This is a genomic window from Psychromonas aquatilis, from assembly GCF_038155185.1.
Lineage (GTDB): Bacteria > Pseudomonadota > Gammaproteobacteria > Enterobacterales > Psychromonadaceae > Psychromonas > Psychromonas aquatilis.
This window is the reverse complement of sequence record NZ_JBAKAZ010000024.1, coordinates 1-47285: the sequence shown is the minus strand read 5'-3', so window position 1 is coordinate 47285 and position 47285 is coordinate 1. Positions and strand designations below refer to the sequence as shown.

The 47285-nt window shown below is 36.4% G+C and carries 45 protein-coding genes; 17 read left to right on the top strand and 28 right to left on the bottom strand.

All coding sequences use genetic code 11. The features are described from left to right. The first annotated feature begins 1267 nt into the window (after positions 1–1267). On the top strand, positions 1268–2545 hold the full coding sequence (locus V6256_RS08080; RefSeq protein ID WP_341597614.1) for a cation:proton antiporter: 1278 nt from the start codon (positions 1268–1270) through the stop codon (positions 2543–2545). A gap of 99 nt (positions 2546–2644) precedes the next feature. Next, complete coding sequence (locus V6256_RS08075; RefSeq protein WP_341597612.1) at positions 2645–3118, top strand: GreA/GreB family elongation factor; 474 nt, start codon at positions 2645–2647, stop codon at positions 3116–3118. A gap of 30 nt (positions 3119–3148) precedes the next feature. Here the strand turns inward: V6256_RS08075 and V6256_RS08070 are convergent, their stop codons facing one another. Then, complete coding sequence (locus V6256_RS08070; RefSeq protein WP_341597611.1) at positions 3149–3796, bottom strand: DsbA family oxidoreductase; 648 nt, start codon at positions 3794–3796, stop codon at positions 3149–3151. A 143-nt stretch (positions 3797–3939) separates the two neighbouring features. Here V6256_RS08070 and V6256_RS08065 point away from each other — a divergent pair, with 143 nt between their 5' ends. Next, a complete protein-coding gene (locus V6256_RS08065) occupies positions 3940–4530 on the top strand; it encodes a TetR/AcrR family transcriptional regulator (protein ID WP_341597609.1) in 591 nt (196 codons plus the stop codon). A gap of 359 nt (positions 4531–4889) precedes the next feature. After that, positions 4890–5936, top strand: coding sequence for a polysaccharide lyase family 7 protein (locus V6256_RS08060; protein WP_341597607.1), 1047 nt, complete (start codon positions 4890–4892; stop codon positions 5934–5936). A gap of 229 nt (positions 5937–6165) precedes the next feature. On the opposite strand, the gene V6256_RS08055 is transcribed toward V6256_RS08060, so the two are convergent. Next, positions 6166–8316, bottom strand: coding sequence for an MFS transporter (locus V6256_RS08055; protein WP_341597606.1), 2151 nt, complete (start codon positions 8314–8316; stop codon positions 6166–6168). Between the two features lie 343 nt (positions 8317–8659). On the opposite strand from V6256_RS08055, the gene V6256_RS08050 reads away from it, so the two are divergent. Then, positions 8660–9667, top strand: coding sequence for a LacI family DNA-binding transcriptional regulator (locus V6256_RS08050; RefSeq protein WP_341597605.1), 1008 nt, complete (start codon positions 8660–8662; stop codon positions 9665–9667). 66 nt (positions 9668–9733) lie between these two features. Here the strand turns inward: V6256_RS08050 and V6256_RS08045 are convergent, their stop codons facing one another. From V6256_RS08045 to ppk1, 7 genes are all read right to left on the bottom strand, one after another. Further along, positions 9734–11143, bottom strand: a complete 1410-nt coding sequence (locus V6256_RS08045; RefSeq protein WP_341597603.1) for a glycoside hydrolase family 1 protein — start codon at positions 11141–11143, stop codon at positions 9734–9736. Between the two features lie 71 nt (positions 11144–11214). Continuing rightward, positions 11215–12612, bottom strand: a complete 1398-nt coding sequence (locus V6256_RS08040) for a glycoside hydrolase family 1 protein (RefSeq protein WP_341597602.1) — start codon at positions 12610–12612, stop codon at positions 11215–11217. A gap of 84 nt (positions 12613–12696) precedes the next feature. Continuing rightward, positions 12697–13002 (bottom strand): PTS lactose/cellobiose transporter subunit IIA, encoded by a 306-nt coding sequence (locus V6256_RS08035; RefSeq protein WP_424141053.1) that lies wholly within the window; start codon positions 13000–13002, stop codon positions 12697–12699. A gap of 94 nt (positions 13003–13096) precedes the next feature. Further along, positions 13097–14389, bottom strand: a complete 1293-nt coding sequence (locus tag V6256_RS08030) for a PTS sugar transporter subunit IIC (RefSeq protein ID WP_341597601.1) — start codon at positions 14387–14389, stop codon at positions 13097–13099. A 13-nt stretch (positions 14390–14402) separates the two neighbouring features. Beyond that, on the bottom strand, positions 14403–14702 hold the full coding sequence (locus tag V6256_RS08025; RefSeq protein ID WP_341597600.1) for a PTS sugar transporter subunit IIB: 300 nt from the start codon (positions 14700–14702) through the stop codon (positions 14403–14405). Between the two features lie 426 nt (positions 14703–15128). Further along, the gene (locus V6256_RS08020; RefSeq protein WP_341597598.1) at positions 15129–16154 is read right to left on the bottom strand and encodes a Fic family protein; all 1026 of its coding nucleotides are present in this window, start codon (positions 16152–16154) and stop codon (positions 15129–15131) included. Between the two features lie 552 nt (positions 16155–16706). Next, positions 16707–18782, bottom strand: a complete 2076-nt coding sequence (ppk1, locus tag V6256_RS08015; RefSeq protein WP_341597597.1) for a polyphosphate kinase 1 — start codon at positions 18780–18782, stop codon at positions 16707–16709. 445 nt (positions 18783–19227) lie between these two features. Here ppk1 and V6256_RS08010 point away from each other — a divergent pair, with 445 nt between their 5' ends. Beyond that, positions 19228–20076 carry a YitT family protein gene (locus V6256_RS08010; protein WP_341597595.1) on the top strand — a complete coding sequence of 283 codons (849 nt, stop codon included), beginning with the start codon at positions 19228–19230 and terminating at the stop codon, positions 20074–20076. A gap of 63 nt (positions 20077–20139) precedes the next feature. On the opposite strand, the gene V6256_RS08005 is transcribed toward V6256_RS08010, so the two are convergent. Both V6256_RS08005 and V6256_RS08000 read right to left on the bottom strand, forming a co-directional pair. Further along, complete coding sequence (locus tag V6256_RS08005; RefSeq protein ID WP_341597593.1) at positions 20140–21003, bottom strand: YicC/YloC family endoribonuclease; 864 nt, start codon at positions 21001–21003, stop codon at positions 20140–20142. Between the two features lie 341 nt (positions 21004–21344). Beyond that, positions 21345–23690 carry a fatty acid cis/trans isomerase gene (locus tag V6256_RS08000; RefSeq protein ID WP_341597592.1) on the bottom strand — a complete coding sequence of 782 codons (2346 nt, stop codon included), beginning with the start codon at positions 23688–23690 and terminating at the stop codon, positions 21345–21347. Positions 23691–23824: 134 nt separating this feature from the next. Here V6256_RS08000 and V6256_RS07995 point away from each other — a divergent pair, with 134 nt between their 5' ends. From V6256_RS07995 to dapB, 3 genes are all read left to right on the top strand, one after another. After that, positions 23825–24037: a DUF1289 domain-containing protein gene (locus V6256_RS07995; RefSeq protein ID WP_341597590.1), complete on the top strand. Its 213-nt coding sequence runs from the start codon at positions 23825–23827 to the stop codon at positions 24035–24037. Positions 24038–24182: 145 nt separating this feature from the next. Next, positions 24183–24509 (top strand): DUF2956 domain-containing protein, encoded by a 327-nt coding sequence (locus V6256_RS07990; RefSeq protein ID WP_341597588.1) that lies wholly within the window; start codon positions 24183–24185, stop codon positions 24507–24509. A gap of 19 nt (positions 24510–24528) precedes the next feature. Next, positions 24529–25260 carry a 4-hydroxy-tetrahydrodipicolinate reductase gene (gene dapB, locus V6256_RS07985; RefSeq protein ID WP_341597587.1) on the top strand — a complete coding sequence of 244 codons (732 nt, stop codon included), beginning with the start codon at positions 24529–24531 and terminating at the stop codon, positions 25258–25260. Positions 25261–25311: 51 nt separating this feature from the next. Here the strand turns inward: dapB and V6256_RS07980 are convergent, their stop codons facing one another. The 9 genes from V6256_RS07980 to V6256_RS07940 form a co-directional block, all read right to left on the bottom strand. Further along, the gene (locus V6256_RS07980) at positions 25312–26421 is read right to left on the bottom strand and encodes a hypothetical protein (RefSeq protein WP_341597585.1); all 1110 of its coding nucleotides are present in this window, start codon (positions 26419–26421) and stop codon (positions 25312–25314) included. A 63-nt stretch (positions 26422–26484) separates the two neighbouring features. Continuing rightward, entirely contained in the window at positions 26485–27390 is a 906-nt protein-coding gene (locus V6256_RS07975) for a cyanophycin synthetase (protein ID WP_341597582.1), read from the bottom strand. Next, complete coding sequence (locus tag V6256_RS07970) at positions 27390–28226, bottom strand: hypothetical protein (RefSeq protein ID WP_341597580.1); 837 nt, start codon at positions 28224–28226, stop codon at positions 27390–27392. The genes V6256_RS07975 and V6256_RS07970 overlap by 1 nt, the downstream gene beginning before the upstream one ends. An 18-nt stretch (positions 28227–28244) precedes the next feature. After that, the gene (locus tag V6256_RS07965) at positions 28245–28736 is read right to left on the bottom strand and encodes a hypothetical protein (protein ID WP_341597579.1); all 492 of its coding nucleotides are present in this window, start codon (positions 28734–28736) and stop codon (positions 28245–28247) included. A gap of 2 nt (positions 28737–28738) precedes the next feature. Continuing rightward, positions 28739–29194 carry a YHS domain-containing (seleno)protein gene (locus V6256_RS07960; RefSeq protein ID WP_341597577.1) on the bottom strand — a complete coding sequence of 152 codons (456 nt, stop codon included), beginning with the start codon at positions 29192–29194 and terminating at the stop codon, positions 28739–28741. 225 nt (positions 29195–29419) lie between these two features. Further along, a complete protein-coding gene (putP, locus tag V6256_RS07955) occupies positions 29420–30913 on the bottom strand; it encodes a sodium/proline symporter PutP (RefSeq protein ID WP_341597575.1) in 1494 nt (497 codons plus the stop codon). A gap of 201 nt (positions 30914–31114) precedes the next feature. Next, complete coding sequence (locus V6256_RS07950; RefSeq protein ID WP_341597574.1) at positions 31115–32107, bottom strand: DUF2860 domain-containing protein; 993 nt, start codon at positions 32105–32107, stop codon at positions 31115–31117. A gap of 61 nt (positions 32108–32168) precedes the next feature. Continuing rightward, positions 32169–32387, bottom strand: a complete 219-nt coding sequence (locus V6256_RS07945; RefSeq protein WP_341597572.1) for a DUF3820 family protein — start codon at positions 32385–32387, stop codon at positions 32169–32171. Between the two features lie 2 nt (positions 32388–32389). Next, positions 32390–33790 (bottom strand): aminotransferase-like domain-containing protein, encoded by a 1401-nt coding sequence (locus V6256_RS07940; RefSeq protein ID WP_341597570.1) that lies wholly within the window; start codon positions 33788–33790, stop codon positions 32390–32392. Positions 33791–33910: 120 nt separating this feature from the next. On the opposite strand from V6256_RS07940, the gene V6256_RS07935 reads away from it, so the two are divergent. Both V6256_RS07935 and V6256_RS07930 read left to right on the top strand, forming a co-directional pair. Then, entirely contained in the window at positions 33911–34780 is an 870-nt protein-coding gene (locus tag V6256_RS07935; protein WP_341597569.1) for an EamA family transporter, read from the top strand. Between the two features lie 83 nt (positions 34781–34863). Beyond that, positions 34864–35523 (top strand): HAD family hydrolase, encoded by a 660-nt coding sequence (locus tag V6256_RS07930; RefSeq protein WP_341597567.1) that lies wholly within the window; start codon positions 34864–34866, stop codon positions 35521–35523. 21 nt (positions 35524–35544) lie between these two features. Here V6256_RS07930 and V6256_RS07925 read toward each other — a convergent pair whose 3' ends face one another. After that, positions 35545–36081 (bottom strand): lipocalin family protein, encoded by a 537-nt coding sequence (locus tag V6256_RS07925; RefSeq protein ID WP_341597566.1) that lies wholly within the window; start codon positions 36079–36081, stop codon positions 35545–35547. Between the two features lie 460 nt (positions 36082–36541). On the opposite strand from V6256_RS07925, the gene trhO reads away from it, so the two are divergent. From trhO to V6256_RS07905, 4 genes are all read left to right on the top strand, one after another. Then, positions 36542–37525, top strand: coding sequence for an oxygen-dependent tRNA uridine(34) hydroxylase TrhO (gene trhO / locus V6256_RS07920; protein WP_341597565.1), 984 nt, complete (start codon positions 36542–36544; stop codon positions 37523–37525). A gap of 189 nt (positions 37526–37714) precedes the next feature. Further along, positions 37715–38341, top strand: a complete 627-nt coding sequence (gmk, locus tag V6256_RS07915) for a guanylate kinase (RefSeq protein WP_341597564.1) — start codon at positions 37715–37717, stop codon at positions 38339–38341. An 87-nt stretch (positions 38342–38428) separates the two neighbouring features. Then, positions 38429–38704 (top strand): DNA-directed RNA polymerase subunit omega, encoded by a 276-nt coding sequence (rpoZ, locus tag V6256_RS07910; RefSeq protein ID WP_113819230.1) that lies wholly within the window; start codon positions 38429–38431, stop codon positions 38702–38704. 91 nt (positions 38705–38795) lie between these two features. Then, the gene (locus V6256_RS07905) at positions 38796–39773 is read left to right on the top strand and encodes a calcium/sodium antiporter (protein WP_341597562.1); all 978 of its coding nucleotides are present in this window, start codon (positions 38796–38798) and stop codon (positions 39771–39773) included. 471 nt (positions 39774–40244) lie between these two features. Here the strand turns inward: V6256_RS07905 and V6256_RS07900 are convergent, their stop codons facing one another. Together V6256_RS07900 and V6256_RS07895 are read right to left on the bottom strand one after the other, a co-directional pair. Further along, on the bottom strand, positions 40245–41027 hold the full coding sequence (locus tag V6256_RS07900; RefSeq protein WP_341597560.1) for a Rossmann-fold NAD(P)-binding domain-containing protein: 783 nt from the start codon (positions 41025–41027) through the stop codon (positions 40245–40247). Further along, positions 41027–41152, bottom strand: coding sequence for a DUF1289 domain-containing protein (locus V6256_RS07895; RefSeq protein WP_424141054.1), 126 nt, complete (start codon positions 41150–41152; stop codon positions 41027–41029). Before V6256_RS07895 ends, V6256_RS07900 begins: the two co-directional genes overlap by 1 nt. 150 nt (positions 41153–41302) lie before the next feature. Between V6256_RS07895 and V6256_RS07890 the strand changes: the two genes are divergently transcribed. Continuing rightward, positions 41303–41659, top strand: coding sequence for a glutathione S-transferase N-terminal domain-containing protein (locus tag V6256_RS07890; RefSeq protein ID WP_341597558.1), 357 nt, complete (start codon positions 41303–41305; stop codon positions 41657–41659). Positions 41660–41752: 93 nt separating this feature from the next. Here V6256_RS07890 and V6256_RS07885 read toward each other — a convergent pair whose 3' ends face one another. From V6256_RS07885 to hemC, 5 genes are all read right to left on the bottom strand, one after another. After that, positions 41753–42265 carry a phosphatase domain-containing putative toxin gene (locus V6256_RS07885; RefSeq protein WP_341597557.1) on the bottom strand — a complete coding sequence of 171 codons (513 nt, stop codon included), beginning with the start codon at positions 42263–42265 and terminating at the stop codon, positions 41753–41755. A 106-nt stretch (positions 42266–42371) separates the two neighbouring features. After that, entirely contained in the window at positions 42372–43553 is a 1182-nt protein-coding gene (locus V6256_RS07880) for a heme biosynthesis HemY N-terminal domain-containing protein (RefSeq protein ID WP_341597554.1), read from the bottom strand. A gap of 5 nt (positions 43554–43558) precedes the next feature. Next, positions 43559–44698: a uroporphyrinogen-III C-methyltransferase gene (locus V6256_RS07875; RefSeq protein WP_341597553.1), complete on the bottom strand. Its 1140-nt coding sequence runs from the start codon at positions 44696–44698 to the stop codon at positions 43559–43561. Between the two features lie 26 nt (positions 44699–44724). Continuing rightward, positions 44725–45477: a uroporphyrinogen-III synthase gene (locus tag V6256_RS07870; protein WP_341597551.1), complete on the bottom strand. Its 753-nt coding sequence runs from the start codon at positions 45475–45477 to the stop codon at positions 44725–44727. Further along, positions 45474–46400, bottom strand: coding sequence for a hydroxymethylbilane synthase (gene hemC, locus V6256_RS07865; RefSeq protein WP_341597549.1), 927 nt, complete (start codon positions 46398–46400; stop codon positions 45474–45476). The genes V6256_RS07870 and hemC overlap by 4 nt, the downstream gene beginning before the upstream one ends. 408 nt (positions 46401–46808) lie before the next feature. Here hemC and V6256_RS07860 point away from each other — a divergent pair, with 408 nt between their 5' ends. Next, positions 46809–47228 carry a helix-turn-helix domain-containing protein gene (locus tag V6256_RS07860; RefSeq protein ID WP_341597546.1) on the top strand — a complete coding sequence of 140 codons (420 nt, stop codon included), beginning with the start codon at positions 46809–46811 and terminating at the stop codon, positions 47226–47228. Positions 47229–47285 lie beyond the last annotated feature (57 nt).

Sequence of the window (47285 nt, the reverse complement as noted above, 5' to 3'; positions counted from 1 at the left end):
CATATCATCTCCTTTGAATATGAACATTAGATCACATCTTTAACGGAATTGGTATAACTATAAATAGATGGGAATGCAGAACGCTTTACAATACTTGCGCACTCTTTACAGCTAGGAAGGCTAAGTGGTTGATGACTTAGAATATTAATTTCATAATCATAACGAGGAAACTTGATTTTTTTGTCACTAGGTTCTCCGCAAAACCAGCAGGTATTACGAAAATTGAAGGGAATTTCGATAGCAGAGAAAGTGGCCATATTTATCGCTTATAAAAAGTGATAAGGATAGGCGCTACACTTTGATTAATCAATATCCAATTGTTATTAATAAATACAAAGCCGCTAAAATAGGAAAGGGCAGCCTAAGCTGCCCTAATATAGTCACACTATCAAATCCATGACAGAAGTTGCTCCATGCAAAACATCCTTTTGACCATTGCTAAACTAAGCATCCACTTCCCAAATCCATTGAGCGTCATCCTTGTTTATATCCTTATCCGATAAACATCCGGTTTATCTATCCAGCTTCCTACTGGCTTCTTCCTTGATACATCCGTATTTAATAAACATCCTGTTTATTAACAGCTCCCACTCCATGGAAGGTGTCCCTATTACTTCCTGTAATATATTCCTGATTGTCCTTAATGATAAACATCCTGTTTATCTCACTTTGATCCTTCAAAGTATCCTTTTATCATCCTGATAAGATAAATAATCCTTATTTACCTTGTAACAACTTCCTGTTGTTTTCCTTACTTTCCGTGAGATTAACTTCCTGTTAATCCTCTACGTCCTTGTTGTGGGATACATATTACGTTCAAACTCACTAATTGGATTACTCAATTAATCAATAAGCCATAGACTATCAAAATAGAAAAACAAGGATCTACTTACTTAACAATAACTTACAAAAAATAAAAAGATTAAATATATCTTAAAGTACTGATTTAAAGTAAGGATCGAGCACGCAAGCTATAGTCAATGTCTCACACACTAAACACAAGTAGATATTAAATGAGCTTAATGCAATATAAAAAGGCAAGAAAATAGACATAAAAAGTCAATGGAGAGCCTATTTTTAATCTCATTCGCTACGCTTGGTAATTGTTCAAAAGTTAATTTAACAGGAGATTAATATCGATTTAACATGCCGCTATTAATATTTGCTCATTTAGTTAGCAAAATTTTCATAAAATCATCATAAAGGCATAGTAATTGAGCTACTTTGCCTTTATATTCATGCTTTATTTTTACCATGGGTTATTATTATGTCCGTTTACTCTACTTTTTGCTTTCTCGCTGCGGCAGCAATGCTCATTACCTTCCTTAATAGTAAGTTAGGTAAATGGCAGAATACTATTGCTATAACAGCTGGCTCTTTGTTGTTATCGTTGATAATTCTAATCGCAGGTAAAAATGGTTTTACCCAATTAAGGGAAGTCGCAGTTAGTCAATTAACTGAAATAGACTTTGAACACTTCCTATTGAATGGCCTCTTAGGTTTTCTTTTATTTGCCGGGGGATTAGGCATAAAATTAGAAAGTCTTAAAGATCAAAAATGGGAAATAACAGTACTCGCTTTAGGCTCCACGCTGTTTTCAACCTTCTTTGTGGGATATGTTTTGTATTTCACTTTTCAGCTTATCGGTATTCCGCTTGATCTTGTCTACTGTTTACTGTTTGGCTCATTAATATCGCCAACGGATCCAATCGCTGTATTGGCCATTGTAAAGAAGCTAGATGCTCCAAAACGAATTTCAACACAAATTGAAGGTGAGTCATTATTCAATGATGGCTTTGGTCTTGTAATCTTTGTTACCTTATTCAACATCGCCTTCTCTGGTGAGCCTGCAACTATTACTAATGTATCATTATTATTTTTACATGAGGCAATAGGCGGTATCGTTTATGGCTTTGCATTAGGTCTTCTATTCCATTACTTAATTAGTGCAACCAACGACCATGCAATGGAACTATTATTAACCATTGGCGTGCCAACTGCAGGTTATGTATTTGGACAAATGATCGGTGTATCGGCACCTCTAGCAATGGTTGTTGCAGGTATAATGATTGGTAACTGGACAAGAAAAACTGGATTTTCAAAAGAAAGTAAAGCGCAGCTAGATCACTTTTGGGAATTAGTAGATGAATTTTTAAATGGTGTGTTATTTCTATTGATAGGTATCAGCATGCTTCAATTCAACTTCTACAAAGAAGATTGGATTATCATGTTAATCGCTATCCCATTGGTATTACTAGCACGTTACTTAAGTGTTCGATTAGCCTATGTTGGCTTTAACCGCTACCGTGTATACAACCCTTACTCTGTGCGTATTCTTACATGGGGTGGTTTACGTGGCGGCCTTGCACTAGCGATGGCAATGGCTGTTCCAGCAGGAATATGGGTACTACCGACTAAGAATATTGATGTAAGAGAAATTATGCTGGTGATGACTTACAGTGTGGTTTTATTTTCAATACTAGTACAAGGTTCTAGTATTGTCCCATTAATTAATAAAGCAAAAGAATGGCAAAATAATAGATAATAAAGTAACACTATCCAATATACTTACTGGCTTTAGCAGACAGCAAGCCAGTAAGTATAACCAGCCCCACCACTCTGCTCATCTAAACCAATAATCCATATGAATAAACTACAGCTGCATCAACAACTGATGACACACTTACAAAAACGCCTTAACGATGCTCAAAAGGCAGCCCAAAGAGCTCATGAAACAGCAACAAATGAAGAAAATATAGCTGAAAATAAATACGATACTTTAGCACTAGAAGCCGCTTACTTAGCACAAGGCCAATCAGAACGAGTATTACAATGCCAAGCCAATATTGATCTCTGCATTAACTTACCAATAAATCCAACAAACACGGTAGAGATAGGTGCTCTAGTTGTACTCATTGATAATCATAACCAGCCTAAATATTTATTAATGTGTAATGTAGCAGGCGGCACCAAATTACAATGGGAGCAACATACAGTACTTGTTGTTACTCCTCAGTCTCCTATTGGCTCAGCACTATTAGGCCAACAAGTAGATGACTCCATCAGTATCAACGTACACAATCGAACTAAAGAATATGACATATTGCAAATTCTTTAGTTTGACAGATCGCAATAATGATAAATTCGATTACAACTCAGCGGCAAGCTCAAGTAACACTTGTTTGTAAGCTTCTACAGGTTGTGCACCAGACAACGCACTTTGACGGTTAAATACGACTGTTGGTACTGCAGATATACCTAAACCTTGCCAGTAACCTTCATGATCAATCACTTTTTGACGGTATTCAGGCATTGCTAAACGTGCTTTTGCTTGTTGGCTATTTAAACCAAGCTCCTCAACTTCATTAAGTAATGTTTGCTGATTAGATACATCTTTCTGGTCGGTAAAGGCTGCTTTAAATAAAGCGAGTTTTAATGCCGTTTGCTGACCTTGCTCATAAGCATATTCCAGTAAAATATGCGCATCACGTGTATTGACCATTCTCATCTTATCAAAATAATTAAAGGTAAAACCTACCTCAGCACCACGCTCAGTAATATTCAGGCGTGCTTGCTCGCTTTCTTCTAATGAGGAACCGTATTTTTGAGCAACGTGTTCACGTAAATCTTGCCCTTCTGGAGGCATATTTGGATTTAACTCAAAAGGCTGCCATTGCAAATTAATTTTATCTTCCATGCCTAACTCATCAATTGCCTTTTGTAAGTTCTTATAACCAACAACGCACCATGGACAAACTACATCAGAAACAATGTCTAATTGAATTTTTTTACTCATATTTACCTCTATTTTACGTATTCGCTCGTGCGAAAAAGGCGATACTAGCTCCCTATTTGCACCGCGACTAAGGCTAATATAACTAGATATGAACACTCGTTCAAGCTACAATTGAACAATTATTCACTGACAGTGGAAAGATCATGGCTAAAACAGATAAAAAAAAACGTGCTGATATTGTTGCAAAAGCAACTGACCTTTATTGGGAAAAAGGCTTTCACGGTACTTCAATGCGTAACCTACAAGAAGTAATCGATATACGCCCTGGTAGTATATATGCGGCTTTCGGTAGTAAAGAAGGTTTATTCAAAGAAGCATTACAGCATTATGCACAACAAGGTTTACAGCATTTATCTGCTTTAAAAGAAAATTCAGACTCACCACTTGCAGCGTTAAAACAGTTTGTAAAATCAGCAGTCATTGATAGCCAAATGCAAGCCCCTAGTGGCATGTGTATGCTGGCTAAAACCATATCTGAACTAACAGAAGATAATGCCGACTTATTATCTGAAGCTAAACGTTTATTAACTATAATAGAAGATAGTTTTGCCTCTACCTTATTAGAAGCACAACAAATGAATGAAATTCCAAGCCACAAGGATTGCCAACAATTAGCGCGTAACCTACAAGTTCAAATAATGGGATTACGTACCTACTCGAGAGTGAACTACCAACCTGAGATCATTGCCAATATGATTGATGCTACTTTTTTGGCTTTGCAACAAAACACGTAGTAAATAACTCAATTCTGATTTGTTCAAAAGCAATAGTCTGCGACAACTAACTAAGCCGATATTAATAACATAGTCCTATATTACACCTCACTATATGTATGATGAATATAAGAAATTATTGACACTTCTATTTATAGATAATCCTGTCAATCTTATACCCCATATTAACTACACCACTTGATAGCAATAAATTGATCTAGGCCTCATTAATACTGATGCTTTATTACAAATATTTGATCCAACTATAACATTTGATTTTTGAGGTGTGATCTATCATACACATCTTATAAAGCTGCCTTTTTTTCGCTACTTAACGACTTATTATGTGTGACAATAATACATTAAAGGGATCGATGAAAATGAAAAAAACACTTGTTGTTGCAGGCTCAATCTTACTAACTCTTCCTACTATTGCATTTGCAGATATAGCTGGTAACGGGGTTTCATACCCAGTACCTGCTGATAAATTCGATATGACTAACTGGAAGATTACAATTCCTGCAGATATTAACCAAGACGGTAAGGTAGATGAGATCGAAGGCGTAGCAATGATGAGTTACTCTCACGAAGATTTCTTCTTCTTAGATAAAGACGGTAACCTTGTTTTTGAAGTACAAAACAAAGCTGTTACGACTAAAAACTCTAAGAATGCCCGTTCTGAACTTCGCCAAATGCCACGTGGTGCAATGTTTGATATTGACACAGGCGCACCTTTAAATAACTTTGCACTGGCAAGCAACCCAAATTCAGCTGATTACAGTAAAGTGGGTGGTACGTTAGAAGCGACATTAAAAGTAAACCATATTTCTGAACATGCTAAATACCCTGAACGTCCTGCAGCACACTCTGTGGTAGTTGGACAAATCCATGCTAAGAAATACGATGATCAAATAAAAGCTAAAACAGGCTTTGGTCATGGTAATGAACCTTTGAAAATATTCTTCAAGAAATTCCCTGGCCATGAATATGGTTCAGTCTTCTGGAACTATGAACGTAACTTACCGAAAGCAGATCCAAACCGTCAAGATATTGCATACCCAGTATGGGGCAACACTTGGGAAAACCAATCAGAGCCTGGTGAAGCTGGTATTAAATTAGGGGAAGAGTTCAGCTACGTTGTTGATGTAGAAGGTAATATTATGCATCTAACCTTCACAACAGAGCGCCACAAAGAAGTAACATACAATATTGACCTAAGCAAAGGTATTGATGATAAAGATTCGGCAGCTGGCTACGCAAATGATGCGTTCTACTTTAAAGCAGGTGCGTACGGTCAATGTAGTGTAAATGATACACACCCAGTTTGGGGCCCAGGTTGTGCTGGTACAGGCGACTTTAAAACAGATAAAGAAAATGGAGATTACAACAGCGTTACTTTCTCTGCACTTAAATTAAACGGTAAATAAACACTAAATATCGTATTATTTAACTGATATAAGCCACTTTTAAAAGTGGCTTTTTTATACTGATCAGAAAGTATATTGAGATATAAAACTGCACCAATACAGCGTTATTTTTACCTACTCTCTATCATAATTACTGCCATCAAAAACAACAATACCGAGAAAGGACTTTGCATTTTTTAGAATCCAATAAGCCACCTCTTATTTAAAAAGATGACTGACAAAGCTTGTGTTATTTCTCCGTATCATTCGCTGTTTGAGTCTGCACAGCATCTAAAAGCTGCTCTTCCCAAGTGTTTTCTTCAGGTTTATCTTCAATGGATGTATTCAACTCATCAGAGTCCACTGAGTTTGACTCTTGTAATAATTCAACCATATCAGATGCAACTTCAGGTACCGAGTCGATGAAAGTACTCGCAACATCAACGGCGTATTCTGGAACCGTTTCAACAACTTGTGATAAGTAATCATTAACAGCATTTTCAATATGTTCAGATGATTTTTCTTGCCCTGGTTGCTGTTCATTTTCATTCTCTATTAAGTTCGCAACATAAGCTTCAGCAACGGCATTTGATGATTCTGGTAAGGCACCAGATACTGTTAATGCTAGTTCAGCTGAATGCTCTGGAGAAACATCACTTAGGCGGTTATATAATTCTGCAGCGGTTTCTTCAGATGCTGCAGCACTTCTATCAACAGGACGCATCTCATCCAATGAATCAGAAAACTCTGTCATGTACTGCTCAGTCATTTTCAACAGTTCCTCAGGATTTTCATCTGTCATATTACCTGCTGCAAACTCCATCACACTAATACCATTATCAGGCATTGCATTTGCTATCGATACAATAATATTGGTCAATTGCTCAGGATGATCCGTTGTTATCCAATCAACTAGCTCTTCAGCTTGTTCCGGGGATGCTGCAGTCAACGCTTCTGCAATATGAACCGCCATTTCAGGGGCCGCAGTGGTAATAGCGGAATACAGTTTACCTATATTGATTTCATCAATAGTACTTAAGGCGGCAGCTAAGTATGACGCATTTTCAGGATCTTTTAATGCCATGGCTTTGGCCATATTAACCGCAATCGCTGGGTTTTTAGTTGCAAGGCTAACTGCAACATCAACTTCAGCGCTATGCTTAAAGATTGGCTCGACATAATCTGTTCGAGGATCCAGCTCAGAAACGGCACTAGAAGGCGTATGCATAACAAAGTGATCTTGCTCTTCCAATGGCAGTGCCGCACGTTGTTTCATACGTAAAAGAATGAAAGCCAGTAGTGTTACCGCAGCAATAATAATGAATGAGAAAAGTGCATCATTACCAAACCACTTCATCGCCTTTGATGCTAAGAATGGACCTGAAATACTGCCCAATGCATAAATAAATAATAAAGAAGCCATCGCCGCTAAAATTTGTTCTTTTACCACTTTATCGAACGTTTCTGACATACTCATTGGATATAAACAGGCTGTCACCCCGGTCATAACGGCAATGGCCAATAAGCTGAGATAGAACCAATCAAATGACATGAAAAGTGGCGCACAGATCGCAGCGCCAATTATTGAGAGTACCATACCAAGCATAATCTTACGGCGGTCAAAGCTATCGGATAAATAAGCAATCGGAAATTGAAACAGAATTGCACCGACAATCGCAGCCCCCATAAAGATAGAAAGGTTGATATCTTTAATGCCATTATCATTGGCTACAATCGGTAACATATTTAATAAAGAAGAATAAAGAAGACCACAATAAAAACAACTTACTACACCTAATGGTGATAATTTAACAATCGTCATCAATGACATTGATTCACTATCTTCAATCACCGGACCTTTTTGTTTACTGATTACAATAGGCGTGATCGCAAGACTGAATAATATGCCAGAAATAACAAAGAGAATCATGGTATCAATCGGGGCAACGTTCAGTAAAAACTGTCCGATAAACTGCGCACTCATGATCACCATTTGGTTTATAGAAAGAATTCTACCTCGATTTTTCTCCGTAGCACTGAAGCTTAGCCAGCTATCTAACGTTGCATTAGTACAAGCCATACAAAAGCCAGTTAAAATACGCATCACAGCTAATACATAAGGGTCTGGAAAAAGGCCTGACACTAAGATGGCAACAGAAGTTAAACTACCACACATAGCAAATATTCTAACGTGCCCCACTCTTTGCAATAATTTACGACTGTAATAAGAGCCAAACAAAAAGCCAACGGACAACATAGCTAACACCAGACCAATATTATCAATACTAATGCTGTCATTTTGCATTCGAACAGGTAATAGAATGTTGCTTAAACCATAACCTGTCATTAATAAAAAACAGCTCATCAGTAGCAGAAAAAAGGGTTTTATCGTTGTAATCACAAACTGACTCACTATATTTTAAGGAATGTAGCCCCTTAAAAGTTACGCTGAACTTTTAAGGAAAAAGGAGCATATCATTAGATATCAGCCCAATATAAAGGAAAAATAAACAACAAAAAACCCCCAACAATTTTTCTCAGCTATTTATAGGAATATTTTAAATTAGATTACTTTTAAAAGGCCCTTTTCATCCATTAAAAACTGGTTTTGTAATATTTATTGACTCGTAATAAATCACACTTTAAGGACAAAACAGTAACCGGTTACATTGGATATGCTTATACTGTATTATCACCTTAAAATGTATAAGGTGATTGATTTTATTGTTTAAATAGGAAAGTTAATGAGCACAATTCTTGATGTCTGTAAATTAGCTGGCGTTTCTAAAGCAACTGTATCTCGTGTGATTAATGGTACAGGCCAAGTAAAAGAATCAACACGTGACAATGTTTTTTCGGCAATGAAAGAGTTAGGTTATAGACCCAACCGTTTAGCACAAGCTTTAGCGACTAATAAAACACATACCGTCGGGCTAGTTGTCTCTGACTTTGATGGGATCCACTTTGGTTTATTATTAAAACAAGCTGCCGCTAGCGCTGAACTTGCTAATAAACAACTGATCGTCACAGACGGCCATAATGATCCAGCTTATGAATATGAAGTCATATTGCAGTTAGAAGCACAATGCGATGCTATCGTCCTTTACAGTCGTACCCTTACTGATGACCATATTCAGCTTTTACATAAACAGCTTACTATTCCAATTGTCGTTATTAATCGAGACCTGCCTGAACAGCTATTTCATTCTGTTTCTTTTCAACAAGAAAATGCAGTGACCTTAATGATGAATCACTTATTAACAAATGGCCATAAAGACATTGCCTGTATCACTGGGCACATGAATAACCCAACAGGTATTGCACGATTAAATGGCTACAAAAATGCATTAAAGTCGGCATCGATTCCTTTCCAAAAAAGTTTACTTAAAAATGGGCATTACGATATGAAAAGTGGTTATCAAGCCTGCCAATCGTTGCTCAAAGAAAAAAGTAACTTTACCGCAATTATTGCTTTTAATGACTGTATGGCGTTAGGTGCATTAAGGGCTTTAACAGAGGCAGGCATTAACGTACCGGAACAAGTCTCGATTATTGGTATAGATGACGATCCTGTCTCAGAGTTTTTCACACCACGATTAACCACTGTTAAATTGCCTATTGTAGAGATGACTAAACAAGCGGTAGAACTTGCAATTACTTTATGCGATGAAAGCAAACCAACACACTCATATCAGTATCAAGGAGAATTGATACAACGCGAATCGGTCATGCCAGTTAAGCTAAAAGCTTAAGATTGATAAAAGGAAGTAATCATTACAATTACTTCCTCTTATCGCTTAGTAAGTGATTACTTACCGCTAGAGTGCTTCTCCTCGAGTTGCAATAACATCTTTATACCAATAGAAAGAAGCTTTTTTCTCTCTTTTTAAGTTATTCTTATGGTCGACGTAAATAAAACCATACTGTTTTTTATAGCCATTTAACCAACTCAGTAAATCAATAGCCGACCAAGCATAATAACCTTTAATATGCGCACCACGGCGTATAGCTTCTTTTACTGCACTTAAATGTTCTTCAATATAATCAATACGTGGCGTATCACAAACCTCCCCGTCAATAATCGGGTCTTCATCGCCTAAACCATTTTCAGTAATATAAAGCTTCACTTGGCCATAATTATTTTTCAGCATATCTAAGCCATCAATGAACCCTTGAGAAGAGATTTCCCAATCCCACTTGGTGTACTTTTTATCTACCATTTTAACGGTACGATAAACACCATCATAACTAGGATTTCCTGGCGATCCTGTGGAGTTCTCACGTGTAATAACATGATCTTTAACTTCACCGTGGATCTTTTCAATGCGCATTGGTTGATAATAATTCAACCCCATAAAGTCATTCAGGGGAGCCGCTTCTTTAATGATCGCTAACTCTGCTTCACTCCAATCCGGTAAATTACCTTCAGCTGTTAATTGTTTAACAACATATTCAGGGTAGTGTCCTAATAAAATAGGGTCATAAAACCAGTTCAAATTAAACTGATTTGCATGCTCAGCCGCAAATAAGTTTTCTTCAGAGTCATCAACACTAAAAGCAGGGCTGAATACATGACTTAACCCAATCTCTCCAAACTGATTTAACTTTTTATATTCAATCACAGTCTTTGCATGCGTATAAAAAACATTATGTATTGCTTGAAAGTATTTCTTAGGATCGTTTTGAATACCCGGTGGATGTGCTCCTGCTAAGTAACCTAAATTACAAAATACAAAGGTTTCATTAAATGTAATAAAGTTTTTAACGCGATCGCCAAACTCCTCAAAACAGCGTTTTGCAAAGATTAAATAAGCATCACCTGTTTCTTTATTTAACCATGCTCCTTTTTTTTCTAAGGGCAAAGGTAAATCCCAGTGATAAAGGGTTACAAAAGGTACAATGCCATACTTCAAGCATTCATCAATAATATTGTTATAAAAATCAATACCTTTCTGATTTACTTCCCCTGTCCCTGTTGGGAAAATACGCGCCCACGAAATAGAAAAACGGTAAGACTCTAGGCCCATCTCAGCCATTAATGCAATATCTTCTTGATAACGGTTATAATGATCCACCGCAACATCACCATTAGTACCTTCGAAGGTTTTTCCTGGTATTTTAGTAAATTCATCCCAGTTAGTTGGCCCTTTACCGTCTTGATCCCAAGCACCTTCTATTTGATAAGAAGCAGTGGCGGCACCGAATAAAAAATCATGAGCAAATTTCATGTTGAATTCCTATTTAATTATAATTTTGTAATAAATGTAGGCTCTTATTCAATTTAACTGAGCCTACCTTTTTATAAACTGTTATTCGCAATTAGCGTTTGATACCAATAGAAGCTTTTTTTCTTAGAGCGCTTCAGGGATTTAAGGTCGAACTCATCACGATCTACGTGAATAAACCCATAACGTTTTGAACACCCTTGATGAGTACTAATTAAATCAATCGCAGACCAAGGGCTATAACCAAATACCTCGACACCATCGGTGATTGCTAATTGCACTTGCTCGATATGTTGTTTTAAATATTCAATTCGATAATCGTCATTGATATCACCGTTTTCGTCGACTTTGTCGAAGGCACCTAAACCATTTTCAGTAATAATTAGCGGCAAACCATAACGTTCATAGATATCACGCATGGTGGTACGAAAACCAACGGGGTCAATTTCCCATCCAAATTCATTTTTCAATAAATTCTCATTTTCCACGCCTTTATAAGCACCGACTTCACCAATAGTGATTTGTTGATCGCCAGTCGAATTCACATCACTTGCATCACCAGAGCTTTCTCCCACTGTTTGTGAGTTGTAATAGTTAAATGCAATAAAATCAGGTTTTGCAGAGGACAGTATTTGCATATCATCTGCACCTATTGTCGGTGTAGCGTGTCGTTCTTCGAGAAAACGCCAAGCTGTCGCGTTATAATGCCCATGGACAGCCATATCAAGATACAACCAGTTACGAATAGCGGAAAATGTATTAGCAGCTAAGACATCTTCTGGTTTGCATGAAGCAGGATAAATAGCAGAGATATTAGGAGCAGGGCCAATCTTTGCTGAAGGCAATAACTGATGGCAAAGCGACATCGCTTTAGCTTGTGCTAGCATCATATGATGATTTTGCTGATACAAGTCTTTCATTGGATTATCTGCATCCACATGCTTAGTCCCCAAAGCATCACCATGCAGAATCATCATGTTTTGTTCATTGATGGTTAACCAATACTTAACGCGATCGCCAAAAGCTTCAAACAAGGTCTTACTATAAAGTGCAAAGGCTTCTACCGTTTGTCTATTTGACCAACCACCCTTTTCCTGCAATGCGTAAGGCAAATCAAAATGGTACATAGTCGCTATTGGCTCTATCCCATTAGCAATTAACTCATCAATTAAATTATTGTAGAACTCAATCCCTTTCTGATTGATTTGATCTTCACCCGTTGGAAAAATTCTCGTCCAAGCAATAGAAAAGCGGTAAGCTTTTAAACCTAACTCTGCAAATAAAGCGATATCTTCTTTATAACGGTGGTAATGATCACTTGCGACTTTAAAATCAGTTGTTCCTTCAACCACGTTCCCCATATCAATGACAGAAGGACCTTTTCCATCTTCATTCCATGCCCCTTCAACTTGATATGCAGAGGTAGATCCTCCCCAAAGGAAATCACTTGGGAAGCTTTTAAGCTGTGGCATATAAACTCCTAATACTTTTTATTTATTAAAATCAATTCACTCACTATTAAATGAAAAGGTAGCTAACAATGATGCTATTAATCACTATTTCATTTTTCGGTGAATATCGATTAACTCTTCAATCAATTCCCGCGCTAACATCGCCGTCATAATATGATCTTGGGCATGTACCATTATCAGATTGACCGGTACTTTTCCTTCGCCTTCATCCATCCCAATTAATTCAGTTTGTACTTTATGAGCACGCTTAGCAGCTTCTGTTGACTCTGCTAACAAGCTATCGACCTCGTCCCACTGCCCTTTTTTAGCAGAGGTTAAGGCTTGCATTGCTAAGCTTTTCGATTCCCCAGCATTGATGATTAGTTCCATCACCGTCATCTCTAGATCCATGATATAACTCCGCTCTCTTGTGCAGGGCTATGATCAATAGCCCTGATATTTCAAAGTGTTTTTGTTGGTTAATATAAGTTTATGTAGACTGCAATTATTCAGCCGTTGTATTTTCAGCAACTTCTTCTGACACTAATTGCTTCTCATAAATTTTGAAGAATGGGTAATAAAGCACCATATTGATAGCAATTAGAACAAACACTAAAATTGCATTATTGATTTGCCAACCGGCTCCCCATGCTGCCCCGATCGGTGCAGGAGCTGTCCATGGCACTAATGAAATGGTTTTACCGACAATATTCCAACTTGACGCGTAATAAGCAATCACCGCATTTACCATAGGCACAAAAACAAATGGGATGAACATAATCGGGTTCATAACAAAAGGTGTACCGAAAATAACCGGTTCATTGATATTGAACATTGATGGAACCAAACTCATTTTACCAATGGCTTTAAGGTGAGCTGAACGGCTTTTAAGGTAAAGCAAAACCAAACCAAACGTTGCACCAGAACCACCAATAATAATAAAGAAAGACCAGAATGATTCGATAAAGATATGTGGCAACTCAAGACCTGCAGCTAACGCTTCTTGATTTACCCCTAAGTTAGAGAGGTAGAAAGGCGCCATAATACCGCCCACTATTGCCGCACCATGAATACCAGCAAACCAAAGTACATGAGTAATTAAAACCGCTAACAAAATCGCAGGCAATGTATCAGAAGCAGAAATAAGTGGCTGGAATGCCGCCATAATTGCGCCAGGAATAATCATATTAAACTCGTTTTGTACCAATAAGTTTAATGGGTAGATAGTCAAAATAATAATTAGTGCAGGAATGAGTAAATTAAATGATTCACGAATTTTATCGGGTACCTGCTCTGGCATTTTAAAACCAATATTCTTACGATTCAGGAAGTAAACTAATTCAGTAACCGCAATAGAAATAATAATTGCAGTAAAAATACCTGTTCCACCTAAGAATGCAGCAGATAATTTTCCGTCTTCCATTGGTGCAGAGATTAACAAGAAGGTCATTAAAGATAGCATCGCGACAGATAAACCATCTAATTTGTAATGCTTCGCTAGATTATAAGCGATACAGGTACAAATATAACAAGACATGATCCCCATCGACATATTAAAAGGCGTCATGATTTCGCCAAAATATTGTTTAGATAATCCCAACCACCATTGGCCAAAACCAAATGTTGTTTCTGGTGAAAATGGAGGAAATGCAAACACGAGTAGAAATGACCCTACAATCATGAATGGCATCGCGCCAATAAACCCATCACGAATAGCACAAATATGCCTTTGTGATGCAACCTTCCCAGCGATAGGGGTAAGCGTACTCTCTAAAAACTCAAAAAACTTGTTAAACATCTGACACCTCTCTCTAGTTGATCATTGCAAGAGCGTCAGTCAATATTTTTTCGCCCTTCATCATGCCATAGTCCATTTGGTTGATAACTGCGATAGGTTTATCACCAACACGTGACTTAAAATCTTCTAGTTTATATTTAATTTGAGGGCCTAATAAAAAGCAGTCATAGGCAGCAACATTTGAATCAAACTCTTCTGAACCAACAGCATTAATTTCAACGTCAATATTCTTGCTTTCAGCAGCAGCACGCATTTTTTTAACCACCATGCTAGTTGACATACCAGCAGAACAACAAAGTAGAATCTTAGTCATAATATTTCCCTTTTTTATTTCGATGTTAAATTAAAAAATCATCTGATTTCGCTTTCGTATTTTAATGTAACTCGTTTATGTAACCGGTTACAGAAAGCGGTTACATATTTGTGATAAAGTTCTTTTTCTTGGGAAGAATTAAGGTTTTTTTATTAAAATTTAAATTTTTAGTAGATTGATCACAGATCCAAAGCAGTATTATGTGTCTAGCCTAAAAAATAATACTGTTAATAGGATTTGGATAATGATCCAGCAATAGGTTCTTGAGGAAGTACAAAATCAACTTAAACAACTGTTTTTAAAGTTAATTTTTGATTATTAGTGATATAAGGGGCTAGCTGTTAATAATATGATCGTTAACGATTGATTCGTTATAGATCTGAATAAAGATTCGGAGAGTAAGATCTTCTTACTCTCCGGGTCATCTTATTGTAGTTTACCAACTTTAGTTAATCTGTATTGTTGTAAGCGGCTTGTCGGTTTATCGGGAATAGTCATTTCAATGACTTTTTCTTCTAAAGCAGGTTTTAGATAACGCTGAGTAAAAGATTTTTTATCTTTAAGTTTTAAAAGCTGTTGTAAGGTTTCACGCTTAAAGGTCTCAATGCCCTTCTCTTCGGTTGCAACTTGAATGGCCTGAATTAACGTCTTTATTTGGGGTGTTACCTCAGGTGTGATCACAACATCAAGATCAGTATATTCTGTTAAGGAGCCTAATAACTCATTAATAAGTGATAACATAAACTCGATAAAAGGAGCGCTATCTGAATGTTTTTTACTAACTGTAATCGCTCTTTTATATTGCTTAATTTGCTTAGCAATAACGCTTTCAATTGGTAAATAACTAAATAGATCATGTTGTTGCTTTAATATTAGCGTTTGCCATAAAAAAGCTAATGTCTCATTTCTTTCATTGAAAGGGTAAATAAATTCAATTTCATAATGTAATACACAACTCTTAATTAAAGGGTGTGCGTCACTTTCCTTAAGCCAAATAAATAAGTCTTTCATCAAGGTAGGGATCGTATTAGCAGGAGGAGCTTGATGAATGGTTTTATTATTTTTAATAATACCAACACCACCTTTTCGATATTCTCCACCTTCTGTATCTAAATCCACCATCAAACTTTTATGGGTCGCTAATAACGAACTTAAACTACCAAGCTGCAAATCATCTAATTGCTGATAAACAGATAGTAAACGCTTTGCTTCCTGGACCAATGCTTTAGGTGCTTTTACACGCTTTCCTTCTGCTATTGTTAGTAGCTGAGCTTCAGTTAATACCTTCCCATCTATTACCAATAAACCTTGCACACTACGGGCATGGTTAATCGAACGTAACAATGCCTGATTATCATTAGGCGTAATCGACAATGCACCGAGTTGCTCGCTAATGGAAGCGACCAAAGTAGCAATAGGATCAGTTAAACTAAATGTTGGAATATATCTCATAAATTATATCGCTTTATCGTTGTAAAGAATGAAGTTATAAGCACCATTTCTATGACAGGTTTGTGATTAATTTAATCACAGGAAAATGGTTTATTTTAATGCAAAAGATGATTAATAAGCCCGGTTTTGAGCTAGATTCAACTACTTTAGTAATTAAAGAATATGTCCACCAACGCTAAATAATAAATTTATGTAATACACTCACCCTCTTAAGGCTAATGCAAAATAGTTCATTAATAGTCAGACACAAATAATAAAAAAACTTAAGCTAAATGGTATAAATCACATGATAACTTGATGTTTTTAAATTCAATTTTTCGTCATGTAAATAGATATTGAGGTTATATAATAATATAAAAGTAGTTTACTATTTAGACAGGGAACATGCTAGTAATATCAAAGCTTAATCAATATTGCTTAAATATATGGACATTGAAATATAGCTCACCTAAGTAGTAAAAGTGATTAACAATATGTAAGTACTTACTTACATATTGTTAAAAAGAAACTAGGTTATCGCTACTTACATTAATATGGGCGACTAAGTAAGACTTAACGATTAGGTTTTGATTGTTTTTTTTCTGACTGTTTTAAATAATCATAAATAGCCACTTGCGAACGTATTTTTCGTCGATTACCTCGAGCAACATATTGATTAGTCATCCCCTGATCTATTTGACGCGCTTTGACAGTATCTTTGAATTGAATATCAAAAATATCGATTATTTTTTTCTTAAGAGTTGCATCAAAAATAGGTGTCGCAACTTCGATACGACTTTCAATATTGCGCGTCATTAGATCTGCTGAAGAAATATAAAGACGTTGATCCCCGTTATTATGGAACATAAATACACGAGGGTGCTCTAGGAAGCGATCAATAATACTAATAACAGAAATGTTTTCACTGACCCCTTTAACACCCGGCACAAGAGAGCACATTCCTCGAATTATTGCCCTTATCTTTACACCTGCATTACTTGCTTTATACAAACGATCAATGATTCCCTTATCTACTAAATTATTAACCTTAATAGTAATCTCAGCATGCAAACCATTATTCGCATGTTCAATTTCAGTATCGATCAATTTATACATACGTCTTCGAGTGTTTCTTGGAGATACAATTAATGTATTAAATGTAACGGGGCGATATGGGTTCTGTATATAACCAAAAACACCACGTACTTCTTCCGTTATCGCAGGGTTCGTTGTTAATAGCGTGAAGTCAGTATAAATCTTAGCGGTTTTCTCATGAAAGTTACCAGTACCAACGTGTGCGTAACGAACTATCTCCCCTTCTTCTCGGCGGCTAATAAGCAACAACTTAGAGTGAATTTTAAGACCCGGCGCCCCAAAAATAACGTGCACACCAGCATCAACAAGTACTTTCGACCAAGTAATATTCGCCTCTTCATCAAAGCGGGCTTGTAATTCAACAACGACTATAACGTTTTTGCCATTATGCACTGCTTCAATTAATGAATTTAATAGCTTTGAATCTTTTGCCACACGATATACGTTGATTTTAATACTTAACACTTTTGGATCGAATGAAGCTTGTCGAACAAGCTCTACGATGTGGTCAAAGGTATGGTAAGGATAATGAAGTAAGATATCTTTAGCTTTAATCGCATCAAAATAGTTCAGGTGATGGTCAAAAGAAGCAGAAGCAAAAGGCGTTAATGGCTTATTTTCTAGATAATTAGGCCCAACATTCGGGAAGGAAGTGAAATCATTAAAATTATGATATCTGCCACCTGATATCAAACTATCGTAATCAGATATTTTTAATTTTTCACATAAAAAAGATAACATCTTTTGTGGCATGTCATGTTGATAGACAAAGCGCACTGGCATTGCTGTTAAACGCTGCTCTATCCCTTCTGACATCTGCTCTAATAGACTAAACTCTATTTCGTGGCTTAAGTCATATTCAGCATCACGTGTCATCTTAACCGAATAACAGTTAATTTCGTCGTATTCAAAGAACCCTTTAAATAAGTCATCAAGACAAAAACGAATAATATTATCTAAAAAGATTAACGTTTTACGGCCTTTACCTTTAGCTTCTGGTACACGCACAAAACGTGGCAAGTGGTCAGTTGGTATTTCAAAGAAAGCATATTTAACTTGCCCATCTTTAATAAGTTCCACACTTAAATAAGCATACTCATCTTTTAAAAAGTTAAGTAAATCAATTTCATCAGTTAACAAAATAGGAGTTAGGTGCGGCTTTACTTCACGATCAAAAAACCTCTGTACCCATCGCTCTTGGGTCTCACTTAATTGGGTTTCATTGACTAAAAAAATACGGCGTCGAGCTAACTCAAATATCAGCTCGTTATAAAGAGCATCAAATTTCTGAATCAACTCTAATGCTTTTGTTTGCATTTGCGTAAGAAGTTGTTTTGAATTATCTTTTTCTCCTCGTTCTTGGCTAATAAGAATACGACGCTTCACATCAGAAAAGCGAACTTTATAAAATTCATCTAAATTACTTGAAAATATACCTAAAAAGCGAACTCGTTCAATCAGGGGAACCGTTTTATCTCCAGCCTCTTGCAGTACACGCTCATTAAAAGACAGCCAACTTAGTTCTTTTTCAACATATATTTTTTCAGAGTTCATGGCCTACCAGCATTAAAGTGAGTAAATAGGGAAAGACGATAAAGCAAGTTTATTACATTTTTGTTTCTTATTTATGAAGGAATTATGACATCCAATGAGCGTTATATATCAATATCACTTATAAAATAACGATGAATACATGTTTATAAAGCATTTCCAGATAAAAAATTAATAACAAAAAACAAATAAAGTCACCCCAAAAGACTTTACATCTTACTAAAAACATCAAAAGGAATAACGTGACATATATCTCATTACAGGTTTTATAAATTAATATAACCTTCATATATCAACAATATGTGCCATGTATATAAGACTAGAGTAATAAAGCAACTAACAAAAAAATTGATAAAAAATACCTTTGGAGTAACCTATTTATTGAAGGTCTCACATCAAACCACCTTCCATAATCAATCATCTTCAAACACTAAAATAAAGATATTCCATGTTAAGCATATTCAACGCGAATGAACTAAAAAACTACTTTTTAATTTTACTCGGCACATTGCTATTAGCATTATCAGTGGTGCTGTTTTTTATCCCTAATCAGCTGACAACAGGAGGAACGCCAGGGATGGCGATCCTTTTACACCATTTAACCGGGTTTACTATGAGCTCAATGGTAATGGCCATTAATATCCCACTGTTATTATGGGGCACTAAGTTTATCGGTAAGCAATTTGCTATCAAAACCATTATCACCCTGCTCTTGATGTCCTTTTTTATCGATTTTTTTACGCAAATTTTTCAAGATACCGTGCTCACTCATAATATATTTTTAGCCTCTATTTTTGGAGGGATCACGATTGGATTTGGGGTAGGCTTAATTATAAAAGGAAATTCAAGCGCGGGAGGCTCAACAATCATTGCCAAAATAGCACATAAAAAAATGCAAATAAAACCCGCTAAATCAATGCTTATTATCGACTTTATCATCATTGTTTTATCTATTTATGTGTTTAAAGATATAGAAAAGGCACTGTGGAGTATTACCAGTATTTATGCCACATCAAAAGCTATCGATGTCATATTAACCGGTACTTTAACGACCAAAGTTATCCATATTACTACCGATAAAGCCGAGCAATTAAGTGTTGCTATTCAAGATAACCTAAATAAAAAAGGGACGATTCTCAGTGGCACAGGTTTTAAAGATAAAGAACATAAAACCATTCTCTTTCTAGTGCTTGATATAAAGAAAATACCGCGTTTAAAAGAAATTATAGAGCAGACGGATAAAAATGCCTTTCTGTTAGTAATGGAAGCTTCAGAGGTATTAGGACGAGGGCATTAAGTAATTATCTGTGGTAGTGATAATCACCACCACAGAGATTAAAAGCGCTTATCAATACAGCGTCTATTCGATATTCTGCACTTGTTCGCGCATTTGCTCGATAAGTACCTTACATTCAACAGCTGCAGCGGTTATATCTGTATTAATCGCTTTAGAGCCTAAAGTATTTGCTTCACGGTTAAACTCTTGCATCATAAAGTCTAAACGACGACCTATTGCACCGCCTTTTTTCAAAATATTACGAGCTTCTGAGATATGAGAGTCCAAACGATCTAACTCTTCAGCTACATCTGATTTTTGCGCTAAAAGCACTAACTCTTGTTCTACACGAGTTGAGTCTAAATCTACTTTTGCATCTTCAAATTTTTTCAAGATACGCGCCTTTTGCCAAGCATGGACTTCAGGCATAAATGCTCTTACTTTGCTTGCTTGTTCACTAATAGCAATCAAACGTTGCTCAATAAGTACGCCTAAATTAGCGCCTTCAGCAGCTCTTGAATCAACAAAATCATTTAATGTTTCAGCAAAACCAGCCATTAACTCACTGTTTAAAGCATCAAAGTCTTGTTCTGGTGCTTGCATTACACCCGGCCACTTTAAAATATCAACAGGATTAACTTGGCCCGTTCCCATTTCTTTAACAACCCACTCGGCATTCTGTATTAATTGTGTTGCCAATACTTTGTTCATACACAATGAAGTACTACTGGTTGAGTTTGCCTCAAAACGTAAACTACATTCTACTTTGCCACGCTCTAAGCGTTTACGAAAAGACTCTTTTAACTTTGTTTCTAGCCCTCTAAATTGCTCAGGCAGGCGAAAATATGTTTCAAGATAACGCTGGTTAACTGAGCGAATTTCCCAAACTGCTGTACCCCAATCCCCTTTCAATTGTTTGCGTGCAAACGCCGTCATACTGTAAATCATATTTTCCCCTTTAAAGTGAAGCAAGAGTATAACTGACTATGCACTAAACATGCTACGACGCGCTTCACTTTGAAGCTAATTTTGTGTAACAAAAAGTGTCATTAACAACTTGTTAGATATAAAAATTTAGATAAAAGTAGGAAGATTTAATGGCTTGTTCAATACATTCGCAGAAAATATTACTGGTGGGGGGATATTACACATGCTCATTTAAAACTGCATGTACGCTTGACGTATATCGATCTGATTTATGTAGCTAAATTGGATAAAAATTAGCGTCAATAAAGTTGAAGCAGGTAATACAAATTACCTGCTTCAAGCTGTTTAGAAGATCGTTGTCACTATCGATTTACTAGACGGTTATAGTCGAACAGGCCATATTCAACAGGATCTTGCTCTCGATAAAGATCATGTAAGTGATCGCTCACCTTCCAGAACTTAGGATTTGAACGGCGTACACCGTAATTAGCAATAAGATCTGCAAATGCTTGATCATTTGTTGCTTGTAAAAATAGACTAACAAAATGATCTGTATCAGCAGCTTTCACTTTAAAGATTAATCCAGGATAAGCCCCTAAGAAGCCTTTAAAGATTTCTGCATTATCTTTAGATGGTAAACGATTCTTTTCCTCATAAAGTAAGCTAGATACATTTTTGTGTTCGTTATGGCGTATTAACGTATAAGCCCTATCTTGCTTTTTCTCATCTTCAATAAGAATAAAAGAAACGGGTGGCAAATTAAGTACGCTCGGATTAGGTAAACTATTTAAACGTTTTAGTGGTAAGTCCTGTTCTAGTACTCGATATTGCGCATTGGCTTTTTGTAGCATCTCAGGGGCGTATACGTAGGATTTTAAACGTGCGAGTAGCTCTGCTTTTGGAAATTCCGTATCAAATTTAAGGCCTGTAGGACGTGAGTCCATTAAGTTTTTATCTTCAAGGTAATTAGTTAATTCTTTTGTTGCTCCTAAATACCAACTTGTTAAAACAGGCTCTCTATATTCATTCGGGATAAAAGAAATGAAGTTTGATTCCGCTTCGATACGTAAAAAATCCATGTACAGTCGCGTCGTCACTTGATGACCTAAATTACCGTAAACATCAAAACCAGCAACCAATAAATAATGGATACGTTCTAGAATTGGAAAATCAATGACCCAAGCAGTTTTAGGTTGTTTTCCAAGCGCGCCTTTAACAACAGTGGCACTATCAACATGACGGAACACAGTTAATGCTGCATTGTCATTGCCAGACCAGATATTAGTCAAGTCTAGGCCCTTTTCATAATCCATAAAACGTTTGATATATTCACTTTTTGCTTTTACATACTCGCGGCTGCCATCTGCATAAGAAAGCCACTCAATCACTGACAAGTTATTACTGCTCGATTCAGCTGGTAACCTCAGGTTATTGGCTTGCTCATAAACAAAACTATCCACATCAGCATTAGCAGTAGAAGCAGGATCAACAAAAAATACCCAGAATTTATCATTAATCACATTAACAGCGACCTGTCCTCTACACACTGGGCCTTTAATAAAGCCACTGATCGTAAAGTAAGCTTCTTTTAACATAAATACATAGCGAGACTGAGTAGGAATATCCTTAAACACGATAAAGGGATTAAAGTCTGCATAATCAGGCAGAGATTCAACATTAAAATCAGCATCGTAAAACAGCTCATCCCATAATTTCTCACGCTCGTCATTAAACACGTAAGGTAAATTAGTTTTAACTAATGTCGTCCCTGGATCTAAAACTAAACGATAGTAAACACGTTCCACTTTAGGATCATCATAAGGTCGACGTGTTGGTATTATTTTAACAGGCTCACCCGGCGGAGTTGATGAGCGCACTAATTTAAAGAACCGAGGAGGTGTTTCTGCACTAATAGGTAATGCATCGAAATAGATATGCGCTAAAAAAATATGCTCATAAATATAACGCGCGACTAACTTATCTTTTACCGTATCGCCATTTAATTTATTTTCCCAGTGATTAACTAACTGAGTCGCCTCATTCGATAACGGTAAGCTTTCAGACATTGGCGCGCCTTTTGCTATCCATAACTCTAAGGTTTTAAACTCTTCTCGCGTTAAATTAGGTAAACCATAAGGCATGCCAGCTAAAGGAGTATCATCTTGATAATCTTCTAATTCATTCAGGTTAGGGCATTGTTCTTGACGATCTAATGAGTAATTAAACTGTTCGTCTAAGACACCTTCTCGTTGCTGAGGAAAGCGTTCTTTCTGCAATAGTAGCTGGTACATAACACTGCCTTGCAAGTTCGCTATTGTTGTTTGATCTCGTTCATTTAATACCGGTGTAAAACCTTTTTCACGCCATTCTTCTGTATGGTGTGCATCGATAAATAATCGAGAAGGCTTTGCACCTAAAATTCGTTCGCCATCATATACTTTTTCTTTACTTCCCCCACGGTCTATTCCTTCTGCAGAAGAGAGCTTTAACTGGCAAGGTGCGTCATAACAACCATGACAAACAACACAACGCTTTTCAAGAATTGGCATAACTTGTTGACGGAAGTCTTTTGCTAATGGAGTATCGGTAGCTAATTGTCTAGGCCTGGGTTTCTCATGACCAAAGTCTTCGTCCAGTTTATCTGTCGCATCTGAACAGGCAGCAAGTAATAGAGACAATACGGATAAAATTAATAGTTTAAAACTCATGTTAAGGTTCTCTAAAATTGCTAGAATATTAATGTGGATGTTAACAAACAATGATCTTATTAACTATCAAATTGATGTGTAAGGTAGTATGTAAGGTGGCGTTTAAATCAATGATAATAGATAAGGTACATTAAATGAAATTTAGTCCATGCACAGGTGACTGCACAAGTAACAAAAAACGTTGTGGAGGCTGTGGCAGAAGTAGAGATGAAATAACAGAAACGCAATTAATCACAAAGCAGCTTGTAGAGCATTTAGTGAAGTATAATTACAGCGATCCAGAGAATTTTTTAGAGAATGTCACTAAAAAAGCCATTAAAAGGTCTAAAAACGCAGAAAAAAAGTGATAAAGGCTTTCAAAGCTAAAGACAAGAAAGCCGGTAAAAAGACCAAGAAACAAAACAAAAAATCGCAGAAAGGTCATAAAACGGCGAAGAAAAAGTTAAAGCAAAAAACTAAAAAGCGTTCAAAATAGAATTAAGAAGATAATTAATGGCTAAATATAAACAACCTCCAGTCTCACAAGAAACAGAAGATGATGCTCTGGCAATGGCCAAAAAAGTACAGAAGCCTGGACAAACTAAGGAGCAGACGAAACTGGTTGCTTTAGGTATCCAAAAAGGCATTGCTGAATATAAAAAATTAGCCAAAAGCAAACAACGTGAGGCAGATAAAGCAAAAAATAAAAAAGCCGCAATCATTGATAAAAATACTACATCTGAAATAACAGACACGAAGTCAACCTCTTCAACCTTACCTTGGACATTGCTTGCATTAAGTTGGGTAGGATTTTTGAGTTACTATTTTTTAAAACAATAAAGAAAATCAAGGAATAAACATGGTTAAAGTAATTGTCAACGGTGCAAAAGGTCGCATGGGCGGTGAAGCCGTTAAAGCAGTTAAACAAGACAGCGAACTAGAACTCGTTGCAGAATGTGACTTTGGGGATGACCTAGCAGCAATAATCAAATCAACGGGGGCTCAAGTTGTTGTTGACTTAACGGCCGCTTCTGCTGGTTTTAATAATACACAAACGATTCTTAATGCGGGCGCTTGTCCTGTTATTGGTACCAGTGGTTTCCTTGAACAACAAGTTGCAGAGTTACAAGCATTAGCACAAGAAAAGAAACTGGGCGGCTTAATTGCACCTAATTTCTCTATTGGTGCTGTGTTAATGATGAAGTTTGCTGCTCAAGCAGCTAAATACTTACCTGATGTTGAAGTGATTGAAGCACATAGTCCTCAAAAAGAAGAAAGCCCATCAGGTACAGGTATTCGAACAGCTGAATTAATTTCAGCGGCACGTACTAAAGCAGCGACACCTTGTAGCGATAAAGAGTTAATTGAAGGTGCACGTGGCGCAGAATTGAATGATGTTAAATTACACTCTATCCGCTTACCTGGTGTGGTAGCACAGCAAACTGTGTTCTTTGGTGGATTAAGTGAAACGCTAAAAATAGAGCATAACTCACAACATCGTGAATCATTCATGCCTGGTATTTGTTTAGCATGTAAAGAAGTCGTGAAACGCTCTGAGCTTGTTTACGGTTTAGAATACTTGATGGATTAAGCTATTTCCTTACCATCAAAAAAAACGCCAGCATCACGCTGGCGTTTTGCATTATAACGCCACTGATTTAGCTCTCTTACCATATAAAAAATAAACCAATACTAATGGTGTACAAAGGTAATAGATAACCTGTAACTGATGAACTGCCGTATCTGTGGTCATGGTCAGTACAGCAATCACACTAAAAAAGACCACTAACATAAACTGAGAGTAATAACTTTTACAGATAATATAGCGTGTTGGTTTATCTTGGCGGGCAATATCATAGAATCGTTTATTAAAGGCAAGGCGAAAGAAGTTACTTAAAAAAGCAGCAAGTAATAAACCACTATAAATAAACAGGCTATCCATTTCGGTATCAAGAAAGCCTCTAATCAACCAAGAAAAAGCATAGCCTAATACAGCAATTCGATAGATTTTTTGAGTATCAACTCTATCAATATATTTTTTAATCACAAAAAATATCAAGGCTAATAGAATGCTTAAGGCAATTAAAATAAGCCCTAACTGCATGACACTTTCTTGAGTTAACATATAAATAGTTAATAACCAGAAATAACTTTCTAAGAATAAAAATAACCCATCAACCACAAAAATAAGTGATGAGTGATGTTGATCTTGAAATTTAATCACTTGTTTTAAGGTAAAGGCTGGTACCTGTTTTAACTTCGCTAATTGTGTATTACTTATTAAGCTTTTATATACCAACAAAAATCCTAATAATGACAGCATAAAAGACAGTAATAACAAACTGATAAAGTACTCCATACCTAACAAGTAACTGCCAATTAAGACCCCACTTTTTAATGCAAATACGACCAGTATCTGGAAGTTACCAAAGGTATTACCAGTGTTCTTATCTTCAGTGATTGCTTGGAATAATAAGCGTTGAGTCGACCAATAAAAGCAACCTGCCGCACCATTTATTAAAGCACCAACCGTGGTGATCAGTGTATGATCTCCCCAAAGTAATGACACAACAAATAGACTTTGCAGAATAAAGGATAAGCTGATTAACTTCGCCCAATCATGCTGAGCACGTAAACGATCCCAATAATATAGGGCAAATACAAACCCCGTGGCCGTTAAGGCGATAAAGAGAGCAATATCACTGATGCTAAGGCCTTTATCCCACAGAATCACTGCGATAAATAAAGGCATCAAGCCTAACAGGAACGAATGAAATCCTGTGAAGAGGTAAAAAGTGCGTGTTAAAGCTGACACTTAGAAGGTATCAGACTGTTTAACTTCTAATGCATCTAACTCATCAAAGTACTCACTGAGGTCTTCAGCTTCACCATAACGAGGGTAAGCATGCATTTTTAGGTATGGGCGAGAATTCACTTCTAAAAAGATACACTTTTGCTCACGATAATCAGATTCGATCCCCTTTTCTAAAATGACATCGATGCCTAATATATTCGCGTCAAACAAGTTTAAAACATTTTTAAACAAAGCTTGATTTTCCTCTGGTAGTAATTGTTTATCAATCACTTCCACCACCCCACCTGGCGCTAAAGAGATGCGATAAAATAGTGTTGCACGCTGCTCAGCTTGTAATACAGAATCAAAGTCTAACCCCTGTTTTGCTAAAAAGGCACGTGATTGAGCGGTTTCTTTTAAAGGTGAAATCACCGGGTACAATTTCATTTCTTCACGAATCGCATTTTCTTTAAGCATTAACTCTCGAATTGTTGAAGTACCATCACCTTTAACTGAAGGCGCATAACGCTGCAGTACTGACACAATTTTACCATTTGCAACAACAACGCGATAATTTTTACCTTCTAAAAACTGTTCCACAACAGTGAACGGCCACCATAACTTCGCTAAGAAAATAGCTTTCCATAATTCTTTATAATTTCGGATAGGAAAATGACTACCGCGTGAAAAGCCACTTACATTAGGCTTAATAACTAAAGGAAAGCCATGTTGCTTAGCAAAACGGATCGCAGTAAAAGGGTTAAAGAAGATTAATCCCTGTGCGTGTGGAATGCCTCCTTGCTGAAAACGTGCTCTAGCTTGTTCTTTGCTTCGACAGCTACGGCGAACTTCTAAACTATTATAGTTACTGCATCCACCCATGAATTTTTTACTAATCCATGCATATATTATTTTTTTAATTTTCATTAAGAAAGCTCATTTTTGGTACTTGATTTTAATAATCTAGCAGAGTGTAATTTTTGGAAAAAGATAGGTTTCACAACTTGATTTGCTGGGATATCTTTAGTGACTAAAGCGAGTTGTTTCATACTGGAAACAATAAACTTAAATTTAGATGAAAAGCTCATATCTTTAGTTAATAAAATCAATGGCATTGGAACATAAATATTAATTTCAACAATAGAGAAATTACCCGCTAATAAAGCGTCTAATGAATCAGCTCTTGCACAATAACGCGCTATTTTAAACGAGCCAATGTTAGACAATAACTGCTCTATTTTGTGTATTTTTTGAATCGATAACTCAGGCATGCAAGATCGATAATATGTATGGTTATTATTAATACCATTAACCGGCATGTCCTCATCACTATTATTACAGGTTTCACTCACTGAAATAATAGCGGATGAATTATTGGTACTTGCACCAGGAATATAAAAAACCTCAAACTCACGCTTCCCTTTGGCAGCAGCCTGTATTAAGTAGCGTGGTCCTTTGGGATTTCTTTTCGCTCGATGTTGTTGAAGTTGTTCAATAGAATCAATACGACAAACCCCCTGTGAATTTTGTCCCCACTCTGGTTTCAAAAAAACAGGGAACTGCTCTGGAGCAATATCACCTTGGTCAATAAACTGCTGTAAACGCCACTGCTCTGGGATTAATGAATCCATATCCAACTTAGAAAAAATATGTCTATGTTGATTGAAGTAGTTGGCGTTGAGTTGAAAGTACTTCCATGGCGCAACTAAAAAACGACAACACCATAAAATATAAGAAAGTACGAGCAAAATACGTGTTAACAAAGGTGATCCTTACTCATTCTATTTTTTTTTGTAATCAAGATAATTAGTGATGAACAAAACAAAGCCTAATACCGCAATAGACACTGCCGCATAAAATAAACTACCGCCATCACTCTGCCCTTCATGGATAACAACCACACCTAAAGGCGTCACTAAGTGAAAGAATGCAGCGCCAGCCATTACACCTGAAGCCATTAAACCGCCCACAGCATGAATTAAACTACGACTAGGTGAACATTGTAATAGGTTAACCTTTTTGAGTAACCAAAAAATAGCTGGTGACAATAAAACAATTGAAGTGATTAACTCAACTGTACCCACAGCATAAGAACCATAATTAGCAAACCAACTGCCAACTGACTCACCCAATATACCTTGCATCCAAGCACCGATAGTACCAAAGATATGTTGAGTATCTGGATGTAACGTAAACTTGTAAGGAAGAGAAGATAAAAAAACCTTACTCGTCCATAAAACAATCAACCAACTAAAAATAGGTAACACTCTCATAATTATTCCTTATCTAATTTAGACCAATTAAGATCAGCTTTGGTAATAAAGTTATCTTTATCGGCTATCCATGTCGCTTGAACAGACTCATCATAGTTTAAATATAACTTACCTTTATATACACTCCAAAATGCTGGTTTGCCAGGCGCTGTCTCGTTATCAGCCATTGCCCAAGCACAATAGCCACCGTATTGAGGTGCATACTTTTCAGGGTTATTTTTAAATAGAGTTAAATGTTCCTTTGTTGAAAAGAGCCAATCAGCTCCATTATATTGTAGCTTGTATTCGTCACTGCCTTCCACTGCTTTATTTTCAGTGAAGTACGATACAACATCATAACCACCAGCGGCCTTGTTGCTAAAAAAACTTGTGTATACCGCATCCGCAGCATTTGCACTTTGTAATGAAGCAAAGCTCATGACGATTAATACTTTTAACATTAAGAATATTTTTTTCATGATAAATCAACTTTTTTTGTAATGAATGTAAATAACTAGACCACAGAACAATCGCTTTTATTGCATATAGTACATAAAAAAATCAATTTTCTTCTTATTCTCAATGAATAGATATAAAAAAACCCCACTAAAGTGAGGTTTTTAATAAATAGCAATATTGCGACTACTATTTGTAAATAGATATCAAAGCCTCACCGAAGTGAGGCTTTCTATAAATAACTAAACTTATAGCTTTGAAAGTTTATCTTTCATCTCTTTATGTTTAGCTAACATCGTGTCACTCGGTGCTTTAGTTACTAAGCTCACTAGCACGATAGCAATTGTTGCGAAAACGATACCTGGTACGATTTCATACATATCAAACCAACCGCCAGTCAACTGTTTCCATACGACAATGGTAACACCACCGACGATAATGCCCGATAATGCACCTAAGAAGTTCATACGTGACCAATACAGGCTTAGTATAACAACCGGTCCAAAGGCAGCACCAAATCCAGCCCAAGCATAAGACACTAAGCCTAATACTGAACTATCAGGGTCAAATGCCAGTGCTAATGCAATTAACGAGAGACCAACAACACCTAAACGCCCTACTAATACCACTGTTTCAGATTTTGCATCAGGCTTAATAAGCTGTTTAAAGAAGTCCTCTGCTAATGCAGAAGAAGACACTAATAGTTGAGAGTCGGCAGTACTCATGATCGCCGCTAAAATAGCTGCTAATAAAATACCTGCAACAACTGGGTGGAAAACACTATTTACAAGTATCATGAAAATAGTTTCACTATCTTCTAATACACCACCTAAGTTTGCATCAACAAAGCCAATACCAATTAAACCAACGAATATCGCACCTGTGATTGAAATAGCAGTCCAAACAAGAGAAATACGACGCGCTGTAGTTAAGTCTTTATTACTACTTGCAGCTTGGAAACGCGCTAAAATATGAGGCTGTCCAAAGTAGCCTAAGCCCCAAGCAACCAGTGATATTATCGCAATGCCAGTCATCTCTTTACCTTCCATATCAGTAAAGACAGTCAGCAAGTTAGGGTTTTTGTCCGCCAGAGAAGTGGTTAATTCATTCAATGAACCATCCATTGCCATTATCGGTACCGCAACTAACGCTGCAGCCATTAACAAACCTTGCACTAAATCAGTCCAAGATACTGCTAAGAACCCACCAAATAACGTATATGAAACAACACAAACTGTGCCGATAACCACTGCTATTTGATAATCCAAACCAAATACGGTTTGAAACAATTTACCGCCGGCAACTAATCCTGCACTAGTATAAAAAAGAAAGAATAATAAAATGAAAAAAGCAGAAAAAGTTTGTAAAAGTTTACTTTTATCTTCAAAACGACGAGAAAAGTATTCCGGTAAGGTTAAAGAATCATTGGTAATAATAGTGTAAGTACGTAAACGTCTTGAACAAATTAACCAATTTAACCAACTACCGACAAGTAGGCCACCAGCTAACCAGAAAGAGCCATACCCAGCAACAAGTGCATAGCCTGGTAGGCCTAATAATAACCAGCCACTCATATCTGAAGCTCCTGCAGATATTGCTGTCGGCCAAGGGCCTAGTTGGCGCCCACCTAAAAAATAGTCTGATGAATTTACTGTCTTTTTATAAGCCCAGAATCCAATTCCCATCATCATCGCTAAATAAAAAATAAAAGTTGCGATCACTGCAACATTTTGGTCCAACATAAAAAATAACCTCCTAAACACTCCCTGTGAGAATCAGTAATAAAGACATAATCATTCCTTAATCACGTCCTTATTATTAGCCTAACAAATAGAAATTGATTAATCAGGTGAAAATTATTTTGAGCTAATTTTAAGCGTTGACTGTATATTTCAACCTTTATTTTGTGACACACCTCTCACAAAACAAGAGTCATTCACAGGCTAATATTCAAAAACCACCCCTGTAGAGATAATAAAACTACTATTATCATAGAACTTAATATCCGAATCTTCTTTGTTATATCCAGCCATAACAGTCCAACTCCAACGCTCCCAATTAAATGGTTTTTTATAACTATATAGAGAGAAGATCCCTGCTTGTTTAGCATCTTGTTTATTATCAAAGATAGGATTCAGTTCTTGATATTTGCTAAAACCTGCATGAATTGTAGTGACCAAAGTATGTCGATCTTTAAACATCAATAGGGTTAGTTGTGCTTTATAGAGGCCAAAACTATTCGCATCACCATCAGCATTACGGTGGGTATATTGTAAGTTAGGCTTTACTAACCAACCTTTCGCGAGAGGCAACATAGTTTCAACTTCAAATCGCTGATATAAACTATCGCGTTGCAACAGCTTTTGTTCAGCTAAACTACCTAACTGACTTTGCCCGCTCTTTTCATCATCAATACTGCTACTAGCTAGGCTATATTTTAGCGTTAATGGGCTGCCTAACACATTTTCAATGGCAACTCGTCCTCCACCAACATGCTTATCAGTTTTCTGACGTGCGCTCCCCTCTACAAATGGGTCCTCCCATGCCTCACTAAATAAAGCTAACTTTGGAAAGGCAGCAATAGTTAACTTTGTATTATCAGCAAATCGGTGTACCAGCCCTAATTCATATTGAAACTGTGCTACAGCAACCTGGTCTTTACTATTACCTAAAAATAACTGCGTATTTAATGAATCAAAAGTGTATTGAATTCTGCCTAATGGGTAAACAATCGCTGAGCCACTGGATTTACCGTTATTATCTAAATTATTAGTAACAGTATTTTCGCTATCAGTATCCAGTTGAGATTGTTTCTGTGTATAACCTACATTTAAACTTAAGCTGCCTCCCCATCCTGCTTCTTTACTTAAGGGCTGTGCTGCATTTGCAATACTCGATAACAACGCGATAAATGTAAAACTAAATCCTTTTAACATAAGGTTTCCTTTTTAATATGTTGATAACAGTATTACGTGCTATATCTACATGAGGTTTACTTTATTGTTTAACTAACGGCGCTAACATTTTTTCTAAACCATTCAATTTTATTTCATAAATTAAAGCCAGTTGCTCCCCTAACTTCCCCTCAGGAAAACCTTTACTATTAAACCAAACTAAATAAGGCTCAGGTAAATGAATTAGCTTACTCCCGGCGTACTTACCAAAAGGCATCACTTGATTAATTGCATCACTTAATAGCTGTGGGTTATCTAACATATTTATTCCTTTAAGCAGGTTTGAATCAATTTTATTAGGCAGGATAGTTGCACAGCAACCTGCGTAGCCGTCATATCAAAACCAATGTTTAAGCGAAAACAATGGTGATATAACGCTAGCGTACTAAACTCATCTCCGATGCGGATATCCACTTTATTTTGCCTTGCTAAGTGTTTTAATTGGCTGGTATCAAGTTTAGCAACCTCAATCCATAATACAAAACCACCAGCAGGATTACTTATTTTACTCCCTTCAGGTAAATTTTCTTGTAGATAAGTCATATACAGCTGAGTTTGTTGCTGTAAATGTAAACGTACCTTTTTAAGATGATTAATATAATCACCACGAGCAATAAAATCAGCTATAGCCAACTGCAATGGAGAAGTTACTCCTTGGTTTGCGAATAAGCGTTGTCGCAAATAAGCATCTAAGTAACGCCCCGGTAAACACCAACCAAGCCGATAGCCTGCGGCAATTGTTTTAGATATCGAACCGCACCAAAGTACATAACCTTCGCTATCCCAATGTTTTGCTGGTAAAGGGATCACCTTCTTAAACCCTAATTCAAGATAAACATCATCTTCGATAATAGGTATCTTATAACGTGTTGCCAATTCAACTAACTTTTGTTTTTGTAGCGCACTCATTGATATTCCCTGTGGATTCATATGCGAAGTACAAAACAATCCTGCCTTTATAGTGCCAAACTGCATCTGCTTTTGTAGTTGTTCGAGGTCGATCCCCTCTTTAACAGATGGGATCTCAACAACTCTTCGCCCCATTACCCCTAATAACTCCAATAAACCTGAAAAGCAGGGAGAACTAATAGCAATGGCATCGCCAATATCCGTGGTAATTTCAATCGCAGTTCGTATCGCATCTAAGCAACCATGAGTGACCACGCAGTTTTCTGCTGCAAAGTGGAAATCAACATTTTTGAAGTGTGTGCTTAGATTCTCTCTCAAGCTTATTTCGCCTTGCGGGTTAGGGTAATGACTTAATAACCCTCCTTGCTGCTTCATTGCTCGTTTAAAACTTTGCTGCAATTTAACAACAGGCATTAAGCTAGGATCATAGCGAGCAATACCAAGTGGGCATGGATCTATAAATGGATTATAGGCTTGAGGTAATGAAGGCTGAGTAGTGACACTTTGAAAAGAAATTAAAGTAGGCGCTGTTGGCTTATTATTAAGTAATGACTGATTTGCCACATAATAGCCCGACTGTGGTTTAGCTAATAACCAACCTAACGACTCTAAATGTTGATAACAATTTAAAGCGGTCGTCATACTAACGTTATGTAGCTGTTTAAAATTACGCAGTGAAGGCATCTTAGCATTAACTGCGAGTTGTCCTGATTCAATCTTATTTATGTACTGTGCTGCTAATTGCTTATATCTCATGATTGCTGCCCATCAAACTGTACCGCTTTATTTTTTAATTATTGTATCTGTTCTCTTTTTTAGTTTGTTTAATAATAAGCATAAGTGCAAGTAACCCATCAGCAATTAAAGGAAGAAATAATGAAAAGAAATGATTTAATATTAGGTGTGTTAGTGATGGTTGTATGGGGATTAAACTTCTCTGTTATTAAGTTAGGTGTTAATGAGATTAATCCTCTACTGTTAACAGCATTACGCTTCACTTTAGCTACTTTTCCTGCCATCTTTTTTGTGAAAAGACCAAATGTGTCATGGTTATATTTAATTGCCTATGGGTGGTTATTTGCTATTGGTATTTGGGGAATGGCAACTTGGTCAATACAAGCAGGATTAAGTGCAGGTATGGCATCGGTTTTACTGCAAATGAACGTCGTATTTGGTCTATTCTTAGGTTATTTTCTATTAAAAGAAACGCTTTCGATAAATAAAATCATAGGAAGTGGTCTTGCCATCATTGGTTTATCCCTTTGTCTAACGGTAACGGATGGTTCAGTTACTCAATCAGGATTAATATTAATACTATCTGCTGCACTTGCTTGGAGCCTAGCGAGCATAATTGTCAAGAAAGCGGCGCCCAAACAGGTATTTGCTTTTAGTTTATGGGCTATGGCATGTGCGCCAATTCCATTGTTTTTAATTGTTTATTTCCAAGCAGGTCATTTACCTTTCACTACGCTATCAACTCAACTAAATGGTCACGTTATCTTCTCAGTACTATTTCAAGCTTATCCAGTCACCTTATTAGGATACTGGATTTGGAATCGTTTATTAGTTTCTTATCCGCTATCTACAGTAGCGCCTTTCACTTTATTAGTGCCTATTTTTGGTTTATTAGGCGGGGCATTATTTTACCAAGAAGACATTAGTGCTATCACTGTAGTAGCTAGTATATGTGTAATTAGTGGTGTGTTTGTTGGCTTTCTTAACATTAGATACCTAAGTAAAGCCTGAGATTGTCAGCAGCTATAGTCGACCCTTTATAGATTGTAAAAAATAGGTACACTAGCCAAAACTATTTATTGATTGGATGTGTTATGACTTACCAAGCCGCTATTTTTGATATGGATGGCCTGCTGCTAGATACTGAACGTGTCTGTATGCAAGCCTTCGAACAAGCCTGCCAACAGTTATCACTGACTTTTGTTAAAAGTGCATACTTAAAAATTATTGGCCGTAATGCCAAAGGCATTGAAGAGGCTATTATGTCTCATTATGCACCCTATACTGAGTATGCACCCTTGCGTAAAGCATGGATGGATGGATATTGGCCAATCGTCGAAAATCAAGCGATTCCTATTAAACCCGGCGTGGTTAATTTACTTGAATGGCTTCAAGCTGAGTCAATTCCAATCGCAGTAGCGACTTCGACCCATCAAAAATTAGCAAGAACAAAGCTGAAACTGGCTGGTATTGACCATTACTTTGAACATATTAGTAGCGGTTGTGAAGTAAGCCACGGTAAACCTCATCCTGAAATATTTTTATTAGCTGCGCAACGTTTAAATATTGAACCAGAAAAGTGCTTAGCATTTGAGGATTCAAGTAATGGCGTAATATCAGCTCTTGCTGCCAATATGCAGGTGTATCAGGTACCAGATCTAGTGGTACCTGATCAAGATATCATCGCACTTGGCCATAAAATTAAACCATCAATGGACCAAGTTTTAGCCGAGTTAAAGCAGCAAAAACAATGATAAGTCAGTTTTAAAGCCTGATTACTTACTTTCTGCTGTATTACTGTCTTGATCAACAAAGATTAGCTGCTCTGTTGCAAAACCATATTTTGCAGCAGTATCAATGAAGTCCTGCTTAACCTCATCACTTACTGTTGGCGTTCTAGACAATAACCATAAATACTCTTGGTTATAACCAGTGACAAAAGCATACTGATAATTTACTTGGTCCATTTTGAAAATAACATATGAGCTATAAAATGGGCCAAAAAAAGACACTTTTAAATGGCCTGTTTGTGGGTCTTCAACAAAGTAAGCTTTACCTACCGCTTCTTGCCACTCATTATCTTCAGCAGAGTAACCTTTATTAATAACCTGAATACCGCCATCATCTTGCATTGAGTAGTTTGCACTAACTTGCGTTAAACCTTCCTCAAAAGAATGATCTAATCGTGCAATTTCATACCAAGTACCTAAATAACGTTCACTTTCGAAGTTTTTAACTGCACTCATCCCTTCTGGAATACCAGTACAGGCGACTTGTAATAATGCTGCAAGTAAGACAATAAATGCTTTCATATCAAATCCTCATAAAAAAAATAAATTCTACCTATTAATTACGTCGAATTTACCGATTAAGATCAGCTTTTTAGTATTAGTTTGCCCAAATACTCTATATTATGCGTCCCTAAATATTTATATGCCGTGTTATTACTTAAATATGAGCATCTGAGATAACTTGATTTACTAAGTAATATCACTAAAAAAACGCTCATAAAATGATTTTTATAAAAAATATTTTAGTAAAAAACGCCAATATAAATAAAATGACAGCAAAAAAATTACATTAAAAACACGTTAAAATAATAGAAATAAATACGTTGTTTTTCAGTGACTAAAATCATCATGAGACAATGTTTTATTGATATTTTAGAGAGTAACTCGGTTAAAAATTAACATAAGCGTTGCGTCCTACACTGTTGAGCGTATAATGTCAACCAGAATTAAAGATCTTAGATCACAGAAATAGGAATAAATTATGTCGAATATAATTGTTTGTGCTTTATATCGATTTGTTGCTTTAACAAACTACGAAGAGATACAAGCACCTCTACTCAATATACTTAATGCGAACGAAGTAAAAGGAACATTATTACTAGCAAGTGAAGGTATTAATGGAACAATTGCAGGCGAGCAGGAAGGGATCGACAATGTCCTAAATTGGTTAAAATCAAATCCAATTCTGGCTGACCTTACAGCAAAATTTTCACGTGATGATGAAAACCCTTTTTACCGCACAAAAGTAAAACTGAAAAAAGAAATCGTTACCATGGGTGTTGAAGGCATAGACCCTAACCGTACTGTTGGTACATATGTGAAACCTAAAGATTGGAATGCCTTAATTAGTGATCCTGAAGTATTATTAGTTGATACCCGTAATGATTATGAAATCAGTATTGGTACATTTGAAAATGCAGTTGATCCTAAAACGACTAATTTCAGAGAGTTTCCTGAATACGTTAAAGAAAACCTCGATCCAAAAAAACATAAAAAAGTTGCTATGTTTTGTACCGGTGGTATCCGCTGTGAAAAGTCTACAGCTTATTTAAAAGAGCAAGGTTTTGATAATGTTTACCACCTTGAAGGCGGCGTACTTAAATATTTAGAAGAAGTACCTGAAGAAGAAACAATGTGGAAAGGCGAATGTTTTGTTTTCGATAACCGCGTTTCTGTTAACCATAAGCTAGAAAAAGGTCAATATGACCAATGTCATGGTTGTCGTTTGCCGATTACTGAAGAAGATAAAAAATCAGATAAATACATGAAGGGCGTTAGCTGCCATCAATGTCACGACAGTTTGTCTGAAGAGCAAAAACAACGGTTTTTGGAAAGAGAAAAACAAATTAAGTTATCTGAACAACGTGGACAAGCACATATTGGTTCAGATGCATTAAAACAATTGCAAGAAAACAGAGCAAAGAAACAAGCTAAAAAAGTATTGCAACGTAACACCACTGCATAAAAAAAAGGCTCTCTATCATCAATTATAGAGAGCCTCCTATATTCACGCTTAGCCTTAAAAATAAATCTTTAAAAAGACATCACTCGTAAAATAAGTGATAATTTGCGCTACGCAAAATTTTAGTTTAGTGCTTATTCAGTGTGAACTTAAAACCCAATCGAATTTAATACAGTTTCAGGAAACTTAACTATGTCTCAAGTTGGCACGTTATATATCGTATCTGCACCAAGTGGCGCAGGAAAATCTAGTCTAATCAAGGCATTACTAGCCGACAAACGTAACCAACCTTCACAAGTATCAATATCTCATACCACTCGAGATCCAAGACCAGGTGAAGTTAATGGTGAACATTACCATTTTGTTAGTGTTGATGAATTTAAAAAATTAATTGAAGAAAATGCATTTTTTGAATGGGCTGAGGTATTCGATAATTATTACGGTACATCACGTGTTACTATTGAAGAGTCGTTAGCACAGGGCATCGATGTTATGCTAGATATTGATTGGCAAGGTGCTCGTCAAGTAAGAGATGTAATGCCTAATGCAAAAGGTATTTTTATTCTTCCGCCGAGCCGTGAAGAACTAGAAGCTCGTTTGAATAAGCGTGGGCAAGATAGTGCAGAAATCATCGCTAAACGTATGCAAGAAGCACAATCAGAAATGTCACATTACGATGAATATGATTATTTAATCGTAAACGATGACTTTGATACTGCGACACAAGAGTTCTCTGCTATTGTACAAGCATTACGTAGCGAACAAGAGAAACAAGCAATTAAACACAGCAAAACCATTAAAGCATTATTAAAAGTATAATCTTTATACGAAGGTGCTGGATCAATTCTTGTTTAGCACATATAATAAGCGCCCTTTTTTATGTAAATAACTTTTTGGAGTTCAGCAATGGCACGAGTAACCGTTGAAGATGCAGTAAATGTAGTAGGTAACCGTTTTGATCTTATCTTAATGGCCTCACGCAGAGCTCGTCAGCTTGCAACACAAGGTAAAACACCTTTAGTAGAGCCAGAGAATGATAAGCCAACTGTAATTGCATTACGTGAAATAGAAGAAAACTTAATCACTAATGAATTAATGGATATCCAAGATCGTCAAGAAAAGCATGAGAAGCAAGCTGCTGAATTAGCTGCTGTTGCTGCCATTGCAGAAGGTCGTGGTTAATTCCAGCAGACTTTAGATAGATTAAAAAAACGCTGACCATGAAAATGCTCAGCGTTTTTTTATAGGTGATTATAAATATAATGAGGAAATTGTGACTGCTTTATTACTCCCCGCGCTAGCAATCATCATCGGTTTTGTTTTATTGATTTGGAGTGCAGATAAATTTGTACTTGGTGCGTCGAATACCGCACGTAGTTTTTCTATTTCACCTTTAATTGTAGGTGTTGTTATTGTTGGGTTAGGTACCTCTGCACCTGAGATGTTAGTGTCTGCAATTGCTGCTGCAGAAGGAAATACCGGACTCTCTATCGGTAACGCTATTGGCTCAAATATTACCAATATCGGCTTGATGTTAGGACTAACTGCCTTATTTTATCCATTACAAATACACTCCAAGTTATTAAAACGAGAAATGCCGATATTATTAGCTATATTGCTATTAAGTTATTATCTACTTTGGGATCAACACCTAAGCTTTTTTGATGGTTTATTGTTGCTTGTTTTAATGTTTGCCATGTTAGGAGTCACTATTTGGGAGGCACAGCATCACAGCAAGGATAGTTTACCTCAAGAAATATTAGATGAATTACCAGAAGAAATAACAAAATCCCAAGCATTATTATGGTTAACAGTTGGTATTTTAGTATTGATCGTATCATCGCGTATATTAGTATGGGGCGCGGTTGAAGTAGCTGTTTATTTTAACGTAAGTGATTTAATTATAGGCTTAACTATTGTTGCTATTGGTACTAGTTTGCCAGAGCTTGCTGCCACCATTGCAGCTGCCCGAAAACAAGAGTTTGACCTTGCCGTTGGTAACATCATCGGCTCTAATATTTTTAATATCCTAGGTGTAATGGCATTGCCAGGGTTAATTCATCCCGATAGTTTCGACCCTGTTGTATTAACTCGAGATTACCCAGCGATGATTGGTTTAACCATTGCGTTAATTTTGTTTTCCATCGCTTGGAAGAAACAACACATGAGTCATTTAGGACGTGTTAAAGGACTCATTTTTTTACTCGTCTATATGCTTTATATGTATTGCTTGTATAACGGCATAAAATAAGGCTTTAACCCCTTCTTTATTATTAATTAAAGAGGGGTAGCTAAAGCGCTACACACAATCAAAAATAAACTTCGGTAATTTTAACCTTATAATACCAATTATATTAAATAAGTGATCTAAATTTTGCGCAGGAAAAATGACTGAGTTCAAGGCGTAATTTGAGTTAAATAGTTGTTCTATTTGCGAAAATTACAACGAAGAAATAAGTTATTTTAACAAGTAAAATAGATCAGTTAATTAGTGTGATTGGTATAAATATACTAAACCTTCCATAATGCTCTACGATAGAGAATAAAAATAGCGAACTCAGGTTGTTTAATACCCTGAGAACATAGAACACAAATCGTAATAGAAAATACAGTTGAGAGATTACAAAAGCTGCAAGCTTAATGCCTCTAAAAGTACAGACATTAAGCTTAGTTTGAATGTGATTGAGAAATAGCTAAGTTAATATTGTTAATATATCAATCTCTAGCAAAGGATCTCTGAAATATCCGGATAAATAAATTGAAAACCCAATGTGTTTTTTATTTTTTCATTGCAAATAACCTTGTTTGAGCCTTTATCTGCAATAACATAATCTGGCTCTGGATAGCCCAGTGAAAGTGCCATTTTTGAATAATATTCTTTTTTAACTGGATGAGTATCGGCACAGCCGTTAAAAACTTCTCCCCACGCATTTTGCTCTAATACTGTCGCAATCAATCTAATACAATCTACTTGATGAATAAGATTAACTTTAGCATTACCATCTTTTATCACTTTTCCACCGGCAAAAAAGCGTCCTGGATGTCGTTTAGGTCCGATCAAACCAGCCAAACGAATAATAGTGCAATCAAAATGCGTATTATCAGTAAATAGCTTCTCTATTTTACGTAAGTTGTTCTCAACATGAATTGAATCAGTTTCTTTACATAAGCTCTGATCACTGCCATAAACAGAGGTCGAGCTAATAAACAGAACATGCTTAATTGTGCTTCTTTCAATTTCACTGCGTAAGTTTTGAAATGCTTCAATGGATTTATTCGTAATATTAATAATCAGTATTTCTGAATTCAAAAACGTTTGAACTTGTGTCGACATCTCCTCAATATCAACGAGATGAGCTTTAAATCCTAACGTCGCTAATTGTTTTGATTTTTCCAACGAACGAGTCGATAAGTGAATGGTTTTCACTACTCCTAGTAAATGCTCTGCTAATGGAAGCCCTAACCAACCGCTCCCTAGAATACTGATTGAAGTATCATGACCCATTAACCTTTCTCCCTAAATACTATTGTTTCTTTTCTTTGTAGTGCATTAGCAACGATATTTTCTTTCTCTATCTCTGTTGATGTCGACCACTCCATTATTTCGTCTAAAGATCGGAAACATCCCATGCAGACATTTTGCTTATCCAGAGTACACTTTTTAATACAAGGCGAAATAGCTTTAATCACATTGCTTCCTTAATAATTTATTCAAATCTATGATGCTGGATTATAATCAGTTACACTTTTACTAATTTAATCCACTATAAAGAGATAAAAATGAAAATAATCCGTTGGTTGTTAGGCCGTTTAATTTTAGCGCTAAATTTTATTTTTTCACCGAAACAACTATCTAGAAGTCCTAGTGAGCAACAAAAAGTGGACCTAGAAACTAAAAATCTACAATTATTTCAATTCGCAGCATGCCCTTTTTGCGTAAAAGTACGTCGAACAATACATAAGAATGCCTTAAATATAAAATTAGTCGATGCTAAAGTGCCTGAGAATAGACAATTACTAATTGATCAAGGTGGGAAAGGAACTGTTCCTTGCTTGCGTATAGAAGAGAATGATCAAGTAACTTGGATGTATGAGTCATCAGATATTATTGATTATTTAGAAAAGAGATTTGCTTAGTTTAAATAAAACAATACTCCCTCATTATATACACTGAGGGAGTCATAAACTGCCTAAGGCGAGCTTAAACCTACCTAAAGCCTCGACCCCTTCTTACTCTCTAATAAGTGCTTGCTGAATTGACTCAATATATTCAACCTGTAAAGGAAGAGAGAAAGCATTCGGTCTTATTTTTTTAATTTTAGGTAATACCTTTTCTAATTTTTCACCGCGCTCTAACAATATTTTAGCGGCGACTATCCCAGTACGACCAGAGCCACCTTTACAATGAATAGCGATGCTTTTTTCATTTTCTAATAAACGATGAATTGCAATTCTTGCAGATTCCCAAGACTCATGAAAAGCAAGATCAGGCTGAGAATCATCTTCAATAGGTAAATGAAACCATGATAGCCCTATTGATTTAGCCAGTTTACCAATATGTTCTAAAGACAGTTTTTTTAGCTCTTCAGTTTCCATTAAGGTAATCACAGCACTAACACCACTACGCTTTAAGTCTTTTAACGAGGCTTCAATCGTTGCTTCTTTTGTACCTGGGCATGGCGTTAATATTAATTTAGCAGAGCTATTTTCAATAGCGAGAGGGAATATAGGATGAGAAGTCATTACAGCACCAATACCAATATAGAAGAAAAAGAAAATACCAATACAATAGCAATTAGCAATGACATATTTATGACGTCATTGCTAATCAGCTAAAAAGGTAATTTAATTATTGCACAGCAAATTGCAACCCTTCACGATAATATACATTTGCTTGTTCACTATCCCCTTGCTCCTCTAAGAGAGAGGCAAGCAAGTTATAATCATTGACGTTAGGTAAAGATTTAACGCTTTCTGTTAAGTGAGAAACAACAGCTTCCGGTTGGTTCTCCTTCAATTTTAAGTAGGCCAATGCTTGATGTACGTAATCTACATATTGTGATTTCTTAAGTTGTTTTTCAAGAAATGCAATTAACTCAGAAGTATCTTCCAATTCAACTTTTTGTAAATATGGCAGTAAAGGTAAAGAAAGTTGGCGATGTAATTTATCTAATAAAAAAGTTTTAGCTAATTCACCACGTCCATTATCAATATAAGCGTTAATAACCGCTTTTTGATAAGTTAACTCTTTACGCATCCAACGAGGAGTCTCATTATGCCAATAATCATCTAATAATTTTCCATCTTCCATCGCAAGCTTCTGGAATAACTGCTGATGTGCTTTTAGCTCTAAGGCATTGAACTCTTGATCGCTAAAGGTCAAGGATTTACGCTGTGTATGCAACAGGTTAATCAATTTTTCCCACTCATTGATAGCAGAATAGGTATCGAGACAATATTGTAAAACTTGTTTATTTTTTGGGAACTCTTCTTCTAACTCATTTAATGTCGCCAATGCATTTTCATACTGGCGAGCATCAAGTTGTAATTCAGCCCAGACTAGGCCAACGGCTAACTTACAACCTGGATGTTCACTTGCTCGCTGTAAATAATCATCACGCTGCTCAAAGTCACCATTTTTATGAGAAGCACGTGCAGCAGAGATATATGTTAATGCTGGCGCTTCTGTTCGTGGAGCAGATTTAGATAATAATTTTTGAGCTTGCTTTGTGTCACCTTCTAATAAAGCTAACATCCCCAAACGGCTATTTTTTTGTGCTTTAAGCGTTTTACGCTGACCAAACCAACCACGAGTATAACGGCTTAAAGAAAACAGTCTGCGTAGGCACCATTCAGCTAATAACAACAAGAAATAGAAGATAGTAATAACGATAATTGCACTAACAATCGTTGTCTCATAAGTTGTATAACTATCAAATGAAATCAGTAAATAGCCTTTATGGGCGCTTAATTCTGGTGCAAAGATCATTGCAGCGATTAAAATAACAAAAATAATCAAAAGACGAATCATAATATTTACTCCGCACTTTCAATAGCAAACACTTTGCTAACGCGTTGCTTTAATATACGAGACAACAATGGAGCACTTTTGAATTGATCTGGGTAAGAAACACTCACTTTTTGCTCACTCAATCGCTTGATCACACTATAAAATTGGCGGTTATTTCTATCTTCCAAATCATAGAAAAGCTCAACTGAGTCCATTGCACTTTTTAAAGCTAGATCATAAATATCTTGCTGCTCTCTATAAACAGCAAACTCCGCTTTAGATAAGTCACTTCTTAGGTTTTCTTTTAAATACCAGGCTTGATCAGGAGAAATAAGTGCTTCAACCGGTTCATCACGGTGATTAATAACAACAAAGTTATTAACAAATGAACTCCATGATTTATTTAGATTAGTTTCCCAGTCTGCAACATCACCAGATACATTTTTATTATCTTTATCTGACACCTCAGGCATCTCTAGCCCAACAACGTTAAGATCATCAACTCGTCCCTGTAATCCTGATAGCGCCAGCACTATGCCATCAATATCGCGCGTTGGTAGCGCTTCTAGCGTATTGATATCTTCAAGTAATGCTCTACGTAAAGGGTTAAGGCTTGGGTCGCCCATTGCGATAATTCGTTTATCAGCAGCTTGTAATAACGCAAGAGAAGATCGTAAATCATGCTCTAACCATAGTTTACGGCCAGATAAGTTAATTAAGTATTCAACTTCAGATAAAATCCAATCGCTTGAATCTCTACTGTTTGCCTCAGCAAATTTTCGTTGTAGTGTTTCAACATCAGCACTAAATAATTTACTTTTATTTTGTTCATCTAACAGTTGTAGGTTTAACTGTTCTATCTGAGTTTTTAATTTATCGGTAGAAGATTTGCTTTGTCTAAGTTTAGCGTTTTGCTGTTCAATTTTAGTGGTTAATTGAGTAGATAAAGCATCTACTTTATGTTGGTAACCACCATTAGCAACGATAGTGTTTTTATAGAGATAAAAACTAAAAGCTAAACAACAAAGAGAAAGTAAAAAGCAAATAATAATCAAAACTATCAATAGTTTGGATTTCTTTTTCGGCTCTTCGACAGTTTTTTGTTCATCATTTACAGCATCATTTGGTTCGATTAATGTCTGCTTTTCAGTATTATTATCAGTCATAACTATCCTATTATAAAACTAATGGGCTATACACTATGGCCATTACCTAAGTTAAAAAACTCAGTTACTTCTTCAGTCTTTAAACTAGGTAACAATACAACATGTTGAGCACCTAACTTATACGCATGATTGGCAACTCGTTGACTAGGAACATAAAGGGTTAATCCTAATAACCATTTTACATCCTTACTTGGTACTAAAGTGAATAGTTGGCTTAAAATTTCTATACTACTGATAATAACACCATTTATGGCGCCTTGTTGCCAATTATTCACCAATTCATGACCATTTAGATCAATTTTTATTCGTTTATAAACTTGAAACAAATCTACTATAGCACCGCGCTCTGCCAATTTCATTTCTAGTAAATCACGACCGCCTTTACCACAAATGATTAAGATTCGTTTCGAATTAATCTGTTTCAAAGCATCGAGCGCTAATACTCCTTCGCTATCAAAGCGGGATTCTGGGCATAGCACAGGTTGACCAGTAACATCCATCAACTGCTTTCTTGTTGACTGACCTACTGCAACATAAGTTGCATCAGGCCAATCATCAGACATTTGTTGATTAGCAAACTTTACGGCATTACCACTAATAGCAATGATAATATCAAAGTCACCAGATGTAATTGAAGAAACCATACTTGAGTCAGACATTGAATTAACCGTCAATAAAGGCTGTGCAATTGCAAAGCAGCCTATACTATTCAATTGACTGGTTAATAAACTAGCATGTGGCTCAAAGCGTGTAACCAATAAACGAGGCTTTAAACTCACTTATAGACTTCACTTAAAATTTCTTTTGCACCTGCACCTAATAATTGTGCCGCCAGTTTTTCACCTAGTGCTTTAGCTTGATCTTGGTGGCCTCTAATTTCTTTTCGGATAATATGAGTCCCATCGACGCTACCTACCAAACCACGTAAGTAAACTTGATCACCATCTAATAGCGCAAAACTACCGATAGGTACTTGGCAACCGCCTTCAAGAGCCAAATTCATAGCACGCTCAGCAGTTACTCGAATAGATGTTTGTTGATGATTTAAAGGCGCTAATAACGCTAGGGTTTGCTCATCATCTAAACGACACTCAATACCAACAGCACCTTGACCAACAGCAGGTAAACTCACTTCAGGTTCAATAAAACTAGCAATACGATTATCCATCTCTAAACGCATTAGGCCAGCAGCAGCAAGAATAATAGCGTCATACTCACCATCATCTAGTTTACGTAAACGAGTATTAACATTACCGCGTAGATCTTTAATAATTAAATCAGGTCGTAATTCTCGAATTTGGCTTTGACGTCTTAAACTGCAGGTACCGACAATCGCACCTAATGGAAGGTCAGAAAGGGTTTTGTATTTATTCGATACAAATGCATCGCGAGGATCTTCACGTTCACAAATAATGCTAAGACCTAACCCTTCAGGAAACTCAACAGGCACGTCTTTCATTGAATGAACTGCAATATCAGCTTTGTTTTCTAACATCGCAACTTCTAATTCTTTAACAAATAGTCCTTTACCGCCTACTTTAGCTAAAGGTGTATCAAGAATGATGTCCCCTTTAGTTTTCATCGGTAACAATTCCACAGTTAAATCAGCGTGATGTTTAAGTAATTCAGCTTTAACAAAGTTAGCCTGCCACATTGCTAATGGACTATGACGTGTTGCAATACGAATAATTTTTTTAGACATAAGAGTCTCTCTAATAAAAAGATAATTTATGCTATCAAATACAAATTAATGATCCATAGAAATATAAAAGAAAATAGAAATCAGTACAAAACAATAACAAGATGGTGCAAATAAACGACACAAACAGTGTTGGTATAATCTTTCATTGGTCACTTCATCGATAAAAAAACATTTGAGGGCGATGAATATTTATCTACATTAATGAATAGAGTGAAAGTTTTTGGCTTGATGCAAGCAGGGAGACTAAAGTCACCGCCCCGAAGTAAAGTGTTGCTTATTGAAGTTAGCCAAAAAATCCCGCAATTAATTCAATCGCTACACCTACAAGAGCACTTGTCGCTTGCTTGATGAATAATACCATTTCCGATAAATATGTGATCTAATTAAGATTCTTACAAAGGAGCTAGTATGAGCCACAATTTTACTGAATTAATTAATGCGACAACCAATGCGAGACAACGACTAAAATTACTCGCAGTCTCACATTTTTTAGAAGGGAAAAGCAGAACTGATATTGCGGCTTTTTTAAAGGTAAGCCGTAGAAGTGTCAACATTTGGATTAAAGCATACCTTCACTCTGGGTTACCAGGTTTAGAAGTAAAGCCTCGCAGTGGAAGACCTCATCGACTCACGCCAGAGCAGCTTGCTAACATAAAGCAATATGTGATTGATAATGCGATAAAATCAGATGGAGGCCGTTTGCAGGGGAAGGATATAAAAGAATATATTGAAACAACATTCGGGGTCACTTATCAAAAAACCAATATTTATCATTTACTCAACAAATTAAATCTAAGCTGGATAATACCAATTCCGTTAAAAATGTGATCTAATGTTTATATTCAAAGGAGATGATATGAATCACGATTTTTCTGGCCTTATTAA

Coding starts and splice junctions, on each gene's coding strand:
- V6256_RS08080 (WP_341597614.1), top strand. CDS start 1,268: ATGTCCGTTTACTCTACTTTTTGCTTTCTCGCTGCGGCAGCAATGCTC.
- V6256_RS08075 (WP_341597612.1), top strand. CDS start 2,645: ATGAATAAACTACAGCTGCATCAACAACTGATGACACACTTACAAAAA.
- V6256_RS08070 (WP_341597611.1), bottom strand. CDS start 3,796: ATGAGTAAAAAAATTCAATTAGACATTGTTTCTGATGTAGTTTGTCCA.
- V6256_RS08065 (WP_341597609.1), top strand. CDS start 3,940: ATGGCTAAAACAGATAAAAAAAAACGTGCTGATATTGTTGCAAAAGCA.
- V6256_RS08060 (WP_341597607.1), top strand. CDS start 4,890: ATGAAAAAAACACTTGTTGTTGCAGGCTCAATCTTACTAACTCTTCCT.
- V6256_RS08050 (WP_341597605.1), top strand. CDS start 8,660: ATGAGCACAATTCTTGATGTCTGTAAATTAGCTGGCGTTTCTAAAGCA.
- V6256_RS08045 (WP_341597603.1), bottom strand. CDS start 11,143: ATGAAATTTGCTCATGATTTTTTATTCGGTGCCGCCACTGCTTCTTAT.
- V6256_RS08040 (WP_341597602.1), bottom strand. CDS start 12,612: ATGCCACAGCTTAAAAGCTTCCCAAGTGATTTCCTTTGGGGAGGATCT.
- V6256_RS08035 (WP_424141053.1), bottom strand. CDS start 13,002: ATGGATCTAGAGATGACGGTGATGGAACTAATCATCAATGCTGGGGAA.
- V6256_RS08030 (WP_341597601.1), bottom strand. CDS start 14,389: ATGTTTAACAAGTTTTTTGAGTTTTTAGAGAGTACGCTTACCCCTATC.
- V6256_RS08025 (WP_341597600.1), bottom strand. CDS start 14,702: ATGACTAAGATTCTACTTTGTTGTTCTGCTGGTATGTCAACTAGCATG.
- V6256_RS08020 (WP_341597598.1), bottom strand. CDS start 16,154: ATGAGATATATTCCAACATTTAGTTTAACTGATCCTATTGCTACTTTG.
- ppk1 (WP_341597597.1), bottom strand. CDS start 18,782: ATGAACTCTGAAAAAATATATGTTGAAAAAGAACTAAGTTGGCTGTCT.
- V6256_RS08010 (WP_341597595.1), top strand. CDS start 19,228: ATGTTAAGCATATTCAACGCGAATGAACTAAAAAACTACTTTTTAATT.
- V6256_RS08005 (WP_341597593.1), bottom strand. CDS start 21,003: ATGATTTACAGTATGACGGCGTTTGCACGCAAACAATTGAAAGGGGAT.
- V6256_RS08000 (WP_341597592.1), bottom strand. CDS start 23,690: ATGAGTTTTAAACTATTAATTTTATCCGTATTGTCTCTATTACTTGCT.
- V6256_RS07995 (WP_341597590.1), top strand. CDS start 23,825: ATGAAATTTAGTCCATGCACAGGTGACTGCACAAGTAACAAAAAACGT.
- V6256_RS07990 (WP_341597588.1), top strand. CDS start 24,183: ATGGCTAAATATAAACAACCTCCAGTCTCACAAGAAACAGAAGATGAT.
- dapB (WP_341597587.1), top strand. CDS start 24,529: ATGGTTAAAGTAATTGTCAACGGTGCAAAAGGTCGCATGGGCGGTGAA.
- V6256_RS07980 (WP_341597585.1), bottom strand. CDS start 26,421: ATGCCTTTATTTATCGCAGTGATTCTGTGGGATAAAGGCCTTAGCATC.
- V6256_RS07975 (WP_341597582.1), bottom strand. CDS start 27,390: ATGAAAATTAAAAAAATAATATATGCATGGATTAGTAAAAAATTCATG.
- V6256_RS07965 (WP_341597579.1), bottom strand. CDS start 28,736: ATGAGAGTGTTACCTATTTTTAGTTGGTTGATTGTTTTATGGACGAGT.
- V6256_RS07960 (WP_341597577.1), bottom strand. CDS start 29,194: ATGAAAAAAATATTCTTAATGTTAAAAGTATTAATCGTCATGAGCTTT.
- putP (WP_341597575.1), bottom strand. CDS start 30,913: ATGTTGGACCAAAATGTTGCAGTGATCGCAACTTTTATTTTTTATTTA.
- V6256_RS07950 (WP_341597574.1), bottom strand. CDS start 32,107: ATGTTAAAAGGATTTAGTTTTACATTTATCGCGTTGTTATCGAGTATT.
- V6256_RS07945 (WP_341597572.1), bottom strand. CDS start 32,387: ATGTTAGATAACCCACAGCTATTAAGTGATGCAATTAATCAAGTGATG.
- V6256_RS07940 (WP_341597570.1), bottom strand. CDS start 33,790: ATGAGATATAAGCAATTAGCAGCACAGTACATAAATAAGATTGAATCA.
- V6256_RS07935 (WP_341597569.1), top strand. CDS start 33,911: ATGAAAAGAAATGATTTAATATTAGGTGTGTTAGTGATGGTTGTATGG.
- V6256_RS07930 (WP_341597567.1), top strand. CDS start 34,864: ATGACTTACCAAGCCGCTATTTTTGATATGGATGGCCTGCTGCTAGAT.
- V6256_RS07925 (WP_341597566.1), bottom strand. CDS start 36,081: ATGAAAGCATTTATTGTCTTACTTGCAGCATTATTACAAGTCGCCTGT.
- trhO (WP_341597565.1), top strand. CDS start 36,542: ATGTCGAATATAATTGTTTGTGCTTTATATCGATTTGTTGCTTTAACA.
- gmk (WP_341597564.1), top strand. CDS start 37,715: ATGTCTCAAGTTGGCACGTTATATATCGTATCTGCACCAAGTGGCGCA.
- rpoZ (WP_113819230.1), top strand. CDS start 38,429: ATGGCACGAGTAACCGTTGAAGATGCAGTAAATGTAGTAGGTAACCGT.
- V6256_RS07900 (WP_341597560.1), bottom strand. CDS start 41,027: ATGGGTCATGATACTTCAATCAGTATTCTAGGGAGCGGTTGGTTAGGG.
- V6256_RS07895 (WP_424141054.1), bottom strand. CDS start 41,152: ATGGGATGTTTCCGATCTTTAGACGAAATAATGGAGTGGTCGACATCA.
- V6256_RS07890 (WP_341597558.1), top strand. CDS start 41,303: ATGAAAATAATCCGTTGGTTGTTAGGCCGTTTAATTTTAGCGCTAAAT.
- V6256_RS07885 (WP_341597557.1), bottom strand. CDS start 42,265: ATGACTTCTCATCCTATATTCCCTCTCGCTATTGAAAATAGCTCTGCT.
- V6256_RS07880 (WP_341597554.1), bottom strand. CDS start 43,553: ATGATTCGTCTTTTGATTATTTTTGTTATTTTAATCGCTGCAATGATC.
- V6256_RS07875 (WP_341597553.1), bottom strand. CDS start 44,698: ATGACTGATAATAATACTGAAAAGCAGACATTAATCGAACCAAATGAT.
- hemC (WP_341597549.1), bottom strand. CDS start 46,400: ATGTCTAAAAAAATTATTCGTATTGCAACACGTCATAGTCCATTAGCA.
- V6256_RS07860 (WP_341597546.1), top strand. CDS start 46,809: ATGAGCCACAATTTTACTGAATTAATTAATGCGACAACCAATGCGAGA.